Annotated in this window: 52 protein-coding genes and 1 tRNA gene (2 of these 53 running past the window's edge); 29 read left to right on the top strand and 24 right to left on the bottom strand. The window is 74.0% G+C overall.

Annotated features, from left to right (window positions below; all coding sequences use genetic code 11):
* The 3 genes in view from VF202_04005 to VF202_03995 are tightly spaced (at most 46 nt apart) and all read right to left on the bottom strand, a layout consistent with a single transcriptional unit that may run on beyond the window.
* Window positions 1-333, bottom strand: the 5' end (the start) of a protein-coding gene (locus VF202_04005) for a hypothetical protein (protein ID HEX7039261.1). Its footprint begins 1,548 nt before the window's first position; only the first 333 of its 1,881 coding nucleotides appear in the window; its start codon is at window positions 331-333; its stop codon lies off the left edge, out of view.
* A gap of 46 nt (window positions 334-379) precedes the next feature.
* Complete coding sequence (locus VF202_04000; GenBank protein HEX7039260.1) at window positions 380-1,579, bottom strand: aminotransferase class III-fold pyridoxal phosphate-dependent enzyme; 1,200 nt, start codon at window positions 1,577-1,579, stop codon at window positions 380-382.
* An 18-nt stretch (window positions 1,580-1,597) separates the two neighbouring features.
* Window positions 1,598-2,308, bottom strand: coding sequence for a SagB/ThcOx family dehydrogenase (locus VF202_03995; protein ID HEX7039259.1), 711 nt, complete (start codon window positions 2,306-2,308; stop codon window positions 1,598-1,600).
* Between the two features lie 84 nt (window positions 2,309-2,392).
* On the opposite strand from VF202_03995, the gene VF202_03990 reads away from it, so the two are divergent.
* A complete protein-coding gene (locus tag VF202_03990) occupies window positions 2,393-2,848 on the top strand; it encodes a thioesterase family protein (protein HEX7039258.1) in 456 nt (151 codons plus the stop codon).
* A gap of 9 nt (window positions 2,849-2,857) precedes the next feature.
* Window positions 2,858-4,354 carry an IMP dehydrogenase gene (gene guaB / locus VF202_03985; protein HEX7039257.1) on the top strand — a complete coding sequence of 499 codons (1,497 nt, stop codon included), beginning with the start codon at window positions 2,858-2,860 and terminating at the stop codon, window positions 4,352-4,354.
* A 14-nt stretch (window positions 4,355-4,368) separates the two neighbouring features.
* Here guaB and bshC read toward each other — a convergent pair whose 3' ends face one another.
* Complete coding sequence (bshC, locus tag VF202_03980) at window positions 4,369-5,946, bottom strand: bacillithiol biosynthesis cysteine-adding enzyme BshC (protein ID HEX7039256.1); 1,578 nt, start codon at window positions 5,944-5,946, stop codon at window positions 4,369-4,371.
* 174 nt (window positions 5,947-6,120) lie between these two features.
* Here bshC and VF202_03975 point away from each other — a divergent pair, with 174 nt between their 5' ends.
* Window positions 6,121-6,858, top strand: a complete 738-nt coding sequence (locus VF202_03975; GenBank protein HEX7039255.1) for a 2-phosphosulfolactate phosphatase — start codon at window positions 6,121-6,123, stop codon at window positions 6,856-6,858.
* Window positions 6,859-6,863: 5 nt separating this feature from the next.
* Complete coding sequence (locus VF202_03970; GenBank protein ID HEX7039254.1) at window positions 6,864-7,592, top strand: WecB/TagA/CpsF family glycosyltransferase; 729 nt, start codon at window positions 6,864-6,866, stop codon at window positions 7,590-7,592.
* Window positions 7,593-7,614: 22 nt separating this feature from the next.
* On the opposite strand, the gene purF is transcribed toward VF202_03970, so the two are convergent.
* The 3 genes from purF to purQ are packed head-to-tail and all read right to left on the bottom strand — an operon-like array spanning window position 7,615 to window position 12,032.
* Window positions 7,615-9,072, bottom strand: a complete 1,458-nt coding sequence (gene purF / locus VF202_03965; GenBank protein HEX7039253.1) for an amidophosphoribosyltransferase — start codon at window positions 9,070-9,072, stop codon at window positions 7,615-7,617.
* A gap of 3 nt (window positions 9,073-9,075) precedes the next feature.
* Entirely contained in the window at window positions 9,076-11,328 is a 2,253-nt protein-coding gene (gene purL / locus VF202_03960) for a phosphoribosylformylglycinamidine synthase subunit PurL (protein ID HEX7039252.1), read from the bottom strand.
* Window positions 11,325-12,032 (bottom strand): phosphoribosylformylglycinamidine synthase subunit PurQ, encoded by a 708-nt coding sequence (gene purQ / locus VF202_03955; GenBank protein ID HEX7039251.1) that lies wholly within the window; start codon window positions 12,030-12,032, stop codon window positions 11,325-11,327. The genes purL and purQ overlap by 4 nt, the downstream gene beginning before the upstream one ends.
* Window positions 12,033-12,123: 91 nt before the next feature.
* On the opposite strand from purQ, the gene VF202_03950 reads away from it, so the two are divergent.
* From VF202_03950 to VF202_03905, 10 genes are all read left to right on the top strand, one after another.
* Window positions 12,124-12,207, top strand: a tRNA-Leu gene (locus VF202_03950).
* An 88-nt stretch (window positions 12,208-12,295) separates the two neighbouring features.
* On the top strand, window positions 12,296-12,520 hold the full coding sequence (gene secG, locus VF202_03945) for a preprotein translocase subunit SecG (GenBank protein HEX7039250.1): 225 nt from the start codon (window positions 12,296-12,298) through the stop codon (window positions 12,518-12,520).
* A 398-nt stretch (window positions 12,521-12,918) separates the two neighbouring features.
* A complete protein-coding gene (locus tag VF202_03940) occupies window positions 12,919-14,667 on the top strand; it encodes an ABC transporter substrate-binding protein (GenBank protein HEX7039249.1) in 1,749 nt (582 codons plus the stop codon).
* Between the two features lie 160 nt (window positions 14,668-14,827).
* Window positions 14,828-15,829 carry an ABC transporter permease gene (locus tag VF202_03935; protein HEX7039248.1) on the top strand — a complete coding sequence of 334 codons (1,002 nt, stop codon included), beginning with the start codon at window positions 14,828-14,830 and terminating at the stop codon, window positions 15,827-15,829.
* 7 nt (window positions 15,830-15,836) lie between these two features.
* Window positions 15,837-17,063, top strand: a complete 1,227-nt coding sequence (locus tag VF202_03930) for an ABC transporter permease (GenBank protein HEX7039247.1) — start codon at window positions 15,837-15,839, stop codon at window positions 17,061-17,063.
* Window positions 17,064-17,225: 162 nt separating this feature from the next.
* Window positions 17,226-18,239, top strand: a complete 1,014-nt coding sequence (locus VF202_03925) for an ABC transporter ATP-binding protein (GenBank protein ID HEX7039246.1) — start codon at window positions 17,226-17,228, stop codon at window positions 18,237-18,239.
* Window positions 18,240-18,244: 5 nt separating this feature from the next.
* Window positions 18,245-19,243, top strand: a complete 999-nt coding sequence (locus VF202_03920) for a dipeptide ABC transporter ATP-binding protein (protein HEX7039245.1) — start codon at window positions 18,245-18,247, stop codon at window positions 19,241-19,243.
* 95 nt (window positions 19,244-19,338) lie between these two features.
* Window positions 19,339-19,509 carry a hypothetical protein gene (locus tag VF202_03915; protein ID HEX7039244.1) on the top strand — a complete coding sequence of 57 codons (171 nt, stop codon included), beginning with the start codon at window positions 19,339-19,341 and terminating at the stop codon, window positions 19,507-19,509.
* A 6-nt stretch (window positions 19,510-19,515) separates the two neighbouring features.
* Window positions 19,516-20,571 carry a polyprenyl synthetase family protein gene (locus VF202_03910; protein HEX7039243.1) on the top strand — a complete coding sequence of 352 codons (1,056 nt, stop codon included), beginning with the start codon at window positions 19,516-19,518 and terminating at the stop codon, window positions 20,569-20,571.
* 185 nt (window positions 20,572-20,756) lie between these two features.
* Entirely contained in the window at window positions 20,757-21,428 is a 672-nt protein-coding gene (locus VF202_03905; GenBank protein ID HEX7039242.1) for a phosphoribosyltransferase family protein, read from the top strand.
* A gap of 54 nt (window positions 21,429-21,482) precedes the next feature.
* Here VF202_03905 and VF202_03900 read toward each other — a convergent pair whose 3' ends face one another.
* The 9 genes from VF202_03900 to VF202_03860 form a co-directional block, all read right to left on the bottom strand.
* Window positions 21,483-21,926 carry a divergent PAP2 family protein gene (locus VF202_03900; protein HEX7039241.1) on the bottom strand — a complete coding sequence of 148 codons (444 nt, stop codon included), beginning with the start codon at window positions 21,924-21,926 and terminating at the stop codon, window positions 21,483-21,485.
* 43 nt (window positions 21,927-21,969) lie between these two features.
* A complete protein-coding gene (locus VF202_03895; GenBank protein ID HEX7039240.1) occupies window positions 21,970-22,812 on the bottom strand; it encodes a bifunctional 5,10-methylenetetrahydrofolate dehydrogenase/5,10-methenyltetrahydrofolate cyclohydrolase in 843 nt (280 codons plus the stop codon).
* Window positions 22,809-23,405, bottom strand: a complete 597-nt coding sequence (nusB, locus tag VF202_03890; GenBank protein HEX7039239.1) for a transcription antitermination factor NusB — start codon at window positions 23,403-23,405, stop codon at window positions 22,809-22,811. The genes VF202_03895 and nusB overlap by 4 nt, the downstream gene beginning before the upstream one ends.
* Window positions 23,395-23,736, bottom strand: coding sequence for an Asp23/Gls24 family envelope stress response protein (locus VF202_03885; GenBank protein HEX7039238.1), 342 nt, complete (start codon window positions 23,734-23,736; stop codon window positions 23,395-23,397). Before VF202_03885 ends, nusB begins: the two co-directional genes overlap by 11 nt.
* On the bottom strand, window positions 23,733-25,070 hold the full coding sequence (gene accC, locus VF202_03880; GenBank protein HEX7039237.1) for an acetyl-CoA carboxylase biotin carboxylase subunit: 1,338 nt from the start codon (window positions 25,068-25,070) through the stop codon (window positions 23,733-23,735). The genes VF202_03885 and accC overlap by 4 nt, the downstream gene beginning before the upstream one ends.
* Window positions 25,071-25,077: 7 nt before the next feature.
* The gene (gene accB, locus VF202_03875) at window positions 25,078-25,554 is read right to left on the bottom strand and encodes an acetyl-CoA carboxylase biotin carboxyl carrier protein (protein HEX7039236.1); all 477 of its coding nucleotides are present in this window, start codon (window positions 25,552-25,554) and stop codon (window positions 25,078-25,080) included.
* A 6-nt stretch (window positions 25,555-25,560) separates the two neighbouring features.
* Window positions 25,561-26,118, bottom strand: coding sequence for an elongation factor P (efp, locus tag VF202_03870; GenBank protein ID HEX7039235.1), 558 nt, complete (start codon window positions 26,116-26,118; stop codon window positions 25,561-25,563).
* A gap of 256 nt (window positions 26,119-26,374) precedes the next feature.
* Window positions 26,375-27,283 (bottom strand): quinate 5-dehydrogenase, encoded by a 909-nt coding sequence (locus tag VF202_03865; protein HEX7039234.1) that lies wholly within the window; start codon window positions 27,281-27,283, stop codon window positions 26,375-26,377.
* A gap of 46 nt (window positions 27,284-27,329) precedes the next feature.
* Window positions 27,330-27,878: a GNAT family N-acetyltransferase gene (locus VF202_03860; GenBank protein HEX7039233.1), complete on the bottom strand. Its 549-nt coding sequence runs from the start codon at window positions 27,876-27,878 to the stop codon at window positions 27,330-27,332.
* Window positions 27,879-28,165: 287 nt separating this feature from the next.
* Between VF202_03860 and VF202_03855 the strand changes: the two genes are divergently transcribed.
* Genes VF202_03855 through VF202_03830 form a run of 6 tightly spaced genes read left to right on the top strand, consistent with a single transcriptional unit; the run spans window position 28,166 to window position 34,490 of the window.
* Window positions 28,166-29,365, top strand: a complete 1,200-nt coding sequence (locus tag VF202_03855; protein HEX7039232.1) for an aminotransferase class I/II-fold pyridoxal phosphate-dependent enzyme — start codon at window positions 28,166-28,168, stop codon at window positions 29,363-29,365.
* A gap of 8 nt (window positions 29,366-29,373) precedes the next feature.
* A complete protein-coding gene (locus tag VF202_03850; protein HEX7039231.1) occupies window positions 29,374-30,489 on the top strand; it encodes a hypothetical protein in 1,116 nt (371 codons plus the stop codon).
* Entirely contained in the window at window positions 30,486-31,220 is a 735-nt protein-coding gene (locus VF202_03845) for a type II CAAX endopeptidase family protein (protein HEX7039230.1), read from the top strand. The genes VF202_03850 and VF202_03845 overlap by 4 nt, the downstream gene beginning before the upstream one ends.
* Complete coding sequence (locus tag VF202_03840) at window positions 31,217-32,209, top strand: NAD-dependent epimerase/dehydratase family protein (GenBank protein ID HEX7039229.1); 993 nt, start codon at window positions 31,217-31,219, stop codon at window positions 32,207-32,209. Before VF202_03845 ends, VF202_03840 begins: the two co-directional genes overlap by 4 nt.
* A complete protein-coding gene (locus tag VF202_03835; protein ID HEX7039228.1) occupies window positions 32,209-33,435 on the top strand; it encodes a glycosyltransferase in 1,227 nt (408 codons plus the stop codon). Before VF202_03840 ends, VF202_03835 begins: the two co-directional genes overlap by 1 nt.
* Window positions 33,432-34,490, top strand: a complete 1,059-nt coding sequence (locus tag VF202_03830) for a lysylphosphatidylglycerol synthase transmembrane domain-containing protein (GenBank protein ID HEX7039227.1) — start codon at window positions 33,432-33,434, stop codon at window positions 34,488-34,490. The genes VF202_03835 and VF202_03830 overlap by 4 nt, the downstream gene beginning before the upstream one ends.
* Here the strand turns inward: VF202_03830 and VF202_03825 are convergent.
* Entirely contained in the window at window positions 34,417-36,246 is a 1,830-nt protein-coding gene (locus VF202_03825; protein HEX7039226.1) for an SDR family NAD(P)-dependent oxidoreductase, read from the bottom strand. The two genes, VF202_03830 and VF202_03825, sit on opposite strands and share 74 nt — an antisense overlap.
* Window positions 36,243-37,481 carry a glycosyltransferase gene (locus VF202_03820; protein HEX7039225.1) on the bottom strand — a complete coding sequence of 413 codons (1,239 nt, stop codon included), beginning with the start codon at window positions 37,479-37,481 and terminating at the stop codon, window positions 36,243-36,245. The genes VF202_03825 and VF202_03820 overlap by 4 nt, the downstream gene beginning before the upstream one ends.
* A gap of 170 nt (window positions 37,482-37,651) precedes the next feature.
* Here VF202_03820 and VF202_03815 point away from each other — a divergent pair, with 170 nt between their 5' ends.
* The 3 genes from VF202_03815 to VF202_03805 are packed head-to-tail and all read left to right on the top strand — an operon-like array spanning window position 37,652 to window position 43,223.
* Window positions 37,652-40,219, top strand: a complete 2,568-nt coding sequence (locus VF202_03815) for an FtsX-like permease family protein (protein HEX7039224.1) — start codon at window positions 37,652-37,654, stop codon at window positions 40,217-40,219.
* Window positions 40,212-40,973, top strand: a complete 762-nt coding sequence (locus tag VF202_03810) for an ABC transporter ATP-binding protein (GenBank protein ID HEX7039223.1) — start codon at window positions 40,212-40,214, stop codon at window positions 40,971-40,973. The genes VF202_03815 and VF202_03810 overlap by 8 nt, the downstream gene beginning before the upstream one ends.
* A 9-nt stretch (window positions 40,974-40,982) precedes the next feature.
* On the top strand, window positions 40,983-43,223 hold the full coding sequence (locus VF202_03805) for an MMPL family transporter (protein ID HEX7039222.1): 2,241 nt from the start codon (window positions 40,983-40,985) through the stop codon (window positions 43,221-43,223).
* On the opposite strand, the gene VF202_03800 is transcribed toward VF202_03805, so the two are convergent.
* Complete coding sequence (locus tag VF202_03800; protein HEX7039221.1) at window positions 43,186-44,082, bottom strand: LEA type 2 family protein; 897 nt, start codon at window positions 44,080-44,082, stop codon at window positions 43,186-43,188. The genes VF202_03805 and VF202_03800 overlap by 38 nt on opposite strands.
* 145 nt (window positions 44,083-44,227) lie before the next feature.
* Here VF202_03800 and VF202_03795 point away from each other — a divergent pair, with 145 nt between their 5' ends.
* From VF202_03795 to VF202_03785, 3 genes are all read left to right on the top strand, one after another.
* Window positions 44,228-45,004, top strand: a complete 777-nt coding sequence (locus VF202_03795; protein ID HEX7039220.1) for an enoyl-CoA hydratase-related protein — start codon at window positions 44,228-44,230, stop codon at window positions 45,002-45,004.
* Between the two features lie 109 nt (window positions 45,005-45,113).
* Window positions 45,114-46,301, top strand: coding sequence for a D-alanine--D-alanine ligase family protein (locus VF202_03790; GenBank protein HEX7039219.1), 1,188 nt, complete (start codon window positions 45,114-45,116; stop codon window positions 46,299-46,301).
* Between the two features lie 342 nt (window positions 46,302-46,643).
* Window positions 46,644-47,075, top strand: coding sequence for an HNH endonuclease (locus tag VF202_03785; protein ID HEX7039218.1), 432 nt, complete (start codon window positions 46,644-46,646; stop codon window positions 47,073-47,075).
* Between the two features lie 44 nt (window positions 47,076-47,119).
* Here VF202_03785 and VF202_03780 read toward each other — a convergent pair whose 3' ends face one another.
* Window positions 47,120-48,010, bottom strand: a complete 891-nt coding sequence (locus VF202_03780; GenBank protein HEX7039217.1) for a hypothetical protein — start codon at window positions 48,008-48,010, stop codon at window positions 47,120-47,122.
* 172 nt (window positions 48,011-48,182) lie between these two features.
* Between VF202_03780 and VF202_03775 the strand changes: the two genes are divergently transcribed.
* The 3 genes from VF202_03775 to pyrF all read left to right on the top strand — a co-directional run bounded on the left by VF202_03775 (window position 48,183) and on the right by pyrF (window position 52,747).
* The gene (locus VF202_03775; protein ID HEX7039216.1) at window positions 48,183-48,725 is read left to right on the top strand and encodes an RsmD family RNA methyltransferase; all 543 of its coding nucleotides are present in this window, start codon (window positions 48,183-48,185) and stop codon (window positions 48,723-48,725) included.
* Between the two features lie 217 nt (window positions 48,726-48,942).
* Window positions 48,943-51,780: a preprotein translocase subunit SecA gene (gene secA / locus VF202_03770; protein ID HEX7039215.1), complete on the top strand. Its 2,838-nt coding sequence runs from the start codon at window positions 48,943-48,945 to the stop codon at window positions 51,778-51,780.
* A 16-nt stretch (window positions 51,781-51,796) separates the two neighbouring features.
* A complete protein-coding gene (gene pyrF, locus VF202_03765) occupies window positions 51,797-52,747 on the top strand; it encodes an orotidine-5'-phosphate decarboxylase (GenBank protein ID HEX7039214.1) in 951 nt (316 codons plus the stop codon).
* Here pyrF and VF202_03760 read toward each other — a convergent pair.
* The 4 genes from VF202_03760 to VF202_03745 form a co-directional block, all read right to left on the bottom strand.
* On the bottom strand, window positions 52,744-53,676 hold the full coding sequence (locus tag VF202_03760) for a hypothetical protein (GenBank protein ID HEX7039213.1): 933 nt from the start codon (window positions 53,674-53,676) through the stop codon (window positions 52,744-52,746). The two genes, pyrF and VF202_03760, sit on opposite strands and share 4 nt — an antisense overlap.
* 10 nt (window positions 53,677-53,686) lie before the next feature.
* Window positions 53,687-55,318 carry a hypothetical protein gene (locus VF202_03755; GenBank protein HEX7039212.1) on the bottom strand — a complete coding sequence of 544 codons (1,632 nt, stop codon included), beginning with the start codon at window positions 55,316-55,318 and terminating at the stop codon, window positions 53,687-53,689.
* Window positions 55,315-56,196, bottom strand: coding sequence for a hypothetical protein (locus tag VF202_03750; protein ID HEX7039211.1), 882 nt, complete (start codon window positions 56,194-56,196; stop codon window positions 55,315-55,317). Before VF202_03750 ends, VF202_03755 begins: the two co-directional genes overlap by 4 nt.
* Before the next feature lie 284 nt (window positions 56,197-56,480).
* Window positions 56,481-57,215, bottom strand: the final stretch of a protein-coding gene (locus VF202_03745) for a DAK2 domain-containing protein (GenBank protein ID HEX7039210.1). It continues 864 nt past the right edge of the window; only the last 735 of its 1,599 coding nucleotides appear in the window; its start codon lies beyond the right edge, outside the window; the stop codon is at window positions 56,481-56,483.

Below are 57,215 nucleotides of genomic sequence, written 5' to 3'. Positions count from 1 at the left end.
CGCGTGCTCCTCGCGCTCCTCGGGCGTGTCCGGCGGCCGGGCCGGCGCCTCGTCCTCGGCGAGCTCCACGTCCGGCTCGGTGCCCAGGAAGAGCGTGTCGATGTCCAGCGCCCTGCCTGGCCCCGGGTCCTTGGCGCCGCCCGCCGCCTGCAGCGCCGCCGTCACCTGGTCGAGGCGCGCGCGCTGCTCCGAGGTGAGGCGCTCGCGCTCGCGGGTGACGAGCTCGAGCAGGTCCCACATCGTCTTGACGCCCCCGCGGACGCTCCGCTTGGCGACGTACTCCTCCACCTTGTACTCGAGGAGCTCGAGCGCGAGGGCTTCGACCTGGCCCATCGCGGCCATCCTAACCAGGCGCCTTCACGGGCCGCTCAGGAGTTCCTCACGACAGCCCCGCGAGCGCCCAGCCGACGCGGGCCACGACCTCGTCGACCTGCGCCTCCTCGATCACCAGCGGCGGCAGGAAGCGCAGGGTGTGGCTGCCGCCCGACGTCGTGACGACCCCGGCCTCGAGGAGCGCCGACACCAGCGGCGCCACCGGCGTGCGGAGCTCCATCCCCACCATCAGCCCGCGCCCGCGGACCTCGACGACCCTGGGGTCGCCGAGGGCGCGCAGGCCCGCCATCAGCCTCTCGCCCAGCCGGGAGGCGCGGCCCATGAGGTCGCGCTCCCTGATCTCCTCGAGGACGGCCAGGCCCGCCGCGGCCGACAGCGGGTTGCCGCCGAAGGTCGTGCCGTGCCCGCCGGGCGGCATGGCCGCCGCCACCGCGGCGGTCATGACCGTCGCGCCGATCGGCACGCCGCCGGCCAGGCCCTTGGCCAGCGTGACGACGTCGGGCTCCACGCCGGACGGCTCGGAGGCGAGGAACGTGCCGGTGCGGCCGACACCGCTCTGGATCTCGTCGAGCACGAGGAGGGCGCCGCGCTCCCTGGTCAGCTCGCGGGCCAGGCGCAGGTACGACTCCGGCGCGGGCCGGATGCCGCTCTCGCCCTGGATGGGCTCGATGACCACGGCGGCCGTCTCCTCGGTGACCGCCGCCGCCAGCTCGTCCTCGTCGCCGAGCGTCACGAACGTCACGGTGGGCTCGCCGCGCTCGAACGGCTCGCGGTACTTGGGCTCCCAGGTGAGGGGCAGCACGCCCAACGTGCGGCCGGAGAAGCCGCGCCTCATGGCCACGAAGCGCGAGCGGCCCGTGGCGACGCGCGCCCACTTCAGCGCCGCCTCGTTGGCCTCGGCGCCGGAGTTCGACAGGAAGACGCGCTCGAGGGGCGGGCGCAGGAACGTGAACAGCTCTTCGAGGAAGCGCGCGCGCACGTCGCTGCCGAGGTTCTGGGGGCAGACGATCAGGCGGGCCGCCTGCTCCGCGACTGCCGCGGCCAGCCTCTGGTTGCCGTGGCCGACGCTGGCGACGCCGATGCCGGCCAGGCAGTCGATGTACTCCCTGCCGTCGGCGTCGTAGAGCAGCGCGCCTTCGCCGCGCACGAACGCGACCCGAGGGTGCCACAGGCCGGGGGCGTGGCGCTCCAGCCTCTCGAGGACCGCGGCGTTCCCTCCCGCGACCGCCGTCACGTCAGTGGACATACCGGTCTACCTTTCCGCTCACGGGCCGACGGCCACCAGGCACAGCGGGTGCTCGTCGCGCCCGTCGACCTTCAGGAGCTCCGCGAGCTCGTCGTCGTAGAAGTCCGTCAGCAGACGCGTGGCCAGGCCCATGGCGCCGGCGGCGAGCGCGACGCTCTGCGCCGCCGCGCCGGCGTCCAGGTAGAGGTAGCGGTAGCTGCGCCCGCCGTCGGCCGCCCGGTGCCTGTCAGGGACGCCGGTGAAGCAGAGCAGCGCCGCCTGCGCCGTCAGGTCGACGTCGGTGAGGAGCGCCTCCGCCAGCGCCGGCAGCGGGTCCCCGACGCTGAGGTGCGCCAGGCTGTGCTCGCGCGGGTCGTAGTGGTAGACGCCGGCGAGCAGGTTGCGCACCTGGAGCGCGAGGACGTAGACCTCGACCGACGAGACGCCCTGAGCGCTGGCCGGCACGCGCTCGCCGCCCATCGTGAAGCCGGCCGCCGCCCACAGGAGCTGCGAGAGCTGCGCGTCCTTGATGCGTCCGCCCTCGGCCTCGCCGCGGGCCGAGGACATCGCGGTCCACACGCCGGTGCCGCCCTTGAGGTGCGGCTGCGGCAGCTTGGCGATCTCCTTGGGGTTGGCGTAGACCTTGAACGCGGGCGCGACGCGGCCGCGCGCCGCGGGGAGCTGGCCGCGCCGGAACTTGGTCTGGGACTGGAACTCCGCGCCGATCGAGCGCGGCTTGCGGCTGCTCACGGCTCGCTCCCTCGCGGAGTCTACCATCGGCCCCAGCGGGCGCCCCGGCGGCGCTATGCTCTCCCGAGGAACGGTGCGAGGCGCGTGACGACGACGAACCCCCCAACCGACGAGGCGGCAGCGCTGAGGACCGGCCCGCGGGACACCGTCACCGTGGTGCGCGCGCGCTTCGCCGAGAGCGACCAGATGGGCGTCGTCCACCACTCGGTCTACCCCGTCTGGTTCGAGGCCGGGCGCGTCGAGTGGATGCGCGAGCGCGGCCTCTCCTACCGCGAGATGGAGGCGTCGGGCCTCTCGCTCGCCGTGTCGCGGCTCGAGGTCGTCTACCGCAGCGCCGTCCGCTTCGACGACGAGGTGGCGGTGGTGTCCACCATGGTCGACGCGCGCAGCCGGCGCGTGGCCTTCGACTACAGGCTCCATAGGCTCCCGGGCGGCGAGCTCGTCGCCACGGGCAGGACCGAGCACGTGCCGACCGACAGGAGCGGGCGCGCCGTGCGCATGCCGGACAGGTGGCTAGCCAGCCTGGCGAGGGCGGCCTGAGGAGGGTTCATGACTGAGACGGTAGCGAGGGCCCGCTCGGCCCAGGCGAAGCTCGTGGGCACGGCGCTGACCTTCGACGACGTGCTGCTGGTGCCGGCCCGCAGCGCGGTCCTGCCGCGCGACGTCGACCTCGGCACGCGCTTCACCCCGGGCGTGCGCCTCAACGTGCCGCTCGTCTCCGCCGCCATGGACACCGTCACCGAGACGAGCATGGCGATCGCCATGGCCCGCAACGGCGGCATCGGCGTGATCCACAAGAAGATGCCGGTGGAGGCCCAGGCCGAGATGGTGCGCAAGGTCAAGCGCTCGGAGTCGGGGATGATCGTCGACCCGATCACCCTGGGCAAGGGCGCGACGGTCGGCGACGCCCACCGCCTGATGCGCGAGTACCGCATCAGCGGCGTGCCGATCGTCGAGGAGGACGGCCGCCTCGCCGGCATACTCACGAACCGCGACCTGCGCTTCGAGGACGACATGGGCCGCAACGTCACCGAGCTCATGACCTCGGAGGGGCTGATCACCGTGCCGGTGGGCACGACCCTGGTGGAGGCCAGGGAGGTGCTGAGGCGGCACAAGGTCGAGAAGCTGCTGGTCGTCGACGACGACGGCCGGCTGCGCGGTCTCATCACGATCAAGGACATCAACAAGGCCGTCGAGTACCCGCACGCGGCGAAGGACGCGCTCGGGCGCCTGCGCGTCGCGGCGGCGGTGGGCGTCGCCGCCGACCTCGAGGCCCGCGCCGCGGCGCTGGTCGAGGCCGGGGTCGACGTGCTGGTGCTCGACTCCGCCCACGGACACAGCCAGGGCGTCCTCGACGCCCTCTCCTACCTGAAGGAGTCGTACGCGGTCGAGGTCGTGGCCGGCAACGTCGCCACGGCGGAGGCGGCCGCCGACCTCGTCGAGCGCGGCGCCGACGGCGTGAAGGTGGGCGTCGGCCCCGGCTCGATCTGCACGACCCGGGTCGTCACCGGCGTCGGCATGCCGCAGCTCTCGGCGATCCTCGCGGTCGCCGACGTCACGCGCGGCGCCGGGGTCACGCTGATCGCCGACGGCGGCGTGAAGTACTCGGGCGACATCGCCAAGGCGTTGGCCGCCGGGGCCGACAGCGTGATGATGGGCTCGCTCCTGGCCGGCACGACCGAGGCGCCCGGCGAGGAGGTACTGCGCGACGGCCGACGCTACAAGGCCTACCGCGGCATGGGGAGCCTCGGCGCGATGGCCGGCGGCAGCGCCGACCGCTACTTCCAGGACGGCGCCAAGGGCCGAGAGAAGCTGGTGCCCGAGGGCATCGAGGGCATCGTCGCCTACAAGGGACCCGTGAGGGACGTGCTCTACCAGCTCGCCGGCGGGCTGCGCTCCGCCATGGGGTACTGCGGCGCGCCCGACATGGAGGCGTTCCGCGAGGGCGCGCGCTTCGTGCAGATCACGCAGGCCAGCCTCGTCGAGTCGCATCCGCACGACGTCACGATCACCGCCGACGCCCCGAACTACTCGGTCAGCCGCTGACGCGGCGGCGCCCGTCACAGGCGCAGCTCGTGGTCCCCCGACTCGCCCACCTGCTCCAGCAGCCGGAGCAGCGGCCCGAGGCCGAACTTCAGCGCGTGGCTGTAGGGCGAGAGCACGCGCTCGGCCGGCTGGCCGAGCGGCAGGAGGTGGGCGCGCAGGCGCTCGAACTGCCGCCTCGTCTCGGCGTCGCGGCGCGCCAGCGCCGCCGCCGTCTTGCCGCGCAGGCGCTCCAGCGTCGCCTCCAGGTGCCGTCGGCCGCGCTTGACGGTGCCGCGCAGCGTGGGGTCCACGCCGTCCACGTGGGCCAGCAGCTCCTCGAACGACGCCTCTAGGTCCTTGGTCGCGCGGTTGAACGCGCCGGCGGCGCCGTGCCGCGCGAGCAGCACCCGCTCCAGCTCGCCGTCGGGGTCGGCGCGCAGGCGGGCCGCGGTGAGGCCGTGCACGTCGAGCAGGCGCGCCGCCGCCGGCTCGATCACGGTCACCGTGGCCCGCGGCCACGCCAGCGGCATGGGCACGCCGTGCAGCTCGTAGACGCCGCGGAGCTGCGCCACGTAGGCGAGCTCGCCGGGGCCCAGCACCGCGACGGCGGTGGGCAGCAGAGCGTCCTGCACCACGGGACGCAGGCCGGCCGCGGGCGTCACCGACGTGGGGTCCTCGCGCAGACGCGCCAGCACGTCGCGCTTCGTCAGGCGGATGCCGCCCGCCACGAAGCCGCCGTTCTCGGCCCGCAGCAGCTGCCGCTGCGGCAGGCCGCCCGCGCCCGGCAGCTCGACGAACAGGTTCGTGGCGCCCTCGGCCCGGCCGAGCTGCGGCGCGTACCCCAGCCGCCGCAGGCGCTTCCCGGCCTCGTTCACGCGGGCGGGGCCCTCGAGGGGGTCGTCGAGCTCCCGCTCCAGCACGCCCGCGAAGAGGCTCGCCACGGCCGGCTCCAGCGGGTCGACGATCACGATGCCCGTGCCCGCGAGCAGCCGGTAGAGCTGCGCCGCGAACCAGTCCGCGAAGCCGCGCGCGACCGCCGCCGTCTCGCGCAGGAGCGACACGACCTCCCCCTCGCACGGCGGGCGCGGCGTGTGCTGGCCCAGCGACGCGGCGATGGCCGCCTCCATGTCGCCGGTGAGCGGTATGCGGCCCACGGCCACGCCCTCCGGCAGGCGCACCTCCACGCGCCGCAGCGTCTCCGACGCGTCGAGGAGGTAGGCGTGGTCGACCTCGGCGACGTCGTGGTCCTGGCTGGCCACCCAGAACACCGGCACCACGGGGCGGTCCTCGGTGTCCAGCCGCTCCGCCAGCCTCACCGCCGTCAGCGCCTTCGCGAGCGTGTACAGGGGGCCCGTGAGGAGGCCAGCCTGCTGCCCGGTGACGACGGCCATCGCCCGCGGGTGCGCCAGCCTCTCCAGGCTGCGCAGCGACTCCTCCGGCGCGCCCAGGCGCTGAGCGTGCGGCCTCACCGCCGCGGCGAGCGCCGCCCGGTCGACCTCGCGGCGCAGGCCCAGCGCCGCGCCGACGTCGCCCGGCGCGAGCTGGAAGAAGGGCTCTAGGCCCCCTGCGAGGTAGGCGGTCCGGAGGTCGGGAGGTCGCATGTCCTGTCGCACGGAGCACTCTACCGGGACGCGCCGGGCGCGCGGGTCGCGCCATGCGTCCGTCACGTCAACGGCCGGCGCGGCAGTGGTAGAGTCCCCGTGCTCGGCGCCCCAGGCGTCGACCCGACGTCCCGTCCGGGGGGAGGACGCCTGCCGCCTTCCGCGGGCGGGCCGGCCCGAGGCAACATGCAGATCCACACAGACCTGGCACCCGCTGGACCCTACGACGACGTCGTCGTACTCATCGACGTGCTCCGCACGGGCACCCTGGCGCCGATGCTCCTCGACCTCGGCCTCGAGCGCTTCGCCCTCACCGGCTCGGTGCGCCGGGCGCGGCAGGAGGCCGACGCCGACCCGGCGGTCCTGCTCATGGGCGAGCGCGGCGGCTTCCCGCCCGAGCGCTTCAACCACGGCACGTCGCCGGCCGCGCTGCGCCGCCTCGACGTGAGGGGCCGGTCGGCGGTGATCCTCACCGAGAACGCCCCCAGGGCCCTCGCCGTCGTCTCGACCGCCCCCGCCGTCGTGCTCGCCTCGCTGCTCAACGCGCGCGCCGCCGCCGAGCTGGCCGCCAGCCGCTCGCGCGGCAAGGTCTACCTCGTATGCTCCGGCTTCGCCGGCGAGCCGGACCTCGACGACGCGCTGGCGGCGGGGCTCATCGCCGGGCTCCTGCGTTCCGTCACGGGCGACGGCGCCGCCCACACCGGGGCCACCGCCCTGGCCGTGGCCATGCTGCGCTCCTACCCCGACCCCATCGAGGCGCTCTGGCACTCGTCGGTGGGCAACTACCTGCGCGCCCTGGGCAGCGACCAGGACCTGGGCCTGGCCGGCGCCGCCTCGCTCTCCCCCACCGCGCCGCTCCTCACGGCGGTGGAGACGGGCGGCGTCGCGCCCCTCTACCGCTTCGCGCGGCCGGAGCCCGCCTAAGCAGGGTGCGCCACTACGTCCTCGGCCTGCCCCTGGACGCCCTCGCGCTCGACGAAGCGGCCGCCTGGGTCCTGGACGCGCTGCGGCGCGGGCGGGCGGAGGGCGAGCCGGGGCGCCTCGTCGTGACCCTGAACCCCGAGATCGTCGTGCGCTCGCGCCGCGACGAGGCGTTGGCGCAGGCGATACGGCGCGCCGACCTCGTCGTCGCCGACGGCGTGGGCGTGGCCTGGGCGGCCCGCCGCCAGGGCATCGCGCTGCCCGGCCGCGTGCCCGGCGTCGACCTCGTGCAGCGCGTGCTCGAGCTGGGCGGCGGCGAGGTGACCGTCTTCCTCCTGGGCGCGCGGCCCGGCGTGGCCGAGGCCGCCGGACGCGAGGTCGCGAGGCGCTACGGGACGCGGGTGGCGGGCGCCCACCACGGCTACTTCGGCGGCCCGGAGGAGACGGCGGCCGTCGTGCGAGCCGTGCGCGAGAGCGGCGCCGGGCTGCTGCTCGCCGGCCTGGGCGAGCGCCAGGAGACCTTCCTGCACCGCCACGCCGCGGAGCTGGGCGCGGCCGTGATGATGGGTGTGGGCGGCACCCTCGACGTCCTCGCCGGCCACGCGCGGCGCATGCCGCGCTGGACGTCGCGCCTGGGGCTCGAGTGGCTGTTCCGCGTCGCGCTCGACCCGAGGCGGTGGCGGCGCGCGCCGCGCCTGTGGCGGTTCGCCCTGCTCGTCCTGCGTCGCCGGGGCTGAGGGAGCCGGTCTCCGCCGGGTCCTAGGCCAGCGCCGCGTCGGCCTCGGCGACGGTCGCCGGCGCCCCCTGCGGCTTGCCGGCGGGGTAGCGTCCGCTGAAGCAGGCGAGGCAGACGTCGGGCAGCCCCAGGGCGCGCCTCAGGCCTTCCTCGCCCAAGTAGGCGAGCGACGTGGCACCGATGCGCAGCCCGATCTCCTCGACGCTCAGGGTGGCGGCGGCGAGCTCCTGCCGGGCGGCGGTGTCGATGCCGTAGTAGCACGGGTAGCGGATCGGCGGGCTCGAGACGCGGAAGTGCACCTCGGTAGCGCCGGCCTCGAAGAGCAGCCTCACGATGCGGCCCGAGGTCGTGCCCCTGACGATCGAGTCGTCGACGAGCACGACGCGCTTGCCGGCCACGGCGGTCGTGGCGGCCAGCTTCAGCCTCACCTTCTGGTCCCTGAGGTGCTGGGTGGGGTTGATGAACGAGCGCCCGGCGTAGGGCGAGCGGTAGAGGCCGATGTCGTAGGGCACACCGCTGGCCCGCGCGTAGCCCAGCGCCGCCGCCAGGCCCGACTCCGGCACGCCGACGACCACGTCGGCGTCGACCGGCGCCTCCCGCGCCAGCTCCTCGCCCATGCGCACCCGCGCCTCGTGGACCGACACCCCGCCGAGTACCGAGTCGCCGCGCGCGAAGTAGATCCACTCGAAGGAGCAGGGGGTCGGGCGGGGCGCGAGCACCTGCTCGGCGCGCAGGCCGCCGTCGCCGGCCACGACCATCTCGCCCGGACGCACGTCGCGGACGTACTCGGCGCCCACGACGTGGAGGGCCGCCGGCTCGGAGGCGAACGCCCAGCCGCCTCCCGCCAGCGCGCCGATCACGAGGGGCCGCACGCCGTTGCGGTCGCGCAGGCCGATCAGCCGGCGCTGGTCCATGAGGACCACCGAGAAGCCGCCCTCTAGCTCGGTCATCGCCATCGCCGTGGCCCTGGGCAGGTCGAGCCGCGAGTAGCGGGCGATGAGGTTGAGCATGACCTCCGAGTCGTTCGTGGTCTGGAACACCGCGCCGCCCGCTAGCATCGCGTCCCTCAGCTCGCGGGCGTTCGTGAAGTTGCCGTTGTGGGAGAGCGCCAGCACGCCCTTGTTCGACCTCACGGTCAGCGGCTGCGCGTTGAAGAGGAGGCTCGAGCCCGTCGTCGAGTAGCGGGTGTGCGCGACGCCGACGCGGGCGCCGGGCAGGGCGAGCTTCGCCAGGCGCTCCTCGGTGAACACCTGGGTGACGAGGCCCATGCCCTTCTCGATGCGCACCTCTTCGCCGTCGGTGACGCAGATGCCGCACGACTCCTGGCCGCGGTGCTGCAGGGCGAAGAGGCCGAGCTGGCAGAGCGTCGCCAGGTCCGGCGCCGCCTCGCCCGCGGCGGAGGCGGGCCGGTACACGCCGAAGACGCCGCACTCCTCGCGCGGCTTGTCGCCCTCGAGCGGGAGCGCCTCCCAGGGGTCCACGTCTCAGCCTAGCGCTTCCGCGAACGTGCGACCCCAGGCCGCGGCGACGTCGGCCAGGGGGAGCGAGACGACGGGCGCGGCGTCGCCGCGCACGCTCAGGGTCAGGGCGTCGCCGCCCGCGTGCCCCAGCCGCGCGGACGGCACGCCCGCCGCGGCGCAGGCGGACTCGACGGCGGCGACCCGCCCCGGCTCCACGGCCACGACCACGCGGGCGGACGACTCGCCGAAGAGAGCGACGTCGCGCGCGAGCGCCCCCGTTCCCGCGTCCGGCACCTCGGCGGAGAGGCCGCGCCCGCCCGTCACGGCCATCTCGGCGAGGCACACGGCCAGGCCTCCCGTCGAGACGTCGTGGGCGGTGTCGACGACGCCGTCCGCGACGAGCGCTCGCACCACGGACTGCAGGGCGGCCTCGCCCTCCAGGTCGAGGTGGGGCGGCGCGCCGGCCTCGAGGCCGTGGAGGCGGTAGAGGTACTCGCTGGCGCCGACGCTCGGTCGTCCGGCGCCGAGCAGCAGCAGGGCGTCGCCGTCGCGCTTGAGCTCCTGGGTGGCGCGCCTCGTGACGTCGCGCAGGACGCCGACCATGCCGATCGTGGGCGTGGGGTGCACGGCGCGCACCCTCCCGTCCTCGACGTACTGGTTGTAGAGGCTGACGTTGCCGCCGGTGACGGGAGTGCCCAGGGCGAGGCACGCCTCGCGGATGCCCTCCACGGATCGCTCGAGCTGGAAGTAGACGTGCGGGTCCGTGGGGTTGCCGAAGTTCAGGTTGTCGGTCACGCCCACGGGCTCGGCGCCGACGCAGCTCAGGTTGCGCGCGGCCTCGGCCACGGCGTGCGCGGCCCCCAGGCGGGGGTCGAGGCGGGTGTAGCGCGAGTCGCAGTCGACGGTGGCGGCGACGCCGAGCGTGGTGCCCTTGACGCGCAGCACGGCGGCGTCGGCCCGCCCCGGCAGCACCACCGTGTTCGTCATGACCTGGTGGTCGTAGCGGCGGAAGACGGGCTCCTTGCTGGCGATCGCCGGGGCGGCGAGCAGCGCGAGCAGCGCGGCGCCGGGGTCGGCGACGGGCGCGAGGCCCGTGAGGTCGCGCTCGCGCGCCGCCCGCACCGCCGGGTCCTCGACGCCCTCGCGCACGTAGGTGGGCGGCTCGTTCAGTGCCCTGACCGGCAGCGCGGCGACGACGCGTCCGTCGTCGATCACGCGCAGCTCGCCGTGGTCCCGCACGACGCCCACCTCCACGGCGTCGAGGCCGTAGCGGGCGAACAGCTCCCTCAGCTCCTCCTCGCGCCCGGGGCGGGCGGCGAGCATCATCCGCTCCTGCGACTCGGAGAGCATGACCTCGAGCGGGGTCATGCCCTCCTCGCGGCGCGGCACGCGGTCGACGTGGAGGTCCACGCCGCGGCCGGACCGGTGCGCCATCTCGGCGACGCTCGAGGACAGGCCGGCGGCGCCCATGTCCTGCACGCCGGCCACCAGGTCCCGCTCCATCGCCTCGAGGCAGGCCTCGAGCAGCAGCTTCTCGAGGAACGGGTCGCCCACCTGCACGGCGGGCCTGTCGGCCTCAGAGGCCTCGGAGAGGTCGGCGGAGGCGAACACGGCCCCGCCGAGCCCGTCGCGCCCCGTCTTGGAGCCGACGTAGTAGAGCCTGTTGCCGACCTCGCCGACGGTGCCGCGCCTCAGCGCGTCGCGGCGCAGCAGGCCCACGGCCATGACGTTGACGAGGGGGTTCTCCTCGTAGCAGGGGTTGACCTCGAGCTCGCCGCCCACGGTCGGCACCCCCACGGCGTTGCCGTAGGAGGAGATGCCGGCCACCACGCCGGCGAGCAGGTGGCGGCTGCGCGGCGAGGTGAGCTCGCCGAAGCGCAGCGAGTCGAGGACGGCCACCGGGCGGGCGCCCATGGCGAAGATGTCGCGCAGGATCCCACCCACGCCCGTCGCCGCCCCCTGCACCGGCTCGACGGCGGAGGGGTGGTTGTGGCTCTCCATCTTGAAGGCGACGGCCCAGCCCTCGCCGATGTCGACGACGCCGGCGTTCTCCCCCGGCCCCTGGACCACGCGCTCGCCCACCGTGGGCAGGCGCCCGAGCAGCGGCCGCGAGTTCTTGTAGCCGCAGTGCTCGCTCCACAGGGCGCCGAAGACGCCCGCCTCCGTGACGTTGGGCTCGCGCCCCAGCGCGGCGACGACGCGGTCGTACTCCTCTGGCGTCAGGCCGAACTCGGCGGACCTGTCGCGCAGCGAGGCCCGCGTCGAGGAGGCCGTCACGCCGCCGCCGCCAGCACCGCGTCGAGGAGCGAGCCGAGCACGAGCCTGCCGTCCTCGTAGCCGAGGAGCGGCTCGACCGCGCGCTCGGGGTGCGGCATCATGCCCATGACGTTCCCCGCCTCGTTGACGACGCCGGCTATCGACCGGGACGAGCCGTTCACGTTCGCCTCCGGCGTCACGGCGCCGCCGGCGTCGCAGTAGCGGAAGGCGACCCGCCCCTCGCCCTCGAGCCGGTCGAGGGTCTCGTCGTCGGCGTAGTAGGCCCCCTCTCCGTGCGCGATGGGCAGGCGCAGCACCTGCCCCGGGGCGAGGCGGCTCGTGAACGGCGCGGACGCGCGCTCGACGCGGAGGTGGACGTCGCGGCACTCGAACCCCAGCGAGCGGTTGCGCGCGAGCTGGCCGGGGAGCAGCCCGGCCTCGGTCAGGACCTGGAAGCCGTTGCAGATGCCGAGGACGGGCCCGCCGCGGCGGGCGAAGCCGGCCACGGCGCGCATCACGGGGCTGTGGGCGGCCAGCGCGCCGCCCCTCAGGTAGTCGCCGAAGCTGAAGCCGCCGGGCAGGACCACGGCCAGGTAGCCGGACAGGTCGGTCTCGTCGTGCCACACGACGCGGCAGGGCGCGCCCAGCACCTCCTTGATGGCGTGGTGGGCGTCGGCGTCGCAGTTGCTGCCGGGGAAGCTGACGACAGCTATGGCCTCGCTCAAGTGCCGTTCCCAACGCTGCGGCGTGCCGCCGACTAGGGTCGGGCGCGCTTGGCACGCCCGCTGCCCAGAGGCTAACATGCGGGACGGGCCTGCCGAGATGGCGGAACGGTAGACGCAGTTGACTCAAAATCAACCGGGGAGACCCGTGCGGGTTCGAGTCCCGCTCTCGGCACCATCCTGCCGGCCGCGTCGCCCGGTGCCCGTCCGCGAGAGCCCGAGCGCGGCCTGCCGCGAGGGATCAGGCCGACGCCGCTGGAGGCGAGATGTTCTGGATCGTGCTCGTAGTCTTCGTGATCGTGTCGGCCATGCTGACCGTCGTCGTCCTCATGCAGGAGCCGAAGCAGTCCGGGCTGGGCGACGCCCTCGGCGGCGGGGGCGCCGAGTTCGGCACGCTGGGCGGCACGGCCGGCGGCCTGCACCGCATCACCATCTACCTGGCGTGCATCTGGGCCGCGCTGGCCATCCTCATGCAGGTGATCCCCCGCTGACCGCGTCCGGGCGGACGGGGGAAGCGCGCGGCCGGCCCCGCGGGGCCGGCCGCTCCTCGTGGCGCGCCCTGCCGCGCCGCGCGCCGTGGGGACGGGGACGGCCGCGGGGCGGCCTCAGGACCCCTTCAGACCCGCTTAAGTACCGACCACATCGCGTTGACGCTGTTTTACCCCGGTGATAGATTCGCCGCAGTGGGTAACCGGGACAGCGTGCACCCACGAGGTGGCGGCGTCGAGCTCACCGCCTCGTCGAGGCGCCGTAACGGCGCCGCCGGCGGACGGCCGTGCGGCAAGCCTTGCGGGCGCGGCGACGAACGGGTACCTTAGGCCGTCGCTACGACATCGGTGGATGTGAACGGTAGGAGGAACCTGAAGCGTCCGCCACTCCTGGAGGTAGCATGAAGAAGCTGGTACTCGCCCTAGCCGCGCTGATCTTCGCGGCGTCCGCGTACGCCCAGCCGTTCGTCTGGCCGAGCGCGTGGTCAAGCGCGACGCCCGAGGAAGCGGTCCGTGGCGGCACCTTGCGCGACTACATGATCGGCGACCCGCGCACGTTCAACCCCATCACGTCGGCCGAGTCCACGTCCCTGACCACCGTGATCTTCGACAGCAGCGCGCTGCTCATCACGCGCGGGCCCGACTCCGACGAGTGGGTCCCCTACGCCGCCGAGTCGTTCACGATCAGCGAGGACGGCAGGACCGTCGACGTGACGCTGCGCGACGGCATCCTGTGGTCCGACGGCACGCCGGTCACCGTCCAGGACTACTACACGACCTACCTGCTGGAGAGCGACCCCGATGTCGGCTCGAACGGCTACGACAGCTGGTTCATCGGCGACGACCAGATCACGCTGGAGATCACGGGCGAGAAGTCGCTGCGCTTCCACTTCCCGCGCCCCGACCGCCTGGCGCTGCCCGTCGTGGCGATGGCGCCCACGCCCGACAAGATCTTCGGCGAGGCCTACCGCACCGGCGGCGCCGAGGCCGTGCAGGCGCTGTGGGGCACCGACGTCGACCTCTCGACGACCATCTGGACCAGCCCGTTCATCCCCGTGAGCTACACCCCCGGTGAGCGCGTCGTCCTCGAGGCCAACCCGACGTTCGGCGAGTGGAACGTCGACGAGGCCGGCAACCCGCTGCCCTACCTCGACGGCTACACGCTGACGATCGCCGACCAGGACGCGGCCCTCAACCTGTTCCTGGCGGGCGAGCTCGACGTCTACTCCCCGCGCAACCTCGACGACATCGGCGTGATCAACGTGGCGATCGACAACGGTGACATCGACGCCGTCGTCCTCGAGGCCGTCGCGCCCGTCGCGTCCAGCCAGTTCATCGTCTTCAACTGGAACATGGCGTCCAACCCGCAGCTCGAGGCGGTGTTCCGCAACGTGAACTTCCGCCGCGCCATGGCCCACCTCCTCGACCGCGAGACGATGATCGAGCTGATCTTCAACGGCGTCGGCACGCCCCAGTACACGAGCGTCTACCCGATCAACACGTACTGGGTGAACGACGACGTCGAGAAGTACCCGTACGACCCCGAGCGCGCGGCCCAGCTGCTCGCCGAGATCGGCTTCGACCAGAAGAACGCCGACGGCGTCCTCGTGAACGACGAGGGCTTCCCGCTCAGCTTCACGCTGGCCACCAACGCCGGCAACACCACGCGCGAGCAGATGATCCAGATCTTCGCGGACAGCGCCCGCCAGATCGGCGTCGACGTCCAGCTCACGCCCATCGACTTCAACCTGCTCGTCGAGCAGCTCACCTCCGAGGGCGACGACCGCCCCTGGCAGGCCATCCTCATCGGCCTCACCGGCGGCTCGCGCGACTGGCCGTTCGGCGTGAACGTCGTGCCCTGCGGGACGAACCTGCACATGTACAACACCTCGGGCGGATGCCTCTCCCCGCAGGAGACGCTGATGACCGAGCTGTTCTACAGGGGCCGCTCCGAGCTCGACACCGAGGCCGCCCGCGAGATCGGCCTCGAGATCCAGCGCGTCGAGGCCGAGCTGGTGCCGATCCTCTACACGGCCAACCAGATGAGCAACTACGCCTGGAACGCCAGCCTCCGCGGCGAGCACCGCGAGGGCCAGATCAACGCCCTCGTCGGCTCCCGCGAGCTGCCACTGACGTTCTTCGGGGACTGATAGCGAGGTGACGGTCGGTCGGCGGGCGGCTCGCACGGGTCGCCCGCCGACCGCCGCGACGAAGGTGCCTATCTTCGAGCGACCGCGGACGGGCGACGTCCCCAGCTATCTCGGCCCGGATCGGCCGATGGCCGCCGCGGAGACCGCAGGAGCCTGAACAGTGTTTATCTTCATCGTCCGCCGGTTCATCCAGATGGTCCCCACCTTCATCGGGGCCACGATGCTGGCGTTCCTCATCAGCCAGCTGGTGCCGGGGGACTTCCTGGCCCGCAAGGAGCTGGAGCCGAACGTGAGGCCGGAGACGATCGAGCGCATGCGCTCGCAGTTCGGCCTCGACAAGCCCATCCACGTGCAGTACGTGCGCTGGATGTCGAACCTCGTGAAGGGGAACCTCGGCCAGAGCTTCGTGTCCAACCAGCCGGTGATGGACAGGATCGCGCGGCCCATGCGCAACTCGATGTACCTGGCCATCGTCGCGATCCTCATGCTCTGGGTCGTGAGCATCCCCATGGGCGTCTACTCGGCCGTGCGCCAGTACTCCCTGGGCGACCAGGTCGTCAGCGTCTTCGCCTACTTCGGCCTGGCGATCCCGAACTTCTTCTTCGCGCAGGTGCTGATCCTCGGCCTCTTCCTGATCAGGGCGTTCACCCGCGACAACTTCGGCTACAACGAGATGCTCCTGCCCGTCGCCGGCATGACGTCTTCGAACTTCGACAGGCTGAACGCCTGGCAGCAGCTCAAGGACGTGGCCTGGCACCTGATCCTGCCGTCGTTCGTCGTGGCCACGTCGGGCATGGCGGGCTTCACGCGCGTGCTCAGGGCCCAGATGATCGAGTACCTGGGGTCCGACTTCATCCGCACCGCGCGCGCCAAGGGCATCGGGCAGCGCGGCGTGACCTACAAGCACGCGCTGCGGCCCTCCATCATCCCGTTCGTCGCCGGCATCGGCGGCCTGCTGCCCAGCCTCGTCGGCGGCGCCGGCCTCGTCGAGGTCGTGATGTCCTACCCCGGCATCACGCCGACGTTCCTCGACGCCCTCAACAACCAGGACATCTACGTCGTGCTCGGGCTCTTGGTGATCACGACGATCCTGCTGATGATCGGCAACCTCATCTCCGACCTGCTCCTGGCCGCGGTGGACCCGCGGATCAGGTACGGCTGAGGGCGCCATGAGCGACGCACCCGACACCCGGCGGATCGACGCGGCGCGCGCCGAGCCCCTCGGCCAGGTCGACGAGCGCTACGCGGGCGAGACCACGCAGCGCGTCAGCAAGTCGCAGGCCCGCATCGTCTGGGAGCAGTTCAGGAAGCACAAGGCCGCGGTCATCGGCGGCGGCGTGCTCATCGTCATGTACCTGACCGCCGTGTTCGCCGGCTTCCTGGCGCCCTACGGGATCAACGAGTACAGGCGCTCCCCCGTGGCGGCGTTCAGGCCCCCGACGAAGATCCACTGGATCGACCCGGAGACCGGCCGGCTCACGCGGCCGTTCGTGTACGACGTCAAGGAGGAGCGCGACCCGCGGACGCGGCAGCGCACCTACGTCGAGGACACCTCGGTCAAGTACCCGATCAGGTTCTTCGTCCACCGCCCCGAGCAGCCGTACAAGATCCTCGGCATCTGGGAGTCGGACCTCAGGCTCTTCGGCGTCGACGACCCGGCGCGCATCTTCCTGTGGGGGACCAACAACCTCGGCAAGGACGTCTTCTCCAGGGTGCTCTACGGCGGGCAGGTGTCGCTCACCATCGGCATCCTCGCGGTGTGGGTCGCGCTGTTCCTGGGGCTCCTCATGGGCGGCCTGGCCGGGTTCTACGGGGGCTTCGTCGACGACCTGATCATGCGCCTCGTCGAGGTGATAGCGGCCATACCCGGCCTGTTCCTGCTGATCGTGCTGGCGTCGCTGCTGCGCGACCCGCGCAACCCGGTGGCCGAGGCCATCGGGCTGAGGATGACGTCGGCCGAGACGTTCCTGCTCACCGTCGTGGTGCTGGGGCTCGTCGGCTGGGGCGGCCTGGCGCGCATCATCCGCGGCCTGATCCTCTCCGCCCGCGAGCTCGACTACGCCGCCGCCGCCAAGGCGCTCGGCGCCAGCGAGACGCGCATACTGTGGCGCCACCTCATCCCCTCCACGGCCAGCTACGTGATCGTCGACCTCACGCTATCGATCCCCGGCTTCATCCTCGCCGAGACGGGCCTGTCGTTCCTGGGCCTGGGTCCGAGCGAGGTGGACACGTCGAGCTGGGGCCTGCTGCTGCGGGACGCCACGGCGCGCGGCGTGAGCATCCAGTTCGTGCCGTGGCTGCTGATCCCCGGCATACCCATCTTCCTGGCCGTGTTATGTTGGAACCTAGTAGGCGACGGTCTACGCGATGCCTTCGACCCGAAGAAGCGCAGGTAGCACGCTCCTACCACCCGGGTCGAGTCGGCGTATCTCCATCCCGGCCACGAGGCTATCTTGCTCGTAGCGTGCGCGGTGCCACCGGCGCGCTCTAGCCGACCCTTTCGAGCCGCCGACGCCGCCAGGGCCTGTGCGGTCTCGCGACGAGGAGTGTACGCGTAGATGGCGAGAAGCGAGAGGCTGTTGGAGGTCATAGACCTCAAGACGTACTTCGACACCGACGAGGGCACGGTCAAGGCCGTCGACGGCGTCAGCTTCCACCTGGACCGCGGGGAGACCCTGGCGGTCGTGGGCGAGTCGGGCTCGGGCAAGTCGGTGACGAGCCTGTCGGTCATGAGGCTGATCCCCACGCCGCCCGGGCGCATCGCCGGCGGCCAGATCCTGTTCGAGGGCCAGGACCTCGTCAAGAAGTCGGAACGCGAGATGCGGAAGATCCGCGGGAACGACATCTCGATGATCTTCCAGGAGCCGATGACGAGCCTGAACCCCGTCTACACCGTCGGCGACCAGATCGCCGAGGCCATCGTCCTCCACCAGGGCAAGACCTACCGCGAGGCGATGCGCATGGCCGCGGAGATGCTCGACCTCGTCGGCATCCCCGAGCCGGGCAAGCGCGTCAAGAACTACCCGCACCAGATGTCTGGCGGCATGCGCCAGCGCGTGATGATCGCGATGGCGCTCTCCTGCGGGCCGAAGCTCCTCATCGCCGACGAGCCGACGACGGCCCTCGACGTGACGATCCAGGCGCAGATCCTCGACCTGATGCGCAAGCTCCAGGACGAGATCGGCATGTCGATCCTGTTCATCACGCACGACCTCGGCGTCGTGGCCGAGATCGCCGACCGCGCCGTCGTCATGTACGCCGGCCGCGCGGTCGAGGAGGCGGACGTGAACGCGATCTTCGCCGAGCCGCTGATGCCCTACACGCTCGGCCTCATGAACTCGATCCCCCGCGTGGACAGGGCGTCGGAGCACCAGGAGCGCCTGCAGGCGATCCCGGGCAACGTGCCCAACCCGCTCGACCTGCCCGAGGGCTGCGCGTTCCACCCGCGCTGCCGCTTCGCCCAGGAGCGCTGCAAGGAGGCGATCCCGCCCCTCGAGGACGCGGGCAACGGGCATCAGGTGAGGTGCGTCAGGTGGAACGAGCTCGACCTGAAGTCGGAGATCAGGGCGTGAGCGCGATGCCGCAGCCGACGGCCGTCCAGGCGCCGCGGGAGGACGTGCTCCTCGAGGTCAACAACCTCAGGAAGTACTTCCCCATACGCGGCGGCATCTTCTCGCGCGTCGTCGCCAACGTCAAGGCCGTCGAGGACGTGTCGTTCAAGGTCCAGCGCGGCGAGGTCGTCGGGCTGGTGGGCGAGTCCGGCTCGGGCAAGACCACGGTCGGCCGCTCGATCCTGCGCCTCATCGAGCCGACGGCCGGCGAGGTCAAGTTCGACGGCGTCGACATCACCAAGCTGAACAAGGCCACGATGCGGGAGTACCGGAAGCGGATGCAGATCATCTTCCAGGACCCGTTCGCGAGCCTGAACCCGCGCATGTCGGTGGGCGACATCATCGGCGAGGCCATGACGATCCACAACCTCGCCCGCGGACGCGAGCGCGAGCAGAGGGTCGCGTCGCTGCTCGAGCGCGTCGGCCTCTCCCCCAACCACATGCGCCGCTACCCGCACGAGTTCTCCGGCGGCCAGCGGCAGCGCATCGGCATCGCCCGCGCCCTCGCCGTCGACCCGGAGTTCATCGTCGCCGACGAGCCGGTCTCGGCCCTCGACGTCTCGATCCAGGCGCAGGTCGTGAACCTCCTCCTCGACCTCAAGGAGGAGCTCGGCCTCACGCTCCTGTTCATCGCCCACGACCTCGGGGTCGTCGAGTACATCTCCGACCACGTCGTCGTCATGTACCTCGGCCGCATCATGGAGATCGCGCCGTCGCGCGAGCTCTACGCGAACCCGGTCCACCCGTACACCGAGGCGCTCCTCTCGGCCGTGCCGATCCCCGACCCCACGGTGAAGCGCGAGCGCATCATCCTCCAGGGCGACATCCCCAGCCCCATCAACCCGCCCTCCGGCTGCGTGTTCCGCACGCGCTGCCCGATCGCGACGAAGGAGTGCGCCGAGGTCGTGCCTCCCCTCGAGGAGGTCGCGCCCGGCCACTTCAAGGCCTGCATCCACAGGCCCTGACGGGCGCTGCCCGGCGCGGCCCGCGGACGCGTCTCCCCCACCCCCCGACGCGCGGCCCGGCACCCGGCGGCCGGGCCGCGCCTTATCATCGCGGCGTGGACGAGAGGAGCCGAGGCGAGGAGCCGTCCGGGGAGCGCCCCCAGCTCTCGCCGAAGGACATCAGGGCGCTGATCTGGCAGGCGTACCGCGCCTCTTTCCCGTACCTGCTCGTGTTCCTGCTCCTGCTCCTCGTCGCGACCTGGGTCGTGACGTCGGTCTTCTACTGAACCGCGATGTCAGCCGGCTTCGACGCGCTCGACGGCGAGGCGGTCCTGGCCGCGATCAGGGAGCGGATGCTCGCCGCCCTGCCCTCCGGCGACCCCCATCCCGAGCTCGACCGCTTCGCGGCGCTGCAGCGCGACTACCCCCGCCGCCCCGGCAAGGCGCTGCGCGGGCGCGTGGTCGTCCTCTCGGCGGCCGCGCACGGCGCGACCGACTGGGACGCCGCGCTCACGGTCGCCGCCGCCGTCGAGCTCTTCCAGGCCTGGGTCCTCGTGCACGACGACATCGAGGACGGCTCTGAGGAGCGCCGCGGCGCGCCGACCCTCCACCGCCTCGCGGGCGTGCCCGTGGCCATCAACGTCGGCGACGCGATGCACGCGCACATGTGGCGGCTGCTCCACGGCCTCCTGGGACAGGGTCCGGAGGAGGGGTCGCGGGCGGGGGTGGCCCCGCGGGTCCTCGACGAGTTCGGGACGATGGTCAGCCGCACCGCGGCCGGCCAGCACCTCGACCTCGCCTGGGTCGAGACCGGCCGCTTCGACGTGGGCGAGGACGAGTACCTGCGCATGGTCACGCTGAAGACCGCCTGGTACACGGTCGCGTCGCCCCTGCGGCTGGGCGCGATCCTGGCGGGGCGGGAGCCCTCGGCGCACCTCACGCGCGCCGGCCTCGACCTGGGGGCCGCCTTCCAGGTGCGCGACGACGTGCTGAACCTGCAGAGCGGCGCGGCCGAGGCGGGCTACGGCAAGGAGGAGCTGGGCGACCTCTACGAGGCCAAGCGCACGCTGATGCTCGCGCACCTGCTGGGCGCGGCGCCGCCCGCGGTCGCCGATGAGGTGGTGCGCCTGCTGTCCGGTCCGCGCGCGGAGCGCACGCGCGAGGGGGCGCTGCGCGTGCTCGAGCTGATGCGGGCCCACGGCTCGCTCGCCCACGCGCAGGCCGTGGCGCGCAGGCTGGCCGCCTCCGGCCTGGCGGCTCTCGACGAGGCCCTGGCGGGCGCGCCGTCTCCCCGCGCGTCCGCCGCGCTGCGCCGCGAGCTGGCCGCGGTCGCCGAGCGCTCGCGCTGAGGGCCCCGAGGGGGCCCCTCTCGCGGCTCGCGGCGGGAGGGCGTCGTCCGCCGCCGTCACCGCCCGCGCCGCGGCCGGGGCGCCCGCGGCCCGTGCCGGGACGGGCGGGGCGCGGGACGAGAACGCCTCGTCCGCCGCCCGGCCGGGGGCTCGGCCGTCCCGCGGACGGCGCTAGCCTGCGGTCCATGGCCCGCGGCACCGAGCTCCTCGCCTCCGCGGCGTCAGGGGCGCTGGGCGCGCTCGCGGCCTGCCCCGCCTGCCTGGCCGCCGCGGCCGGACCCGCCGGGGTCTGCGAGCCGTGCCGCGCGTGGCTCGCGGACGCCGTGGCGGCGTCGCCTCCCCCGCTCGGCGCGACCTGCTGGCTCGGGCCCTACGCCGGCCCGTGGGAACGTCTCGTGACGGCGTTCAAGCACGCGGGCGCCAGACGCCTGGCGCGGCTCCTCGGCGGCCTCCTCGCGCTCCGCACCGGCGCCTGGGGGTTCGCCCCCGACCTCGTGACGGCCGTCCCGGCGTCCCCGCGGCGGCTGGCCGAACGCGGCTTCGACCAGGCGGCGCTGCTCGCCGCGGAGGTGGCCGGGGTGAGGGGCCTCCCCTACCGTCCCGCGCTCGCGCGCTCGCCGGCCTCGCGCAGCCAGCAGCGCCTGTCGCGGGCGTCGCGGGCCGTGAACGCCGGCGGCGCCTTCGGGGCGACGGGCCCGGTGCGGGGCAGGGTCCTCCTCGTCGACGACGTCCTCACGACGGGCGCCACCGCCAGGTCCTGCGCCGCGGCGCTGGCGTCGGCGGGCGCCGCGGAGGTCAGGGTCGCGGTCGTGGCGCGCGCGGTCCGGGGCGCTCCCGCGCCGCGGGGGCCTTGGTGAGGGGCTCGGGGGGCGCACGACCCCGCGCCCGGGGACCGCGGCGGGGCCCGGACCTCAGACGCCGAACGCCACGGCGACGGCCACCCCGAGCAGCGCGCCCACCAGCACCTGAGGGTAGGTGTGCCCCAGCAGCGTCCGCAGCGCCTGCGGCTTGAAGCCCTCGTCGAAGAGGTGGGCGAGCTCGCTGACGAGCTCGTTGATCAGCTCGGCCTGGAGGCCGGCGGCGCGCCTGATGCCGGTGGCGTCGTACATGACTATCGACCCGAAGACGGCGGCGATGGCGAACTGGGGGCTGTTCCAGCCGTAGGCCATCCCCAGCGCCACGGCCAGCGCCGCCACCGCGGCGCTGTGCGAGGAGGGCATGCCGCCCGTCTCCAGGAGCCGCGAGAGCAGCAGGCGGCGCTCGGTGAGGAGCACGATCACGAGCTTGAGAACCTGCGCCAGCACCGTCGCCAGCAGCGCGGCCATGAGGGGGCCGTTGAGCACGAGCTCGCTCACGCGCGCCGCCCTTCCCCGGCGGCGCCCCCCGCCCCCGGCCGGCTCACGCCGCCTGCCCCCGGCGGCTCACCGCCGCCTCGACGGTGTTGGACACGACCATCGCCACGGTCATCAGCCCGGTGCCGCCCGGCATGGGCGTGAGCCAGCCGGCCACGTCGGCGACCTCGGGGCTGACGTCGCCCACGACCCTGCCGTCGACGCGGCTCAGGCCGACGTCGAAGACGGCGGCGCCCGGCTTGACCATCTCGGGCGTGACGAGGCCCGGCCTTCCGACGGCTGCCACCAGCACGTCGGCCTCGCGGCAGAGCGAGGCGAGGTCGCGGGTGCGCGAGTGGGCCAGCGTCACCGTGGCGTGCCGCTCCAGCAGCATCGCGGCCAGCGGCTTGCCGACGAGGTTCGACCGGCCGACGACCACGGCGCGCGCCCCCTCCAGCCGCACACCGTAGCGGTCGGCGAGGGCCATGACGCCGAGCGGCGTCGCGGGGCGCAGGCCGGGCCGGCCCGTCCACAGACGCCCCACGTTCAGGGGGTGGAGGCCGTCGACGTCCTTGGCGGGGTCGATGGCGGCGAGCACCGCCGCCTCGTCGACGCCCGGCGCCGGCAGCTGCACCAGCACGCCGTCGACCTCTGGGTCCTCGTTCAGCTCGGCCACCAGCGCGAGGAGCTCGCCCTGCGACGTGCCCTCGGGCAGCACGCGCGTGTCCGAAGCGATGCCGACGCGGCGCGCCAGCCGCTCCTTCGAGCGCACGTAGTAGGCGCTGGCCGGGTCGTCGCCCACGCGGACGAAGGTGAGGCGCGGCGTGAAGGGCAGCGCGGACACGCGCACCTGCAGTGCGCCCACGACCTCCTCGGAGGCCGCCTTGCCGTCCATCAGCGTCGCGCTCACCGCGCCCCGCCCCCCGGCTCCGGCTCGGGGTCCGCGTCGCCCCCAACCTCGGAGACGCCACGCCGCGGACCGCCGCCCTCCCCGCCGCCTCGCTCGGGCCCGCCGCCCGCCGGTGCGCCGTCGTCCGCCTGGGACCCGCGCAGGGAGCGCACGACCTTGGCCAGGACCCCGTTGACGAAGCGGCCGGAGTCGTCGCCGCCGTAGCGCTTCGCTACCCTCACGGCCATCTCGATGACGACCGGCGCCGGCGTGTCGAGGTGCAGCAGCTCGGTCACGGCGACGCGCAGGACGTTGAGGTCCGTCTGGGACATCTGCGCGAACGTCCAGCCCGTGATGTTCTCGGCCAGCAGGGCGTCGACGCGGGGCCTGTCCGCGGCGTAGGACCTGAGCAGTACGTCGGCGAGCTCGAGCGCGTCCCTGTCGAGGGGGTCGCCGTACGGGTCGTCGCCGGCGTCCTCCGGCTCCTCGGCGATGTCGGCGCGCACCCCCGACCAGACGGCGAGCAGGTCGTCGGCGCCGCGCTCGGCCTGGAAGAGCGTGCGGAACGCCAGCTCGCGCGCGCGACGCGAGCCCCGCGGCGCCTCAGCCCCCATGCTGTGGGGCGAGCTCGACGTCCTCGACGGTCACGTCGACGCTCACGACGTTCATGCCCGTCATCGACGCCACGGCCTCGCGCACGGCCCGCTGCGCCTGCGAGGCCACCTTCGGCACCTCGACGCCGTAGTCGACGCACACCGTCAGCGACGCCCGCAGGCCGTCCTCGCCGCGCTCGATCTCGATGCCCTTGGCCCGGCGGCCCGTGAGGATCTCGCCCACCTTGGCCGGCGGCTGCACGGTCCTGATGCCCTCGACCTGGTCGATCGCGAGCTGGGCGATCCCGTAGAGGACGTCGGTGGAGATGTCGAGCCCGTCACCGGCCGTCATGAGCTCATCCTACGCGCGACGAAGTTCGTGTACACCTGCCCGCGACGGAAGAAGGCGTTGTCGAGGACGCGCAGGTGGAACGGGATCGTGGTCTTCACGCCCTCGATCACGGTCTCCCGCAGGCAGCGCTCCATGCGCCTCAGCGCCTGCTCGCGCGTGGGCGCCCAGGCGATGACCTTGGCGAGCAGGCTGTCGTAGTTCGGCGGTATGCGGTAGCCGGCGTAGACGTGCGAGTCGACCCTCACGCCCGGCCCGCCGGGCCAGTGGACGTCGGTGATCGTGCCGGCCATCGGCCTGAAGTCGTGCTCGGGGTCCTCGGCGTTGATGCGCACCTCGATGGCGTGCCCGCTCACGCGCAGGTCCTCCTGGCGCCACGACAGGGGCTCGCCGGCGGCCACCCTGATCTGCTCCTGGACCAGGTCGGTGCCCGTGATCATCTCGGTGACCGGGTGCTCCACCTGGATGCGCGTGTTCATCTCGGAGAAGTAGAAGTCGCCGGCCTTGTCCACCAAGAACTCGCAGGTGCCGGCGCCGCGGTAGGAGATGTGCCTGGCCAGCCTCACGGCGGCCTCGGCGATGCGGGCCCTGAGGTCGTCGTCGAGGAGCGACGGGCCCTCCTCGAGGAGCTTCTGGTAGCGCCGCTGGATGGAGCAGTCGCGCTCGAAGAGCTGGACGACCTCGCCCCGTCCGTCGCCGAAGACCTGGACCTCGATGTGCTTGGGCTCCTCGATGTACTTCTCGACGTAGAGCTCGGGGTTGCCGAAAGCGGCCCTCGCCTCCTCTTGGGCGTTGACGAACTGCCGCTCGAGGTCCGCCTGGCTCTGCACCACGCGCATCCCGCGCCCGCCGCCGCCGGCGGAGGCCTTGAGGATCAGGGGGAAGCCGACCTGGTCGGCGAACGCCCTGGCCTCGGCGAGGTCCGCGAGGGCCCCGCTGCCGGGCGTCACGGGCACGCCGGCCTCCTGCGCCAGCGCCCGCGCCGACGACTTGTCGCCGATGCGGGCGATGTTGTCCGGACGCGGGCCGATGAAGACGAGGTTGTGCTCCTCACACTTCGCGGCGAACTCGGCGTTCTCGGCCAGGAAGCCGTAGCCGGGGTGTATGGCCTCGGCGCCCGTCACGAGCGCGGCGGCGAGGATGTTCCTCACGTTGAGGTAGCTGCTGGCCGCCGGCGGCGGCCCGATGCACACGGCCTCGTCGGCGAGGAGCACGGGCAGGGAGTTCTCGTCGGCCTGCGAGTAGACGACGACCGACTGCACGCCCAGCTCCCTGGCGGCCCTCACGACGCGGAGGGCGATCTCGCCCCGGTTGGCGATGAGGATCTTGCGGAACACCTGGGTCTCAGTCCGGCTCGATGCGGAAGAGGGTCTGCCCGTACTCGACGGGCTGGCCGTTGTCCACGAGGACCTCGCGGACGACGCCGGACGTCTCCGCCTCGATCTCGTTCATCAGCTTCATGGCCTCGATGATGCAGAGGACGGTGCCGGGCTTCACGCGGTCGCCGACCCTCACGAACGGCGGCGCGTCGGGGGACGGCGCGGCGTAGAAGGTGCCGACGATGGGCGCGACGACGTCGACGAGGCGCTCGCCGGCGGCGTCCTCGGCCGCCTGCTGGCCCGGCTGCGTCGCGGGCCGCTCCTCCGGGGCAGGCGCCGCGGCGTCCGACCGCGGGGCCTGGGGGCCGGGCGCGTGCGCCGCGCTCGCGTCGCCGAGACCGCGCTTGAGCGTGAGCTTGTACTCACCGGTCTCCAGCGTCAGCTCGCTGACGTCGGTGTCCTTGAGGACGTCGAGCAGGCGCTTGAGCTCCCTCGTCTGCATGCCGCCTCAGGCCCTGCCCAGGTACTCGCCGGAGCGCGTGTCGACCCTGACGACCTCGCCCTGCTCGATGAACAGGGGGACGTTCACGGTCGCCCCCGTCTCGAGCACGGCCGGCTTCGACCCCCCCGAGACGGTGTCGCCGCGCACGCCCGGGTCGGTCTGGGTGATGCGCAGCTCGACGACGTTCGGCAGCGTGACCTTCAGCGGGCGCCCCTGGTAGTAGTCGACGGTCACCTCGACGTTCTCCTTCAAGAACCGCGCGGCGTCGCCGATCTGGTCGCGCGTGAGCGTGGGCTGCTCGTAGGTCTCGTTGTCCATGAACGTGTACTGGTCGCCGTTGGCGTAAAGGAACGTCATCGTGCGGTACTCGATGAAGATGTCCTGCACCTTCTCGGTGGCGTTGAACGAGCGCTCCACGATCGCGCCCGTCTCGAGGTTCCTGAACTTGGCGACCATCTTCGCGCCGCCGCGGCCGATCTTCTGGTGCTGGTAGTCGATGACCTCCCAGAGGCCGCCGTCCATCTCGACCTTGGTGCCGCTGCGCAGGTCTGTGACGCTGATCATCTTGGTCCCGTCCTCCGACTGGCTGAGTGCCGCGCCTCCAGGCCGGGTCGACCCCGGCGGGCGGCTAGAGCCCGCTGCGCGCGCTGGGCAGCAGGGTCTTGAGACGGGCCAGTGTATCACCGCGGGAAGCCCCCGACGGGACGGCACCCTGGCCGCTGCGCACGCCCGGGGCCCCGCCGCACCCGGGCGCCGACGCCCGCCCCGCGCGGCCGCAGGCCGGAGCGGCGCCCGCGCGAGGACGCGCCCGCCGCAGGCCTCAGAGCTCGAGCACGGTCGGGCCGAGGCCCGCCGCCGCCACGAGCTCGTCGTAGCGGCCGCGCGTCAGCTCGCCGGGCGCGCCCTCCACGGCCACGAACGCGGCCTCGAGCAGGTTCGTCCCGACGCTGCGCCCGCCGACCCGCGGCGTCGTCGTCGCGAGCCGGCGCGCGCCGGCGGAGCGCAGGAAGGCGACGTCCTCGGCTGTCGTCGTGTTCGTGAGCACGTCCTTGCCCGTGAGGTCCGGCCCCGCGTTGGCCCTGATGTAGTGCCAGTCGCCCGCCAGCACCTCGGCCCAGCGGTAGTGGCGCTGGTGCCGCGGCTTGGGCGCGGCGTCCTGGGCGTCGCCCGTCGGGTAGAACCACCTGAAGGGCAGCCGCGTGATCACGGGCAGCGCGACGCTCGCCAGGCGCTCCACCGCGGCCAGCGACCGCAGGGGCACGTCCAGCCCCAGGCCGAAGACCAGGTCGCCGAAGGTCACGTCGGCGCCGTGGCGGACGAGGGCCTCGGCCATGCCGAACCTGTCCACCGAGCTGACCATCAGCACGCGCCTCCCCCGCCAACCCACGACCGGTTCGAGGGCGTCCACGGCGCTGCGCTCCAGGCTGTCCTTGAGCCCGGCGCCGCACACCACGGGCGTGCGCCGGGCGGCCGACGCGACGAAGGCGGCGTCCCTGATGCGGTAGCGCCGCCCGCCGACGCGGAGGTAGATGTCGGCGCCGCCGATGCCGATGGCGTCGACCTGCCCGTCGAGCTCGGCCACCAGGGAGCGCGCCGCCGCGACGTCGCTGCCCACGCCGCGGCGCACCATCCTGACCCGGTGCCCGAGCAGCTCGACCTCGACGTCGGCGTCGCGACGCGGCGAGCCCAAGGAGACGCTCACGACGGTCTTGTCGGGTCTTCCCGGCACGGCAGGCCAGGTTACCGCAGTGCGCCGCGGCGCGGGGCGCGGTACCTCAGGCCAGGTTCTTCGCGTACCAGTCGAGGTGCGGCTTGGCGTCGATCGCGAAGCTGAAGCCCAGCCGCTCCCAGAACCTGCGGGCGCGCGGGTTGTCGCCGAAGATGCTGGCGAGCATGCGCCGCGAGCGCCCGGCGAGACGCCGCTCGAGGTCGCGCGCGCACGCGCCGCCGATGCCGCGGCTCTGCACCGAGGGCAGCACGAGCAGCAGGTTCACGGTGGCGTCGCCCGGCTCGGGGTAGTCGAGCTTGTAGTCGAGGTAGCCCACGACCAGCCTGTCCGTCACGGGGTCGACGATCGCGGGGTCCACCTCGCCGGCCGCCTCGCGCTCCACCAGCACGAGCTCGGCGTGGCGCCGCTGGTCCTCCGCCGCCGTCTCCAGGTCGGTGGAGACCTCGGCGAGGGTGGGGATGGGGATCGAGATGATGTCGAAGTAGCCCGGGGTCGAGAGGTAGATCCTGTGGACGAGTGGGGCGTCCTCCGGCCGTGCCTCCCTGGTGGTTACTGCTGCGGTCTGGGCGTCGTCGGGCGGCGAAGCGAGCAACACGTCAGGTCATCTCCCGCGCGGTGTCGGAGAGGGTTGCCGGGCCCGCTGAGGCCCGCGTCGTGGTCGTGCCCGGATGATACCAGCGGCCCATGAGCGCCCGAGTGGCGGAAGGCGCAAAGACCATGAGAACTCCTTGCTCAGAGGCGCCGCGGTGCCGTAGGGTTACTCATGCTGGCGCCGGCTAACGCCTGCGGCACGGACGCCGTCCCTGCGGACCGCGGCGCGCGGCGCCTTCCCCACTGGAGGAAACCTTGTCCGAGGTAGCGCCCCCCGAAGCGCAGAGCGCGATGAGCCAGAGGGCCGACGACGCGTTCGCCAAGGCCTACGCCTTCCGCCGGGCCGACGAGGCGGCGGCCGCCGGCATGCACCCCTACTTCAAGCCGATCGCCTCGCAGCACGGCGGCACCGTGACGGTGAACGGCAAGGAGATGGTCATCACCGGCTCGAACGACTACCTCGGGCTGACGCAGGACCCGCGCCTCAAGGAGGCGGCGAGGGCCGCGCTCAACGACTTCGGCACCTCGTGCACCGGCTCGCGGTTCCTCACGGGGACCCTGACGCTGCACGAGGAGCTCGAGCGCCGGCTCGCCGAGTTCCTGGGCAAGGAGGCGGCGCTGACCTTCAGCGCCGGCTACCTAGGCTGCCTCTCGGTGATCTCGGCGCTGGCGGGGCGGCACGACATCCTCTACTACGACCGCGAGAACCACGCCTCGCTCTACGACGCCGCCAAGCTGTCGTTCGCGTCACTGCGCAAGTTCGAGCACAACGACCTGGACGGCCTGGTGCGCCTGCTCGAGCAGGACGTGGGCAAGCCGGGCGGCCGCATCATCGTCACCGACGGCGTGTTCTCGATGAGCGGCCACATCGCGAAGCTGCCGGAGCTCGTCGAGATCAAGCGCCGCTTCGGCGCCAGGCTGATCGTCGACGACGCCCACGCCACCGGCGTGCTCGGCCCAGACGGACGCGGCACCGGCGACCACTTCGGGCTGACAGACGAGATCGACGTGATCATCGGCACGTTCTCGAAGTCGTTCGCCAGCGTGGGCGGCTTCATGGCCGGCGACCGCGCTGTCGTGAACTTCGTCAAGCACGCCGCGCGGCCGTTCATCTTCACGGCCGCGCTGCCCGCCATGCAGATGGCGGCGGCCCTGGAGGCGCTGCGGATCATGGAGTCGGAGCCGGAGCTGCGCGCGCAGCTATGGGACAACGTGCGCCAGCTGCGCGAGGGCATGGACGCCCTGGGGTTCGACACCCTCGGGTCCCAGACGCCCATCGTGCCGGTGCTGGTGGGCCCCGACGAGCTGGCCATGGCGTTCTGGAAGGGCCTGTGGGAGGAAGGTGTGTTCACGACCCCCGCCCTCCCTCCCGGCGTGCCGAACGGGCAGGCGATAATCCGCACCAGCGTGAACGCGAACCACACTAGCGAGCAGCTCGACAGGCTGCTCTCGGCCTTCTCCGTCGTGGGCCGGCGCCTCGGCGTCATCTGAACCCAGCCGTGGGGCAGCTGACTGTCGAGGCGGTCGAGGGCCGCGAGGGCGTGAGGTCGTTCGTCGACTACCCGTACCGCAAGTACAGGGGCGACCCGGTGTGGGTCCCGCCGCTGCGCATCTCGCAGCTCGACCTCCTCGACGAGCGCAAGAACCCGCTGTGGCGCCACGCCAGGCGGACGCTCTACCTGGCCAAGAAGGACGGCAGGGTCGTGGGGCGCGTGGCGTACGTCGAGGACGACGAGCACATGCGCGTCCACGACGAGCGCATCGCGTTCTTCGGGTTCTTCGAGGCCGAGGACGAGCAGGTCGCGTCCGCGCTCCTGGAGGTCGTCGAGGCCCACGCGTCCGCGGAGGGCCTCTCCGCCGTCCGCGGGCCGATCAACGGGTCCATGAACGACGGCGCCGGCTTCCAGGTCGACGCCTTCGACGAGCGGCCCTACGTGCTCATGCCGCAGAACCCCAAGGAGTACCCGCGCTGGGTGGAGCGGCTCGGCTACGCGAAGGTCAAGGACCTCTACGCGTTCCACTTCGACAACCGCCGCCCCTTCTCCGAGCGGGTGGCCCGGCTGGCCGAGCGCACGGCGTCACGCTACGACGTCAGGGTCCGCCCGGCCGACATGAGGCGGTTCGACCGCGAGGTCGACATCCTCAAGCGCATACACACGGCGGCGTGGGAGCACAACTGGGGCAACGTGCCGCTCTCGGACGCCGAGGTCGAGTACCTCGCGAACGACCTCAAGCTGATCATCGACCCGGAGCTCGTCCTGTTCCTCGAGCACAAGGGCGAGCCCGTCGCCCTGGCCGTGGTCGTGCCCGACCTGAACCAGGTGCTGGCGCGGTTCGACGGGCGGCTGTTGCCCTTCGGCATCTTCCACCTGCTGCGGCGCAAGAGCATCATCGACAGGGCCCGGCTCGTCATGCTCGGCGTCCTGCCCGAGCACCGGCACAAGGGCTTCGACCTCCTCCTGATCCACGAGGTCGTCAAGCGCGCGAAGGTGCGCGGCATCGTGGAGGGAGAGTGCGGCTGGACGCTGGAGGACAACACCCGCATCAACAGGGCCATCGAGGCCGCCGGCGGGGTCCACAGCAAGACCTACAGGATCTACCAGAAGGGTCTATGAGCCTGGGCGCGGCGCTGAGGGCGCTCCTGGGCGACCTCGCGGCCCTGTTCGACGACGAGGGAGCCCGCGTATGGTTCCTGCTGGGCTCCGGCACGCTGCTCCAGGTGGCGTTCTGGTACCTGGCCACGCCGGGACCGGCGCTCCTCGGCTTCGCGCCGCGCACGCCGGCCACCGCGGCCGTGGGCATCGCCTGGAGCCTCGTCACGCTGCTGGCCGTGCCCGCGCTGCTCTTCACGGCCAGCGGGGGGACCCTGCGCGAGATGCGCCTCTCGCGCGGGGACGCCCGCGCCGGCTGGAGGCTCGCCCTGGTGAGCTCCCTCGTCGCCGTGCCCGTCGTGGCGGTGGGGGCGGGCGGCGCCCCCGCGCTGACCGCGGCTTACCCGTGGGCGGGCGAGGCGGTGGGTCGCTCGGTGCCGGCGCTGCTGGGCTGGGCCGCGCTCTACGCGCTCTACTACGTGGCCTTCGAGGCGTTCTACCGCGGCTTCCTGCTCGGGGCCCTGGAGAGGCCCTTCGGCGCCGCGACGGCGGTGTGGCTGCAGGCTTTCGCGGCCACGCTCGTGCACGTGGGCAAGCCGCTCCCCGAGGTGCTGGCGGCGCTGCCCGCCAGCCTGGTGTTCGGGGTCATGGCGGTGCGCACGCGCTCCGTCCTCTACCCCGCCGTCACGCACCTCGTCATCGGCCTGACCCTCGACGTGGCCGCGCTGGCGCGGGCCGGCGCACTGCTCCCGTGAGGGTCCTCGTCACCGGCGCCCACGGCTTCCTCGGCAGCCACATCACCGAGCGCCTCGTGGGCGGCGGCGACGCCGTGCGCGCCCTCGTCTCGCCCTGGGGCGAGCTGCACAACCTGCGCGGCGCGCTCGAGAGCGGAGACGTCGAGGTCGTGCGCGCCGACCTGTCGAAGCCGGGCGACCTCGCCTGGGCGCTCGAGGGCGTCGACGCCGTCGTGCACGCCGCCGCGCGCGTGTCGGACTGGGGCCCGTGGGACGCCTTCTACCGCACCAACGTCCTCGGCACCCAGCGCCTGATCGACGCCGCCGTCAGGGCGGGCGCGCGCCGCTTCGTCCTCGTCTCCAGCGTGGCCGTGCACACCTACCGGGGCTTCAGGGACGCCGACCCCCGCACCCTGCCGCGCGACAACGTCTCGAACCCCTACGCCTACTCGAAGATCCTGGCCGAGAACGTGGTCATGACGAAGGCCGGCATCGAGGGCGTGATCGTCAGGCCCGGCCTGTGGCCGTTCGGCGCCCGCGACGCGACGTTCCAGCGCGTCGAGCGCGCCGTGGCCCGCGGGGTCATGCCGCTGATGAAGCGCGGCGAGAGCGTGCTGAACACGACCTACGCCACGAACTTCGCCGACGGCGTGGCCCTCGCCGTGTCCGCCTCGTCCGCCGCCGGGCGCGTCTACCTGATCGCCGACGAGGGAGCGCCGAGCTGGCGCGAGCTGTTCGAGGAGCTGGCCCGTCTCGTCGGCAGCGCGCCGCCGCGCCTCAACGTGCCGCGCCGGCCCGTCAGGGCGATCGCGACGGGCGTCGAGGCCACGTGGCGAGCCCTGTTCCCGGCCACCGAGCCGCCGATGACCAGGTACCGCGCCGGGCTGATGGCCCACGACGTCCACTTCTCGATCGAGCACGCGGTCAGGGAGCTCGGCTACCGCCCGCGGGTCAGCTGGCGGGAGGGCCTCCGGCTGGCCGTGGAGGCTCTGCACGCCGGGAAGGACTGATGGGCGGTCCGCGCGAGGTCCTGCTGGCGACGATCGCCGCCGGCGGCGGGCACGTGGCCACGGCCAGGGCGATGGCCGAGGCCGTGGCCGCGGCGGCGGGCGGCGCCCTCGCGCCCCGCGTCGTCGACGTCATGGCCGAGCACGCCCCGCGCCTCGACGCGCGCCACAAGGCGGGCTGGCGCGCCATGCTGGCCCGTCCCCGGCTGGTGCGGGCGGCGCAGGCGGCGCTGGACGCCGCCCCGGCCGTCAGCCGCGCCGTGCAGGGCGCCGTGCTGCGCGGCTTCACGCGGCGGGTCACGGCGGCCCTCGACGCGGCGCCGCCGGCGCTCGTGGTCGTGAACCACGGCTGGCTCGCCACCGCCTTCACCGAGGCGAGGCTGAGGCACGGCCTGCGGAGCCGCGTGGTCGTGTTCGCCACCGAGCCCTTCGACGCCAGCGCGCTCTGGTCGGCACCGGGCGCGGAGACGGTGCTCGCGCCCTCGGCGGCGGCCAAGGGGGACCTCGTCAGGCTCGGGGTGCCCCCGGCCGCGGTGCACGTCGCCGGCTACCCCGTCGCGCGCCGCTTCCACGAGCCCCCCGACCGCGAGGCGGCGCGGCGCGAGCTGGGCCTGGGTGACGGCTTCGTGGTGCTCGTGAGCCTGGGCGCGGAGGGCGTGGCCGGCGACGAGGTGGCGGAGGCGGTCCTGGCCATGGCGCGGGGCGGCGCCGCCGTCCTCTGCGCCACGGGCCGCAACGGGGCCTTGGCCGCGCGCCTGCGGTCGGCGGCCGACGCGGCGGGCCTGACGGAGCGCGTGAGGGTCCTGGGGTTCGTCGAGCGCATGGAGGTGCCCCTCGCGGCCTGCGACCTGATGGTGGGCAAGGCCGGCCCCGCCTCGACGATGGAGGCGCTGGCGGTGGGCAGGCCCGTGGTGACCGCGAGCTACGCCGGCCTCAACGAGCGGGCCGTCGTCAGGTTCCTGGCCTCGCGGGGCCTGGGCGAGCACGCCGGCTCGTTCGCCGCGCTGCCGGCGGTCGTCGCCGCCTGGCGGGACGACCCGGCGCGCCTCGCCGCGGCGCGAGCGTCCGCCGCCGCGCTAGACTTCGGCGGCATGTCACAGGGGGTGGGTCGGTTCCTGGCGCGGCTGGCGCTCTCCGGCGAGGTCGACCCCGCGCTGCTGGCGCCCGGGGCCTTCGCCGGCGTCGACGCGGCGAGCCTCGCCGCCGCGGGCGCGAGGGCGGCGTCGTGAAGCGGCTCGTCGGCCTGTTCGCGCTCTCGCTGCTCCTGGGCTGCGGCGGGCTCTACCTGGCGACCCGCGAGTCGATCTTCTCGCCGGCCACCTACGCCGCCGCCGAGCTGCGCACGGACCTCGCCGTCGTCAGCGTGTTGAGCCTGGTCCTGCTGTGGATCGCGCCCGTGGCCAAGATCCAGGCGCTCGTCGGGGCGCAGGGGCACAGGCTCGGGCCCTGGGAGGCCTTCACGGCCCACGTGGGTCAGGTGTTCGGCTCGGCGATGACCCCGTCGGGCACCGGCGGGGCGCCCGGTCTGGTCCTGGCCCTCGAGCGCTCCGGGGTGCCCCTCGGCACCAGCGTCGGCGTCGCCGTGCAGCTCTTCGTGCTCGACCTGGCGGCCCTCGGCGTGCTGATCCCCGTGGGCCTCGTGTACATCGTGGCGGTGAGCCCCCTGGCCCTGCCGCCCTTCGTCACCGCGCTCGCGATCGCCGCCGCGGCCCTAGCGCTCGTCGGCGCCATCGTCCTGGCGCGCTTCCCCGGCGCGCTCTACGGCGTCATGCGGCGCGCGACGAGGTGGCGTCCGCTGCGCCGCTTCCGCGACCGGCTCGCGCGCATGGGGCGCGAGTACTACGTGAGCGCCGTCGCGTTCAGGGACCTGCCCCTGACGAGGTTCGCCTACCTGCACGGCGTGAACATCGTCGGCTGGCTGGCGAACTTCATCCTGCTGTGGGCCCTGCTGGCGACCTACGGGGCGCAGGCGCGGCTCCTCGACGTCCTCTCCGTGCTCTCGATCATCTCGCTCGTCGGCTTCTTCGTCCCCACGCCTGGCGCCTCCGGCTTCACCGAGCTGATGGTCGGCCTCGTCGTCGACTCGAGCGCCGACGCGGCCTCGATCGCCGCGCCCGTCGCGCTGTGGCGCGCCGGCACGTTCTACGTCGCCTACCTGCTCGGGCCGCTGTGCGCCTGGCTGCTGCTCTCCCGCCGGCCGCCGCGGTGGCTCAGGCGCCCCGCCCGGCGCGCCGTGCGCGGGGACGGCGCAGACCCAGCGGTCTCACGAACACCTCGTCCTTGAGGGCGTCGGGCAGCGCGGCGAACGCGCGCAGCAGCGGCACCTCCCTGGTGCCGGCCACGCGGGCGGGCGGGCGCCTGGACAGGGCCACGCGGGCGACGACGCGCGCCACCTCGGCGGGGTCCGCGGCGCGGGCCTCGCCCCACAGCCCCGAGTCCTTCAGCCGCCTGAGGTAGGCCGCCCACGGCTCCCCGGACCGGCCCGCCTCGGCGTCGAGCAGCTCCTTGGCCCGCTCGGCGAAGCCCGTGCGCATCGCGCCGGGCTGTACCAGCACGACGTCGACGCCGAACGGCCTCAGCTCCAGGCGCAGAGCGTCGGTGAAGCTCTCCAGCGCGGCCTTCCCCGCCGAGTACGCACCCATGAACGGCGTGGCGAGGAGCGCGTTCGTCGAGCTGACGTTCACGATGCGCCCCCGCCCGCGCGCCCTCATGCCGGGCGCGGCCGCCCGCGCCGCCAGGACGGGCGCGAGCGCGTTGAGCTCGAGCTGCGCCGTGACGTCCTCCCACGGCTGCGACTCCAGCGAGCCGGGCCTCAGCGACCCGACCGTCGTCACGAGCAGGTCGAGGTGGCCCTCGCGCGCCTCCACCTCGCCGACGGCGCGGGCGAGGTCCTCCTGCGAGGTGGCGTCGACGGCGAGGTGGTCCACTGGGGCGGGACCCGCGTCGCGGGCCACCGGCGAGGCCGGCGCCATGTCGGCGGCGTAGACGCGCACGTAGCGGCGGGCCAGCTCGTCGGCGACCGCGCGGCCCAGGCCGGAGGAGGCGCCCACCACGAGCGCCGAGCGCGGCCCCGGCGCCAGACCCGCCTCGCGCAGCCAGGCGGCGGTGCGGCTCATCCCCTCGTGCAGCCCCACCCGCGGGCGGTAGCCGAGGACGCGCGCGGCGGCGCCGTGGTCGAACGTGGCGCGGCTCAGCAGCGTGCCGATGGTCTCCGGCGCGAACGCGTCGACGCCGGGGAGCAGCGCCGTGACGCGGCCGGCTGCGGCCGCGCCGGCGCGCGCCAGCCAGGCCGGCACGCCGCGCAGGGGCACCCCGAGCATGCGCGCGTAGGCCCCGAAGAACTCCCTGGCCGTCACGCTCTCGCCGCCGACGTTCAGCGCCAGCCCGCCGGCGCCGGGCGCCTCGCCCGCCGCGGCGAACGCCGCGGCCACGTCGTCGACGTAGACGACGTCGAGGAGGCCGGAGCCGTCGCCGAGGAGCACCGGCAGGCCCCGCCGCAGCGCGGCGACGGGCGCCAGCGTCCACGAGCCCGAGGCGGGGCCGTAGATCATCGTCGGCCTGAGGACCACGAGCTCGGTGCCGCTGCCCGCCAGGGCCTCCCTCGCCGCCGCCTCGCCGGCGACCTTCGAGTCGCCGTAGGGGTCGCCGACGGTGCGCAGGGGCGTGCTCTCGGTGACGACGCCCCCCGCGACGGGCCCGTAGACGGCGATGCTGCTGGCCAGCACGAGCCGGCGGGCGCCCGCCTCCGCGGCGGCCCGCGCCACGGCGCGGGTGCCGTCGACGTTCACGGCGCGCGCGAGGCCGGGCGGACGGCCCATCCAGGCGGCGAGGTGGTGCACGACGGCTGCCCCGGCCACCAGACCGGGCAGCGTCTCCGGCCTCGTGAGGTCGACCTGCACGGGCTCGGCGCCGAGCGCCGCGGCCAGCTCGGCCTGCGCGGGCGTGCGCACCGCCGCCCTCACCCTGTGCCCGGCGGACGTGAGGAGCCGCACCAACGCCCGGCCGAGCCCGCCGGTGGCGCCGGTGACGGCGACGATCACGTCCTGGCGCCCTCGCCCTGCGGCAGGCGCCCCCTGGCGCCGCGGGCCTCGGCGCCGGCGGCCCGCGCGAGGCGGGCGTCCGCGGCGCGCGCCGCCGCGCGGTGGCCGCCGCGCCGCCGCGCCGCCGCGACCAGGCCGCCGTAGAGCTCCTCGAGCCGCGCCGCGCTCAGCGCTACGTCGTGCGTGCGGGCGTAGGCCCTGGCGTTCGCCCGCGCCTCGGCCAGCGCGCGCTCGTCCTCCATGAGCGCGACGATCGCCGCGGCCTGGCGGCGGGGGTCGCCGGGCGGCACGACAACGCCGCCGCCCGCCTCCTGCACCAGCGAGGGCACGGCGCTGCTGGCGTAGCCCCAGGCGACCACGGCGGCGCCGGAGGCCATGGCCTCGAGCGTGGCTATGCTCTGCAGCTCGGCGGGAGACGGCATCAGGAACGCCTCGGTCGCGCACAGGAGCTCGAGCTTCTCCCGCTCCCCGACGAAGCCGAGCAGGTCGACGCGGGAGGAGAGGCCCCGCCGCGCCACGGCCTGGCGCATCTCCGGCTCCAGGGGACCGTGGCCCGCGACGGTGAGGCGGTAGCTCGCGGGCAGCTCGTGCATCAGGGGCAGCAGGTCGAGGGGGCGCTTCTCGGGCGACAGCCGGCCGACGAACGCCAGGCGGCGGGTCCCGTCGCCGGCGGCTCGCGGGGCCAGCCCCTCCCAGGCGCCGAGGTCGATGCCGTTGGACACCGGCACCGGCTCCCTGTCGGTGAAGTGGGTGACGAGCCGTGCGGCGTAGGGGGTGGGCGTCACGAGCAGGTCGGCGAGGCCGAAGAGGTAGCGGTACCAGCCGGTGAGGAACCTCTCCACGAGCGGCCCCACTAGCGGCGCCTGCAGCGTGGAGGTCTCGAGCTGCGCGTGCACGCCCATCACCACGGGCACGCCGCGGCGGCGCGCGAGGTGCGCCACCACGGCCGTGAGGGCGGCCGGGGTGTTGGCGTGGACGACGTCGGCCCACCTGACGTGCGGGGCGATGCGGCTCACCAGCGGGTGCGCGAAGCGCGTCTGAGCGGCGCCCAGGCGCCACGACGGCAGCCTCTCGACGAGCACCCCGGGAGGCGGGCGGCTGGGCCGCGGCTCGGCGCCGGCGATCACCCTCACCGCGTGGCCGCGCGCCAGCAGGGCCTCGATGTGCCCCTCGGTGGCCTTGGCCTGGCCGCCGAAGCCGGGGTAGAGGTCGTCGGCTACGAAGAGGATGTTCACCGCAGGCAGCTCGCCTTCCCTGGCGCGGCGGGGCCCGGCCGGGCCGTCCTCGCCGGCAGCCTGTCGGGCCGCTGGCTGCGGCCCCGTCGCGAGGCGAAGGTAACACGCCACGGTTAGGTCTCCGCGAGAGCGGGGACGCCCGGCGTGCAGCGCGCCGGTACACTGGCGCGGTGAGCACGCTGTCGAGGCTCGCTTGGCGCAACCTGCTCAGGCACCCCTGGCGCTCCCTGGCCACGGTGCTCGGCATCGGCCTCGGGATCGCCGCCGTCCTCACGACGCTGTCGGTGGGCGACAACGTCGAGGCGAACCTCCGCAGCACCCTGCAGGCCGCGGCCGGCAAGGCCGACCTCGTGGTCACGCCGGGCGCCTCGGGACGCCTCGTCTTCCCCGCCGAGCCGGTGCTCGGCGAGGTCGCCTCCTACCCCGGCGTGGCGGCCGCCTACCCCGTGCTGAACACGCGCGCCGAGCCGGAGCGCGCCGTGGAGGAGTTCGAGCGGTCGGCGATCCCCGGCGTCGACAGCGGCTTCCAGGTGCAGGGACGCGTCACCGAGGCCGCCGAGGACCTGCCAGTCGAGCTGTCCGCCGGCAGCCTGCCGCGGGCCGGGACGAACGGCATCGCCGTCGCCGACGGCTTCGCCGCGCTGCGCGGCATCGAGGTGGGGGACGTGGTCCCCTTCCTGTTCGCCGCCGGGCGCGCCGAGCTGACGGTCACGGGCCTCCTCGACGACGGCGTCGGCGCCGCCAGCACGAACGGCGGACGCGTCGGCGTCATGCACATCAGCGACGTCCAGGAGCTCGTGAACCTGCGGGGGCGCGTCTCCCTGATCGAGGTGCTCGTGGCCGAGGCCGGGCAGGTCGACGAGGTGAGGGAGGGCCTGCAGGCCCTGGTGGGCGACGACCTCGCCGTCACTCTCCCCGCCGTCACCGGCGACTTCGCGGCCGGCTTCACCGAGACGCTGCAGTCGGGTCTGTCGGTGCTGGCGGCCACCCTGCTCGCCCTCGGCGCCTTCCTCGCCTACAACACGTTCATGGCCTCGGTCGTCGAGCGCACGCGCGAGCACGCGCTGCTCCGCACGATCGCCCTGACGAGGCGGGCCGTGATGCGGCTGGCGCTCTACGAGGCCCTGGCGCTCGCGGCGCTCGGCATCGTCGCCGGCGTGCTGCTGGGCCTGCTGCTCTCCTACGTCGTGACCGCGCTGAACGCCGCCACGCTGGGCTTCGAGTTCCGCACGCTGGTGGTGCCGGTGCGCAGCGTGCTCCTGGCCAGCGTGCTCGGCGTCTTCGCCGCGCTGGTGGCCGGCGTGCTGCCGGCCTGGAGCGCCTCGCGTACCGCGCCCATGGCCGCGGTGCAGCGCCCGGAGCCGGCGCCGGACAGGCGCCTCGTCTGGCTCGGCGCGGCGCTGATGCTCGTGGGCGCCGGGCTGGCGCTCGTGCCCTTCTCCCCGTTCGCTGCCCTGGTGGCCGTGTGCGTGGCGCTGGCCCTGTTCTTCGCCGGCGTCTCCCTGGCCGCCCCGGGCCTGCTCGGGCCGGTGCTGCGCCTGCTGAGGCCCGCCCTGCTGCGCCTCTTCGGCGCGCCCGGCCGCCTGGCCGTGAGCTTCGCCGAGCGCAACGCGCCGCGCAACGGCGTGGCCATCGGCACCGTGGTCGTGGGGACCGGCCTCGTGATCGGCGTGGGCTCGATGGTCGCGAGCATCAACGACGCCATCGCCTCGTGGATGGACACGACCGTCGTCGGCGACCTCTACGTCACGACGCCGGTGAGCTTCCCGGCGGACTTCGCCGCCCGGGCCGAGGCCGTGCCCGGCGTCGACGTCGCCAGCGGCGTCGGCATACGCCTCGTGCGGTTCAGGAGCGAGGAGCAGCCGCGGGGCCGGTCGATCGCGGTGGTCCTGGCCGACCCCGAGCGCTTCGACCCCGAGTCGGGCTTCGGCAGCCTGCAGTACATCCCCGGCCACGGCGACCCGGTGAGCGGGCACGCGGCCCTGGAGCGCGGCGACGCCGTCCTCGTCTCGAACACGATGCTCGACCGCCACGGCTTCGACGTCGGCGACACCATCGCCCTGCGCACCTCCCGCGGGTTCGAGGAGTTCCCTGTCGCCGGCGTGATCGTCGACTTCACGGGCGGCGGCGAGTCGGTGCTGGCGAGCATCGAGCGGCTGCCCGACTTCGGGGGCGGCACGCCCGACCTCTTCATCCTCACCGTCGACCCCGGCGAAGACCCCGCGGCGGTGCGCGAGCGCCTGCTCGAGGAGTTCCCCGACCTCTACCTCGACGCGACGCTCAACGTCGACTACCGCCGCAACGTCCTGCGCATCACCGACCAGGCGTTCGCGACGACGCGCGTCCTGCTGGTGATCGCCCTGATCGTGGCCGTGCTCGGCGTCGCGAACACCCTGGGCATGAACCTGGTCAGCCGCGGCCACGAGATCGCCGTGCTGCGCACGATCGGCCTCACGAGGGCCGGGCTCAGGCGGCTCGTCGTCGCCGAGGGCATCGTCATCACCGCGATAGGCGGCGCCGTCGGCGCGGCCTTCGGGCTGCTGCTGGCCCGCGTCGTCACCACCGGCGCCGGCGCCGTGACGGGCTTCCGACTCGAGCCCGTGTTCCCCGCGTCCCTGGCGCTGCTGGCGCTGCTGGCCTCGCCGCTGGTGGGGCTGGTAGCCTCCCTGCTGCCGGCGCGGCGCGCCGGACAGCTCGCGCCCGCCAGGGCGCTGGCGAACTGGAGCCAACATGCCTGACACGCCCGCCTCGCCCGGCCCGCAGCCCGCCGGGCGCTTCGCCCTCGCCGCCACCGACCTCCACAAGACCTACGCCCTCGGCGACGAGCGCATCGCGGCGCTGCAGGGCGTGACGCTGCTCGTCCCGCGCGGCCAGTTCGTCGCCGTGATGGGCCCGAGCGGGAGCGGCAAGTCGACGCTGCTCCACCTCATCGGCCTGCTCGACGCGCCCGACTCGGGCAGCGTGGCCATCGAGGGGAGGTCCACCGCCGGCATGTCGGACGACGAGCTGACGGCGCTCCGCCGCGACAGGCTCGGGTTCCTCTTCCAGTCCTTCGAGCTGATCCCCAACCTCACGGCCAGGGAGAACGTCCTCCTGCCGGCCGAGGTGGCCGGCAGGAGCGAGGAGGCCGCCGCCAGGCTCGAGGAGCTGGCGGCGCGCCTGGGGATCGCCGACCGGCTCGAGCACCGTCCGCGCCAGCTCTCGGGCGGCCAGCGGCAGCGGGTGGCCCTGGCGCGGGCGCTGATCAACGACCCCGCCGTCGTCCTCGCCGACGAGCCGACGGGCAACCTCGACAGCAGGACCGGCGCCGAGGTGCTCTCCCTGCTGCGCGACGGGGTCGACTCCCACGGCTGGACCGTCGTCATGGTCACGCACGACCCCGTCGCGGCGCAGGCCGCGGACCGCGTGGTGTTCCTGCGCGACGGGCGCGTGGCCGGCGAGACGGCGGGACCGCAGGTCAAGGCCGACATCGAGCGCTTCCTCAGCGTCTGACCGCCGACGGTGTTCGCGCCCCTGGCCCGCACCGTAGCGCGCCACCCGCGCCGCGTCCTGGCCGCCTGGCTGCTGCTCGCCCTGGCCGCGGCGCCTTTCGCGGCGCGCGTGGGCGAGGTGCTGACGGCCGAGCCGGAGCCGCCGGCGACGGGCGTCGCCCGCCGCGTCGCCGACCTCCTCGGCAGCGAGTTCGCTCTCCCTCAGGGCGAGGTGCTCGTCGCCGTCGCCACGCCGGCCGCTGGCGCGGGCGGGGCCGCGTTCCGCGAGGCGGCGGGGCGGACCGCGGAGGCGGTGGCCGCGCTCCCCGGCGTCGCCTACGTGCGGGACGGGAGCGGCGCCGCGGGCCTGGGCGCGGGCGGCGACGCCGCCGGGCGGGCCCTCTTCGTCGTCGGCCTCGAGCCCCAGTCGCAGGACGACGCCCGCGCGACCGTGGACGCGGTGCGGCGGGCGTTCGCGGACGCGCCGGCGGCGACCTTCGAGCTCGCCGGCGGCGTGGCCACGCTCATGGAGGTCGAGGAGGTGAGCCAGCGCGACGCCAGGCGCGCCGAGCTCTACGGCCTCCCGCTGTCGCTGGCGATCCTGCTGCTGGCGTTCGGCGCGGTCGTGGCGGCCGGGCTGCCGCTGGTCTCCGCGGTGACGACCGTCGTCGTCTCCTCCGCCCTGCTGTTCGCGGTCGGCCAGGCGCTGGAGTTCGCGGTCTTCACGCGCACCGTGGTCACGATGCTCGGCCTCGCCACGGGCATCGACTACGCGCTCCTGATGGTGACCCGCTTCCGCGAGGAGCTGGCCGCCGGCCTGGGGGCGCGCGACGCCGCCGAGCGCACGACGAGGGAGGCGGGCAAGGCCGTGGCCTTCAGCGGCCTCACCGTCGTCCTGGCGCTGCTCTCGCTGCTGGTGCCGCCGGTGGGGTTCATCCGCTCGATAGGCGTGGCGACGACCGTGGTGCTCGTGGTCGCCGTGCTGGTGGCGATCACGGCCGTGCCGGCGACGCTGGCCCTCCTGGGGGAGAACGTCGACAGGCTGCGCGTGTCGCGCCGGCGGCCGGGCACCCGCAGCCGCCGCTTCTGGCGCCGCCAGGCCGACAGGATCCTCGGGCGCCCCGCCCTGTGGGCGGTGGCCGGGGTGGTCGTGCTCGTCGCCCTGGCCCTGCCGGCGCTGCGGCTGCAGGTGGGCGAGCCGGGCGCGCGCGGCATGTCGCCCGAGACCGAGGCGCGCCGGGTGGTCGAGGCGCTCGCCGACGAGGGCCTGGCCGGGCTGCTGGCGCCCTTCGACGTCGTCGTCGACCTGGGCGACGCCGGCTTCTTCTCTCCCGCTGGCGTGCGGTCGGTGTCGCTGCTCGACCGCGCGCTCACGGGCCTGCCCGGGGTCAAGACCGTCGTCTCGCCGTTCGCCCTGCGCAGCGTGCCGCGGCTGCTCCTCTACCAGTTCTACGCCTCGGCCGAGACCGCGCGGCGCAGCGAGGTCGCCCCGCTGGTGGAGGCCACGGTGAGCGAGACGGGACGCTACGCCCTGCTCAGGGTGCTGCCGGACGCCGCCCTGACGCCGGCGGCGGGCGCCGAGCTGCTGGAGCGCCTGCGGGCGTCCCTGGCGTCGACCGGCCTCACGGGCCTGGTGGGCGGCCGGTACGTCGAGCACCTCGAGTCGGCGCGGGCCGTCTACGGGCGCTTCCCGCTGGCCCTGGCCGTGGTGGGGCTGGCCACGACCCTGCTGCTGGGCCGGGCGTTCCGCTCGCTGCTGATCCCCCTGAAGGCCGTGCTGCTCAACGCGCTGACGGTGGCCGCCGCCTTCGGCGTGCTGGTGCTGACCTTCCAGGACGGCGCCCTGGCGGGCCTCGTCGGCGACGCCACGCTGGGCTTCGTCGACACGTCGGCCCCGCTCTTCGTCTTCGCGATGGTGTTCGGCCTGTCGATGGACTACGAGGTGTTCCTGGTGTCGCGCATACGCGAGGGCCACGAGCGCGGCCTGTCGGACCGCGACGCCGTGGTGCACGCCGTGGCGGCGACGGGCGGCGTGATCACCAGCGCCGCGGCCGTCATGGTCACGGTGTTCGCGATCCTGATGTTCAGCCACGTCGAGCTGATCAAGGCGCTCGGCCTCGGGCTCACCGTGGCCATCGTCCTCGACGCCACGCTGGTGCGTCTCGCCCTCGTGCCCTCGCTGATGCTGCTCGCCGGCCGCTGGAACTGGTGGTTGCCGGGGCGGCGCGGCGCCCCTAGCGCACGACGGCCTCGAGGAGGCGGGTCGGGCTGAGGTCGAGCGTGGCGATGCCAGCGGCGTCGAGGCCCCAGCCGCCCCGCAGCGTGACGGCCAGGCCGCCTCCGGCGGCGGCGGCGCGCACCTGATCGGCCAGCGCCGAGCCGAGGCGGAACGGGTCGAACGCGAAGGACAGCGTGGCGACGGCGCTGCCGTTCGCCGGCACGGGCACCGGCTCGAGGCGGGCGACGGCGGCGTCCTGCCCGCCGACCTGCAGCACGAGCTGTGGCGAGGAGAGCAGGTAGCCGATCGGGCCGGGGTTCGTGACGTTCAGCTCCATGTCGACGGCGACGCGGTTCAGGCCCTCGACGCGCAGGCTGGCGGAGCCGAGGGCGACGCTCGGCGCCACGAGGGCGAGGCCGGTCTCGAGGGAGCCCTCGACGAGCGTGAAGCGCGGGAAGCGCTGCGTGGTGCCGAGCACCTCCACGGCCACGGAGGCGTCGACGCGGTAGCGCGCCCTCCCCCCGCCCAGAACGTTCGCCAGCGACTCGAGCAGGGCCGGCGCGGCCGCGAGCGGCACGCGCACGTCGACGACGACGCGCGAGGAGCCGCTGGCCGGCAGCTCGAGCCCGCCGCGGAAGCTGACGGCGGCGGCGCGCACGTCCTGGAGGAACAGGTCGCCCTCGAGCGCGGAGAGGCGCAGCGCGAAGGGGTTCGGGTTCTGGGCGACGAGGGAGAGGCGGAAGAGGGCGGAGCCGTCGCCCACGCCTGGCGGGTCGATGCGCACGAAGCCGGAGCCGCGCGCGTCGAGCGCGAACGTGGGGGCCGAGAGCATGCGCGCGCCCGGGGCGCACGACGACAGGACCAGGGCGGCGACCGCCGCCAGGGCGACGAGGCTGAGACGCTTCGGGGTCACCTTCACCTCCGCATCACGGGCCCGGGAGGGCCGTGCCAGGAGCGTATGCCGCCGGGCCGGCGCGCGGCCGTCGGAAGCTTCGCACGGGCTAGGTCGGCGAGCTTTCCCGCGTCCCTCGCCCTCTCGGCGCGCGTACGATCGCCCCATGCCTGACGTGACCATCCACGACGACGGGCCCGTGCGCGTGCTGACCCTCGACCGCCCGGCGGTCAGGAACGCCCTCTCGCGCGCGCTGCGCGAGGAGCTGCGCGCGGCGCTGGCGGACGCCGAGGCGGACGACGCCGTGCGGTCCGTGGTCATCACCGGCGCCGGCGAGGCGTTCTGCGCCGGGCTCGACCTGCGCGAGCTGGAGGCGACGGCCGCCCTCACGCGCGAGCAGCACCGGGAGGACACGCTCCAGCTCGCCGGGCTCCTGACCGCCATCCACAGCTGCCCCAAGCCGGTGGTCGCGGCCGTGAACGGTCCGGCGGTGGCCGGCGGGGCGGGCATCGTCACGGCCTGCGACGTGGCCCTGGCCGCCCCCGAGGCGCGGCTCGGCTACACGGAGACCCGCATCGGCTTCGTGCCCGCGCTCGTCGCCGTGCTGCTGCTGCGCCAGGTCGGCGAGAAGCACGCCCGCGAGCTGCTGCTGGGCGCGCACCTGGTCGACGCGAGCCGGGCGGCCGAGATCGGCCTCGTGAACCGCGTGGTCGAGGAGACGCCGGTCCTGGAGGCCGCGGTGGCGCTGGCGCGGCGCCTGGCGCGGAACGCCCCCGGCTCCCTGGCGGCGACGAAGGGCCTGCTCGCTAGGCTGCCCGGCCTGACCTTCGAGGAGGGCCTGGCGGCCGCCGTCGAGGTCAACGTGGCCATCCGCGCGGGCGACGAGATCCGCGAGGGCGTCCGCGCCTTCCTCGAGAAGCGCGAGCCGTCGTGGCGGGCGTGAGCCGGGGCGCGCCCTTGACCCGCGTGGGCACCGGCCATAACATGCACATCATGTGCAACATGCACATCGACCCCACCGCCTGGCCGGCCGCTCCGGACGGGTCCCGCCGGTGAGCGCCCGGCGGGTCCTGCTCCTCTGCGGCGGGCGCTCCGAGGAGCACGAGGTCTCGCTCGCCTCGGCGCGCTCGGTCCTCGAGGCCGTGAGCGCCTCGCCGCGGCTCGAGGTCGTGCCCCTGGTCATCGGCCGCGACGGCGCCGCGCTGGGGCTCGAGGCGTCGGCTCGCCTCCTGGGCGCGGCTCCCCCGCCCCTGCCGAACGGCGAGGCGAGGGGCGGGCGGCCCGTCGGGGACCCGGCGGAAGGAGGCGGGGCCTGTCCGGGACGGCCGACCCGCGGCGCCCCGGGCGACCGCGACGCGGACGCGGAAGCGCCGAGGACCGCCGGCGCCGCCGGCGACGCCGAGCCCGCGCGGACCGCCGCCCTGGCGCGCAGCCTCACCGACGCCGGCGGCTCGTTCGACGTCGTCTTCCCGCTCCTCCACGGGCCCTTCGGCGAGGACGGCAGCGTGCAGGGTCTCCTCAAGCTCATGGGCCTGCCCTTCGTCGGCAGCGACGTGCTGGGCAGCGCCGTGTCGATGGACAAGCTGGCGATGAAGGCCGTGTTCGCCGCGGCCGGCCTGCCGCAGGTCGAGCACCGCGGCGTGACGCGCCACGCCTTCGCGAGCGACCCCGAGGCCGCCCTGGCGCCGGCGCGCGAGCTCGGCACGCCCGTGTTCGTGAAGCCGGCGAACCTCGGCTCGTCGATCGGGGTCTCGCGCGTCGACGACCCCGCCGACCTGCGGGCCTCCGTGGCCGCCGCGCTCGGCTTCGACAGGCGGGCGATCGTAGAGGCCGCCGCGGTGGGGGCGAGGGAGCTCGAGGTCGCGGTGCTGGGCAACGACAGGCCCGTAGCGAGCGGCGTGGGCGAGGTCCGCGTGCGCGACGGCGCCGCCGCCTTCTACGACTACGAGGCCAAGTACACCGACGGCCTGGCCGACCTCATCGTCCCGGCGGACGTGCCCGAGGAGGTCGCCCGCAGCGCCCGCGCCATGGCGCTGCGCGCGTTCGCCGCCGTCGACGCCGCCGGGCTCGCCCGCGTCGACCTCTTCTACCTGCCCGACGGTCGGCTGCTCGTCAACGAGATCAACACGATCCCCGGCTTCACGCGGCACAGCATGTACCCGCTCCTCTGGCAGGCGGCCGGCGTCTCCTACCCGGAGCTCATCGAGCGCCTCGTCGAGCTGGCCCTGGAGCGTCGCTAGGCCCCCGCGCGGCTGGCCCGCGCGCCCAGCAGGCGCGCGCGACCTCGGCGCCCGCCCGGGCGCTCGGCCCGCTCGGCCACGCGTCCGCCGCTCCGACGCGGTTATGATGCGCGGCGTGACCGGAGGTGCGCGGCCGACCACCACGCTGACCTAGACCTGGAACGCCTGCTCGCCGAGCCCGAGGACGACGTCGTCGACGGCTCGCCAGGTGGCGGTGCGGCCCTCGCGGGCGCCTCCCTCGGCACGCCCCTGTCGAACCTCAACTCCGGCCGCGTCCTGATCCTCAACGCCAGCTACGAGCCGCTGCACGTCTGCTCGGTCAAGCGCGCCGTATCGCTGCTCATGCACGAGGTCGCCGAGCGCGTCGAGGAGTCGGGCAAGGTGCTGAGGTCGCCCAGCGCCGTCTTCCCCGTCCCCAGCGTGATCAGGCTGAAGCGCTTCGTGCGCACGCCGTTCCGCCAGCGCGTGGCCTTCAACCGCAAGAACGTCTTCCGCCGCGACGACCACGTCTGCCAGTACTGCGGCAGGCGCACCCACGACCTCACGCTCGACCACGTCGTGCCCCGCAGCCGCGGCGGGCCGACGACGTGGGAGAACGTCGTCGCCTGCTGCAAGGCGTGCAACGCCCGCAAGCGCGACCGCACCCCGGAGGAGGCCCGCATGCGCCTGCGGCGTCAGCCGTACGCGCCGCGCTTCATGTTCACGAGCGCCTACGGCGTCATGCCGGACATCGACCCGATCTGGGAGAAGTACCTGCCCCGGCACGGCCGCTAGGCGGGCCCCTCCCCCGGCGGCCGGGCGGTCCGCCCCAACGGCGCCTAGGCCGGGCGCTTCACCAGCACCGGCGAGCGCATCACGGGGGCGAAGCCCACGAGCCTGAGGATGTCGCCGAGCTTCCCGTCGCTCAGGGACACCTCGGCGTCGACGGCGCCGACCGGCGAGAACGAGGCCAGCTCCTGCAGGACCGAGATCACGAGGCGCCTGAGCATCGCCGAGTCGGCGCGCAGCTCCCGCGCGACGCCCACGGCGTCGAGCGTGTACCGCCCGTCGACGCGCCTGGCCACGAGCCCGCAGAAGGCGTAACCGACCGGCTCCTGGTCGAGGGTCTCGCGGGCCAGGAACCACAGGTCGGGCTGGAACGGCCCGTGCCTGCGCTTCAGGTAGGCCCAGCCGGCGTCGGTGACGGGCCGGTCCTCGGCGCCGGCGTAGAAGGACCGGAAGCGCCTGTCGGCCTCCTCCGACCAGGCCTCGAGCAGCAGGGGGCTCCCCAGCGGCGGCACCTGCGAGAGGTCGAAGCTCATCAGCGTGACCTCCTCGGGCCGGAAGCCGAGGGTCGCCAGGCGCGCGGCCAGCTCGTCGCGCCTGCGCCGCGGCACCGCGTCGAGGCGCAGCAGCGCCGAGTCGTGGTCGTGGCCGGCCAGCACGTGGGCCACCAGCTCGGCGAACGCCTCGGGGTCGTCGTCGTGCCAGGGGCTCGAGAGCTCGACGCGCCTGGCGTCGTCGTCCGGGTGCGGCGCCAGGACGTGGACGCCGGCGCACGGCGCGGTGCCGGCTCGCGCCAGCACGCGGCAGCCGCGCGCGTCGGCCCGCGGGTCCCCGAAGCGCGCGGCGAGCCTGAGCGCCAGCCCCTGCGGGTCGGAGTGGCCGAGGAAGGCGAGCGCGCGGCCCACGAACCACGGCAGCTCGTCGGCCGCTAGGCTGCGGATCACGGTCCCCCACTCTACCCCGGCGCCCCGAGCCGGCCGGGCCGGGCCGTGTCCTCCGCGCGCACGCGGCGGGCGGCCCTCGCCGGTGCCGTGGAGGGGCCCGCGCCAGCGGACCGTGCGACGCAGCGGCCCCGTTGCGCCGGCGGACGAAGCTCGCCGCGGTTACCCTGCGCGCATGTCCAGGCCTCGCATCATCGGCGGCAGCGCCAAGGGACGCGCCATCGAGACGCCGCGCCGGGGGACGCGTCCCAGCCCGGCGCGCCTCCGCGAGGCACTCTTCGACATCGTCGCCTTCGAGCCCAGGGGGCGGTTCCTAGACCTCTACGCGGGCTCCGGCGCCGTCGGCCTCGAGGCCGCCAGCCGCGGCTTCGACGTCGTCTGCGTCGAGCTCGCCAAGGAGGCCGCGGCGGTGATCGCGCGCAACGCCCGCAGCCTGGGGCTGCCCGTGCGGGTCGTGCGCGGCGACGCCCTGGCCTACGCCGCCGAGCACCCTGGCCAGTTCGACGTCGTGTTCGCGGCTCCCCCCTACCCCCTCGACCTGCGCGAGGCCTTCCTCGGCGTGCTGGCCTCCGGCGCCGCCAGGCCGGGCGGCGTCTACGTGCTGCAGCACCCGACCGGCTTCGCGCCCGCGCTGCCGCCCGGCCTGGAGGGCGCGCCGGCGCGGCTCCACCGCTACGGCTCGAACGCGCTCACGGTCGTGAGGGTGCCCGCGCGCTAGGGCGCCCGCCGCCCAGCCCGCCCGCGGACCGGTCCGCCCGCCGCCCGGGCCGCCCGCGAACCGGTCCCAACGCCACCCGGGCCGCCCCCGACACGGGCGGCCGGCGGTCAGGTGTTAGGCTGTCTGACGGCCGCGAGAGCACATGCCCGCGCCGCCCGGGCCGACCCGCGCCGGCCCCCGCACGGGCACGCCCGCAGGCGCCCGCCGAGAGGGACTGATGTTCGGTTTCGTCCAGAAGCTCTTCGACAACAACGACCGCGAGGTCAAGCGCCTCCAGGGCGAGGTCGTGAGCCGGGTCAACGCGCTCGAGCCCGAGGTCGAGAAGGTCGAGGACCTCGCCGCGGCCTACGCGCAGCTCAGGCGCAGGCACCAGGAGGGCGGCGAGAGCCTCGAGGACCTGCTGCCCGAGGCGTTCGCGCTCACCCGCGAGTCGGCCAAGCGCTTCCTGGGCCAGCGGCACTACGACGTGCAGCTCATCGGCGGCGCCGCCCTGCACTACGGGCGCATCGCCGAGATGAAGACCGGCGAGGGCAAGACGCTCGTCGCCACCCTGGCGCTGGCGCTCAACGCGCTCGCCGGCAAGGGCACGCACCTCGTCACCACGAACGACTACCTGGCGCGCACCGGCGCCGAGTGGATGGGCCCCGTCTACCGCGGCCTCGGCCTCACGGTCGGGGTGATCCAGCACGACATGGACGGGCCCAAGCGCCGCGAGGCCTACCGCTGCGACATCACCTACATCACGAACTCGGAGCTCGGGTTCGACTACCTGCGCGACAACATGGCGTTCCGGCCCGACCAGCTGGTGCTGCGCGAGGACACGCCGCTGCACTACGCGATCGTCGACGAGGTCGACTCGATCCTCATCGACGAGGCGCGCACGCCGCTGATCATCTCGGGCCCGGCCGAGGTGGCCACCGACAAGTACTACACGATGGCGAAGATCGCCCAGCAGCTCCACCGCGGCGAGCCCAAGGAGGGCGACAAGCCCGCCACCGGCGACTACTGGGCCGACGACAAGGCCAAGGACATCCACCTCACCGAGGAGGGGATCGCCAAGGCCGAGAAGCTGCTGGGCATCGACAACATCTTCAGCCCCGAGAACATGGAGACGGGGCACATGCTCAGGCAGGCCCTGCGCGCCAAGGAGCACTACCACCTCGACAAGCAGTACGTGAAGGACGAGAACGGCCACATCGTGATCGTCGACGAGTTCACCGGCCGCCTCATGCCGGGCCGGCGCTTCGGCGAGGGCCTCCACCAGGCCATCGAGGCCAAGGAGGGCGTGAAGATCGAGCGCGAGAACCAGACGCTCGCTACGATCACGTACCAGAACTTCTTCAAGCTCTACGACAAGATCGCCGGCATGACGGGCACGGCGAAGACCGAGGAGAAGGAGTTCCAGGAGATCTACAACACCGACGTCCTCGTCATCCCCACGAACAAGCCCGTGATCCGCAAGGACCACGAGGACGTCGTCTTCCGCACGCAGAAGGGCAAGTACGAGGCCGTCGTCGACGAGATCGTCGAGGTGCACCAGACGGGCAGGCCGATCCTGGTGGGCACCGTGACGATCGAGGCCTCGGAGCTCCTCTCGCGCATGCTCAAGCGCCGCGGCATCAAGCACGAGGTCCTCAACGCCAAGTTCCACGCCCGCGAGGCCGAGATCGTCGCCCAGGCTGGCCGCAGCGGCGCGGTCACGATCTCCACGAACATGGCCGGCCGCGGCACCGACATCGTGCTGGGCGGGAACCCGGAGTGGCTGGCGCGCCAGCTCCTCGAGCGCGAGGGCTTCGAGCGCTACGACTCCGACACCGAGCTGTTCATAAGGGCCGTCCTGCTCGGCCGCATGGACGAGGCCAGGGAGCGGGCCAGGAAGCTAGAGGGCCTGCCCGACGGGATCATCGCCCAGATCGAGGCGATCAGGGACGAGACCGCGCGCGACCACGAGAAGGTAGTGGCAGCGGGCGGCCTGCACATCATCGGCACCGAGCGGCACGAGTCGAGGCGCATCGACAACCAGCTCCGCGGACGCGCCGGGCGCCAGGGCGACCCCGGCTCCAGCCGCTTCTACGTCTCGTTCGAGGACGACCTCATGCGCCTCTTCGCCAACGAGCGCGTGCTCGGCATGATGGACCGCCTCGGCATGGACGACAGCCAGCCCATCGAGGCGCGCATGGTCACCGGCGCCATCGAGCGCGCCCAGAAGCGCGTCGAGGACCGCAACTTCGGCATCCGCAAGCAGCTCCTCGAGTACGACAACGTCATGAGCAAGCAGCGCGAGGTCATCTACGCGCAGCGGCGCGAGGTGCTGCTCGGCCACGACGTCTCCGAGAGCGTCAAAGACATGATCGCCGAGTACGTCGACTCGCAGGTCCAGCGCTACCTCAACCCGCAGCTCGAGGCCGAGGAGCAGGACATCGGGGCGCTCTCCGGCGCCCTGGGCGAGGCGGTGCCGGCGCTCGCCGCCGTCGACCTCGAGCACTACCGCGGCAAGGACCCGGACGAGGTGACCGACGCGCTGGTCGAGGTGATGGAGCAGGCGTACGCCGCCCGCGAGGCCGAGCTGGGCGCGCCGCTCATGCGCGAGCTCGAGCGCTTCATCGTCCTCCAGGTCGTCGACCAGCACTGGAAGGAGCACCTGCACAACATGGACGTGCTACGGCAGGGCATCGGCCTGCGCGGCTACGGCCAGCGCAACCCCCTGCAGGAGTACGCCTTCGAGGGCTTCAACCTCTTCGAGGAGATGAAGGCCAACATCCGCCTCAACGTCGCCAAGCTGCTCTTCCGCGTGCAGGTCCAGACCGGCGAGGCGCTCGACCGCGGACGGCAGCGGCGCGCCTCCCGGCCCGCCTCCGTGAGCTACTCGGCCCCGCCGCTCGCCCCCGTCGCCGCCGCGTCCGCGGCCCCAGGGCGCGGCGGCTCGCCCGCCCAGCAGCGGGCCAGCGGCCCCACGGCCCCGATCCGCGTCCAGGAGAAGGTCGGACGCAACGACCCCTGCCCCTGCGGCAGCGGCAAGAAGTACAAGCACTGCCACGGCAAGACGGCCGCCTGAGGCGGGCCGCGGCGGCGTGAGCGCGGTGGCGAGCCCCGGCGAGCCCTACTCGCGGCGCGTGACCGAGCGCCAGGCGCGCCTCGGCACGCGCGTCTGCCTCGGCCTCGACCCCAGGCCGGCCGCGCACCCGCTCACCGACCCGGCGCGCCTCGGGGCGTCGTCGCCGCGCGACCCCCGCGTCGTCACGGCGGTGGGGCGCTACCTCGCGGCCGTGCTCGAGGCCACCGCCGACCTCATCGCCGCCTGCAAGCCGCAGGCGGCGTTCTTCGAGGCCCTGGGACCCGCCGGCAGCGGGCTGCTGGCCGAGGTCGTGGCGCTGGCGCGCGACCTGGGCGTGCCGGTGGTGCTCGACGCCAAGCGCGGCGACATCGGCACCACGGCCGAGGCCTACGCCGAGGCCTACCTGGGCGACGGGCCCCTCGCCGCCGACGCCCTCACCGTGAGCCCCTACCTGGGCCTCGACACGCTGGAGCCGTTCCTGGCGGCAGCGGTGCGGGGCGGACGCGGCCTCTACGTGCTCGTGCGCACGTCGAACCCCGGCAGCCGCGACCTGCAGGGCCTCGCGCTGGCGGGTGGCGGCACGGTGGCGTCGCGTCTGGCGGCGCGCCTGGCCGACATGGCCGCGGGGATGGACGCCGACGAGGACGGCTACACGGCCCTGGGCGCCGTGGCCGCCGCGCCTGAGGACCTGGCCGAGCTGCGCGCGGCGCTGCCGCGCTCCCCCCTGCTGGTGCCCGGCTACGGGGCGCAGGGCGCCCGCGGCGCCGACGTCGTCGACGCCTTCGACGCCCGCGGCCACGGCGCCCTCGTCAGCGCCAGCCGCAGCCTCACCAACGGAAGCGGCTTCGAGACCGCGGTCTCCCTGGACGAGGTCGCCGCCATGGCCAGGTCTTCGGCCGCGGCGATGAGAGGGGACATCGAGGCCGCCCTCGCGGCGCGGGCGGCGGGCGGACGCGGCGGCGGCTAGGGCGTCTGCATGTGGCTGAGGAAGCCCGCCGGCGACAGGTTCGTGCGCACGCGGGCCATCAGCCCCAGGATCGTCCCGAAGCCGACCTCGGGCCCGTCGAAGACGGCGGCGTAGACCTGCGCGCCCTCGAGCTCGGGTAGCGCGAAGGCGAACGCGTCGAGCTCCTCGCCCTGCGGCACCTCGAGCGGCCAGCCGCCCGACTCGGGCTGGGAGGCCACCACGTACATCCGCGACTCGTTGTGCGCGAGGAAGAGGCTCTTCGCCGTGTCCTCCGGCGCCGTGACGTAGGCCGACACGCTCACCGCGCAGTTGCTGAGGTGCGGCAGGACGTCGCGAGGCGAGCCGCGGAGGTCGACGCCCGGGTCGGGCCTGTAGACGAGCAGGCGCGGGTAGACGGTCCAGTTCCAGATGATCGCCCAGAACGACAGCCTGTCGTCGTCCGCCGGGTCCCAGGCCAGCAGCGCCGCCGGCCGCACGGCCTCGCCCACCCTCTCCAGGGTCGCGGCCATGTCGTCGACGAGGTCGCCGACCGTCGCCGGGGCGTCGGGGAGCGGCCCTTCGAGCCTGTACCAGGCCAGGAAGCGGGCGTTCATCTCGCGCCACGCGTCGGCGCTCAGCTCCTCCGGGCCCCACGACGGCGGCAGCAGGCCGCGCGCCTTCAGGTACCTGACCGCGCCGTAGGCCGGGTGCTCCCGGTCCAGACCGACCTCGCCGGTCCGCGTCAGCGCCGGCAGCGCCGGCTCGACGAGCTGCACCGCGCGCCGCAGGACGAGGGCGGCGTCCACGCCCGTCGCCGGGCGATCCGAGACGCCGCCCTCCAGCGCGCCCGCGAGCTCCTCGCGGCAGGCCTGCGCGGCGGCCAGGGGCGCCAGCAGGAGCAGTAGCACGGCGGCGGCGAGGCGCCTCGGGCGCGCTGCGGCTATGGACATGGCGCCGAGTCTACTGGTTGTCGAGGTCCAGGAAGTAGGAGCTCCTCCCGGATACCGCCGCCGTGTTCCCGTTCGCCGCGCGCACCCTCAGGTACTCGCCGGGACCGACGGAGATGTCGCCAGGGGGCAGGCCGCCGAAGATCACGGACCCCGACCCGTCCAGCACGTCGACGACGAGCGGCAGGCCGCCGGAGACGCCGTCGAAGCTGACGACGCCGCCGAACGGCGCGTACCACAGGTCCTCGTCGCCGACGGTCTCGATCGCGCCGCTGGCGTCCTCGACCACGGTCGGCGAGGTCCCCAGGGAGTCGTTCGCCGGCTCCGTGGTGTCGTCGAAGGCGCGGCCGAAGGCGTAGAACTGCACGAAGCGCGACGTGCTCAGGTTCGTGACCCTGACGAGGTAGCCGTCGGCCGGCGCCGGGTCGATCACGCACGGCCCAGCGCAGCTGCGGTCGACCTCGACGGCCGCCGGAGCCAGCTCGGGCGCCGCCTCGGAGGCGCCGCCGCCGGCGTAGAAGACGTCGGGCGAGCTGCTAGAGTAGAGGGTCGAGCCGCCGGGGGAGCCCAGCACCTCGAGCAGGGCCGCGCCCTCCACCTCGAACTGGATCACGTCGTGCGCCCGCACCGTGGACGGCACGCTGACGACGAACGTGGTGGAGGCGCCGCCGGCGAGGAACACGCTGGAGACGGGGACGTTCGGGTTCGTGCCCGCCTCCACCGCCGTGCAGCCGGGGTCCCGCGGCGGCGTGCCGCCGCTCGGCGCGCCCACCGTCATCTGGTAGGCGCTGACCCCCGGCGCGCCCGCGCGGCCCTGCGACGAACGCACCCGCACGGCCTCCCCGGCGTAGACGCGGAACGTCTCGCCGGCGGAGTAGGGCTCGGTGACGGGCAGGCCGCAGGTGTCGTAGACGGTCGCCTCGACGGGGAGGCCGCCGATGGCCTCCACGGTCACGTTCGCGTCGGCCGAGGCGAGCCAGTAGTCGACGTCGCCGAGGAGCTCGAGGGCGCCGCTCGCGCCGTCCACGAGGGGCGCCGCGCCGCCCCTGAGGTCGTTGGCGGGCTCGTGCGGGTGGGCGAAGCTCGCGCCGTAGAGGTAGAGGTCGGCGACGAGGCCGGTGTTCCCCGTGTTCACGACGCGCAGGTAGAAGCGACCGGCGCCCGGGTCGAAGATCACGCAGGGCCCGAGGCAGACGTAGTCCGGCGTGATCGCGCTGGGACGCGCCTCGGCCACCGACGCGGGGAGCGGGGGCTGCGGCACGCCGGAGATCGCCCCGCGGACGAAGTAGTCCGGCGTCGCGCTGCTGGCCAGCACGCCCCAGTAGGCGGAGTTGCGCAGCTCGACGACGGCCGGCTGCAGGGTGTCGAGCTCGGCGTAGGCGAGGTCGAACCCCCTCACCGCGTCGAGCACCAGCTCGAAGTCTGCCCACTCGCCCGGCGCCAGGTCGACCGTCGCCGAGGGCGTCGCGCCCTCGTCGGTCCGGGCCACGAGCGGGTCGGCGGGCGGGGGCGGGGGCGGTGGCTGCAGGCAGGCCGCCAACAGGAGCGCCAGGAGCGCGAACGCTCCCAGCGTCCTCACGGCGGCGGCGGAGCGCGCCGGCGGCTCGCCGGCGGCGAGCCGCACGGTCTCCTTCGTCTTCCTCATCTTCTCCTCGCTGCCTCCTCCGTGCGCGAGCTGGGTAGCTCGGTGATGTCCAGGTAGTAGGCGCTCCGCGCCGAGCTGGCGGCCTGCCAGGGCTCCTGGGCCCAGACCCTCAGGTACTCGCCGGCGAAGAGCAGGACCTCCTCGCCGTCATGATAGGGTCCGCCGCTGTCCTGCACGACCTGGCCGCCGGCGTCGACGATGTCGGCCTCGACGCCGATGCCCTCGTCGACGACGTCGAACGACACGGTGCCGCCGTCTGGGAAGTACCAGTAGTCGACGTCCCCCACGGTCTCGATCGCCCCGCTGTCGCTGTCTATGGCGCCGAACGTGGGCGCCGTGGCAGTCTCGTCGTTCTCGGGCTCGTACTCGTCCATGTGCTGGTCGCCGTAGGCGAAGAGGCTCACGTTCGCGACCGGTCCCCTGTTGGTCACGCGCACGTAGACGGTCCCCGCGTTCGCCGGCTCGAGCAGCACGCAGGAGCCGTCGCAGGTCACGGTGGACACGATGCTCTGCGGCGCCGGCGCGCCCGCGCCGGTCGGGCTCAGGCCCTGCGTCCCCGAGCCGAAGTAGTCGAAGGACGAGGAGCTGAAGGTCACGGTGCCCCACCCGGAGGTCATGACCTCGAGGTCGACGAGGCGGTCGAGCTCGACGTAGAGCAGGCCGGCGTCGACCACCTCCTGGGGCACCTCGACGGCGAACGCCTGGGACTCGAGGCTGTCCAGGCTCACGGTCTCCAGCGCCGCGTCGGGGTCAAGGCCCGCGGTCACGAAGATCGTGTTACCCGGCGGTCCGCCTGGCCCGCCGGGTCCGCCGGTGTTGCAGGCCGCGAGGGCTAGCGCGCACAGGGCGCCGATGGCGGGCAGTGCGAGGCGTCTCATGGGACCTCCAAACGAACGCGGGCTCACGGGGCCGGCCCCGAACTGAGACCGGCGCCACGTTCCGCCGTCCTCTATCACTGTCTCCGCAGCGGCGTTGAGATGTCAGGGCGCTTACGTGAGGACCTTAACCGACACGTAACACTCCGGCCCCGCGGCGCTCCGGCCGCGCTCGCCGGCCCATGCTCCGGGCCGCCGGGGAACGCCGTGCTGGACGCGCGTGACCGCGGCGCCCCACGCGCTCCGAGCCGCGCGGCCGGTGCCTCGGGCCGCGACGCCCCGCGCGCTCACTCCAGGAGCATCAGGTAGGGGTAGAGGTCCGGCCCGCCCTGGTGCACCTCGACCTCGAGGTCGGGGAGCGCCGCGCCGATGCGCTCGACGACCGCCGCGACCCGCTCGGGAGTCACCGCCGTGCTGTGGAACAGGGTGGCGACGTCGTGCCCGGCGCCGTGCCTCAAGACCAGGTCGAGGAGCGCCGCGTCGTGGTCCGCGGCGGCCGTCTCCAGCACGCCGTCGACGAGCCCGATCGCCTGACCCTCCTGGACGTCCACGCCACCCAGGTTCGCGTCGCGGCTCGCGCTCGTGACCTCCAGCGTGGTCGCGCCCTCGGCCGCGCTCCTCATCTCCTCGAGCACGTCTTCGGGGTCGCCGTCCTCGCTGAACGCCACCGAGGCGGCGAGGCCCTGGCCCAGCGTGCGCGTCGGCAGGACCAGCACGCGCTTGTCCTTCACGACCTCCTGCACGCGCTCGGCGGCCATGACCACGTTCTTGTTGTTGGGCATGACGATGACGGTGTCCGCGCCCACGCTGCGCACCGCGTCGGCGAGGTCCTCGACCGACGGGTTCTCCGTCTGCCCCCCGCCGACGACCCGCACGCCCAGGCTCCTCAGCACGCGCGTCAGGCCGTAGCCGCTCGCCACCGCCACGGCCGCCAGGCGCGGTCCGGCGCCGTCGTGGAGGTCGACGTCGGCGAGGATCTCGGAGTGCTGCTCGCTCATGTCCTCGACCTTCGAGCGGACCAT

This window comes from Trueperaceae bacterium (genome assembly GCA_036381035.1).
In the GTDB taxonomy this organism is placed as follows: domain Bacteria; phylum Deinococcota; class Deinococci; order Deinococcales; family Trueperaceae; genus DASRWD01.
Note: the sequence above shows the minus strand (reverse complement) of the source record. Positions and strands in the feature narration are given on the sequence as shown.

What these genes read in the sequence shown, in the direction of transcription:
- VF202_03835 (HEX7039228.1), top strand. Translation starts at nt 32,209, where the DNA reads ATGGGCGGTCCGCGCGAGGTCCTGCTGGCGACGATCGCCGCCGGCGGC.
- secA (HEX7039215.1), top strand. Translation starts at nt 48,943, where the DNA reads ATGTTCGGTTTCGTCCAGAAGCTCTTCGACAACAACGACCGCGAGGTC.
- VF202_03760 (HEX7039213.1), bottom strand. Translation starts at nt 53,676, where the DNA reads ATGTCCATAGCCGCAGCGCGCCCGAGGCGCCTCGCCGCCGCCGTGCTA.
- VF202_03930 (HEX7039247.1), top strand. Translation starts at nt 15,837, where the DNA reads ATGAGCGACGCACCCGACACCCGGCGGATCGACGCGGCGCGCGCCGAG.
- VF202_03975 (HEX7039255.1), top strand. Translation starts at nt 6,121, where the DNA reads ATGCAGATCCACACAGACCTGGCACCCGCTGGACCCTACGACGACGTC.
- VF202_03750 (HEX7039211.1), bottom strand. Translation starts at nt 56,196, where the DNA reads ATGAGACGCCTCGCACTGCCCGCCATCGGCGCCCTGTGCGCGCTAGCC.
- efp (HEX7039235.1), bottom strand. Translation starts at nt 26,118, where the DNA reads ATGATCAGCGTCACAGACCTGCGCAGCGGCACCAAGGTCGAGATGGAC.
- VF202_03855 (HEX7039232.1), top strand. Translation starts at nt 28,166, where the DNA reads ATGAGCCAGAGGGCCGACGACGCGTTCGCCAAGGCCTACGCCTTCCGC.
- secG (HEX7039250.1), top strand. Translation starts at nt 12,296, where the DNA reads ATGTTCTGGATCGTGCTCGTAGTCTTCGTGATCGTGTCGGCCATGCTG.
- VF202_03905 (HEX7039242.1), top strand. Translation starts at nt 20,757, where the DNA reads ATGGCCCGCGGCACCGAGCTCCTCGCCTCCGCGGCGTCAGGGGCGCTG.
- VF202_03920 (HEX7039245.1), top strand. Translation starts at nt 18,245, where the DNA reads ATGCCGCAGCCGACGGCCGTCCAGGCGCCGCGGGAGGACGTGCTCCTC.
- VF202_03925 (HEX7039246.1), top strand. Translation starts at nt 17,226, where the DNA reads ATGGCGAGAAGCGAGAGGCTGTTGGAGGTCATAGACCTCAAGACGTAC.
- VF202_03810 (HEX7039223.1), top strand. Translation starts at nt 40,212, where the DNA reads ATGCCTGACACGCCCGCCTCGCCCGGCCCGCAGCCCGCCGGGCGCTTC.
- VF202_03775 (HEX7039216.1), top strand. Translation starts at nt 48,183, where the DNA reads ATGTCCAGGCCTCGCATCATCGGCGGCAGCGCCAAGGGACGCGCCATC.
- guaB (HEX7039257.1), top strand. Translation starts at nt 2,858, where the DNA reads ATGACTGAGACGGTAGCGAGGGCCCGCTCGGCCCAGGCGAAGCTCGTG.
- VF202_03795 (HEX7039220.1), top strand. Translation starts at nt 44,228, where the DNA reads ATGCCTGACGTGACCATCCACGACGACGGGCCCGTGCGCGTGCTGACC.
- VF202_03885 (HEX7039238.1), bottom strand. Translation starts at nt 23,736, where the DNA reads ATGACGGCCGGTGACGGGCTCGACATCTCCACCGACGTCCTCTACGGG.
- VF202_03910 (HEX7039243.1), top strand. Translation starts at nt 19,516, where the DNA reads ATGTCAGCCGGCTTCGACGCGCTCGACGGCGAGGCGGTCCTGGCCGCG.
- nusB (HEX7039239.1), bottom strand. Translation starts at nt 23,405, where the DNA reads ATGGGGGCTGAGGCGCCGCGGGGCTCGCGTCGCGCGCGCGAGCTGGCG.
- VF202_04000 (HEX7039260.1), bottom strand. Translation starts at nt 1,579, where the DNA reads ATGTCCACTGACGTGACGGCGGTCGCGGGAGGGAACGCCGCGGTCCTC.
- VF202_03845 (HEX7039230.1), top strand. Translation starts at nt 30,486, where the DNA reads ATGAGCCTGGGCGCGGCGCTGAGGGCGCTCCTGGGCGACCTCGCGGCC.
- accB (HEX7039236.1), bottom strand. Translation starts at nt 25,554, where the DNA reads ATGCAGACGAGGGAGCTCAAGCGCCTGCTCGACGTCCTCAAGGACACC.
- VF202_03755 (HEX7039212.1), bottom strand. Translation starts at nt 55,318, where the DNA reads ATGAGGAAGACGAAGGAGACCGTGCGGCTCGCCGCCGGCGAGCCGCCG.
- VF202_03785 (HEX7039218.1), top strand. Translation starts at nt 46,644, where the DNA reads ATGCACGAGGTCGCCGAGCGCGTCGAGGAGTCGGGCAAGGTGCTGAGG.
- VF202_03940 (HEX7039249.1), top strand. Translation starts at nt 12,919, where the DNA reads ATGAAGAAGCTGGTACTCGCCCTAGCCGCGCTGATCTTCGCGGCGTCC.